The following is a 46,685-nucleotide window of genomic DNA, read 5'->3' on the forward strand; positions in this document are numbered from 1 at the left end:
CCCCTCCTCCCCCCTCCCCTTCCACACCCGTTCCTGCTCCTCCGCCCACCCCCGCGCCCGCTGAATCCTCCGCAGCAGTTCGTCCGAGTCCACGACATCGCTCATGCACCCCGGGTACCCCGGCGACGCCGGGGAATGTGGCACTCGACACACACCCCCCACCCCGCCCCCTGTTCCGCACCACGAAGGGAAGCTGTCCCGTATGACTGAACGCGTGACGGAGCTCGGTCTCCCGGACGACATCCAGGCCTGCCTCTTCGACCTCGACGGAGTCATCACCCGGACCGCCGTCGTCCACGCCGCCGCATGGAAACAGACGTTCGACGAATATCTGCGGCAACGCGACGGCACGGGCTTCCGGCCGTTCGACAAGGGCGCCGACTACGACGAATACGTCGACGGCCGCCCCCGCGCCGACGGCGTCCGCACCTTCCTCGCCTCCCGCGACATCCACCTCCCCCAGGGTGATCCCGACGACCCGCCGGACCGGGAGACCGTGCACGGCCTCGGCAACCGCAAGAACGAACTCCTCCTCGAACTGATCCGGACCCAGGGCGTCGAGGCCTACGACGGCACCCTCCGCTATCTCGACAAGGTCCGCGCCGCCGGTCTGCGCACCGCCGTCGTCTCCTCCAGCGCCAACTGCCGTGACGTACTGCGCTCCATCAACGCCGAACACCTCTTCGACGTCCGCATCGACGGCGTCGTCGCCGCCGAACGCGGCCTGCCCGGCAAGCCCCGCCCGGACACCTTCCTCGCCGCCGCCCAGGACCTGGACGTCCCGCCGAAGGCCGCCGCCGTCTACGAGGACGCCCTGGCCGGCATGGACGCGGGCCGCTCCGGACACTTCGGCTACGTCGTCGGCCTCGACCGGGTCGGCCAGGCCGACGCCCTGCGCGCCCACGGCGCCGACGTCGTCGTCGAGGACCTCACCGACCTGGGGAGGTGGGCGTGATCACGCACACCTCCTACGGCGTCGAGCCCTGGTGCCTGCGCGAACGCGGGCTGCACGCGGACGTGCTCCCGCAGAGCGAGTCGGTGTTCGCGCTGTCCAACGGGCACGTCGGCTGGCGCGGCAACCTCGACGAGGGCGAGCCGCACGGACTGCCCGGCTCCTATCTCAACGGCGTCTACGAGTCCCACCCGCTGCCGTACGCCGAGGCCGGCTACGGCTACCCGGAGTCGGGGCAGACCGTCATCAACGTCACCAACGGCAAAATACTGCGACTGCTGGTGGACGACGAGCCGTTCGACGTGCGCTACGGACGGCTGCGTTCCCACGAACGCGTCCTCGACCTGCGCACCGGCCTGCTCACCCGCACCTGCGAGTGGACCTCCCCGGCCGGCACCACCGTCCGCATCCGCTCCCGCCGTCTGGTGTCGTTCACCCAGCGGGCCATCGCCGCGGTCTCCTTCGAGGTGGCGGCCGTCGACAGCCGCGCCCGGATCGTCGTGCAGTCGGAACTGGTCACCAACGAGCAGCTGCCCGGCCACAACGGGGACCCGCGGGCCGCCGTCGCCCTGGAGTCGCCGCTGGAGGCGGAGACCCACTTCGCCAAGGGCACCCGGCTGCGGCTCGTGCACCGCACCCGGCGCAGCCGGCTCCGGGTCGCCGCCGCGGCCGACCACCGGGTCACCGGACCCGAGGAGACCGCCACCGAGTGCGAGTCCACCGAGGACCTGGCCCGGCTCACCATCGCCTCCGTGCTCGCGCCCGGCGAGAGCCTGCGCGTGGACAAGCTCGTCTCCTACGGCTGGTCCAGCACCCGTTCGCTGCCGGCCGTCAGCGACCAGGTCGACGCCGCGCTCGCCGCCGCCACGATCCGCGGCTGGCAGGGCCTGGTCGAGGAACAGCGGGAGTACCTCGACGACTTCTGGGCCCGCTCGGACGTCGAGGTCGACGGCGACGAACAGATCCAGCAGGCCGTGCGGTTCGCCCTCTTCCACGTGCTCCAGGCCGGGGCGCGGGCCGAGCAGCGGGCCATCCCCGCCAAGGGGCTGACCGGCTCCGGCTACGACGGCCACGCCTTCTGGGACACCGAGACCTTCGTCCTGCCGCTGCTCACCTACACCTCGCCCGAGGCGGTCGCCGAGGCGCTGCGCTGGCGGCAGAACACCCTGCCCGCCGCGCGCGAGCGCGCCGCCCAACTCGGGCTGCGCGGCGCCGCGTTCCCCTGGCGCACCATCGCGGGTGAGGAGGGTTCGGCGTACTGGCCGGCCGGCACCGCCGCCTTCCATGTCAACGCCGACATCGCCGACGCCGTCGTGCGCTACACCGCCGCCACCGGCGACAAGCGGTTCGAACGCGACACCGGCGTCGAACTCCTCGTGGAGACCGCCCGGTTGTGGCGTTCCCTCGGTCACCACGACCACCGGGGCGCCTTCCACATCGACGGCGTCACCGGCCCTGACGAGTACAGCGCCGTCGCCGACGACAACACGTACACCAACCTCATGGCGCGGATGAACCTGGTGGCCGCCGCCGACGCGGCCGAGCGGCATCCGCGGCAGGCCGCCGCGCTCGGCGTCGACGACGAGGAGAGCGCCGCCTGGCGCGACGCCGCCGAGGCCATGCACATCCCGTACAACCACGAACTCGGCGTCCATGAACAGCACGCCGGGTTCACCCGCTACCAGCGCTGGGACTTCGCGGCCACCCGCCCCGACCAGTTCCCGCTGATGCTGCACTTCCCCTACTTCGACCTGTACCGCAAACAGGTCGTCAAGCAGGCCGACCTGGTGCTCGCGATGTACACGTGCAGCGCGTTCTTCGACGCCGAGCACAAGGCGCGCAACTTCGCCTACTACGAGCCGCTCACCGTGCGCGACTCGTCCCTGTCGGCGTGCACGCAGGCGGTCATCGCGGCCGAGGCGGGCCACATGTCGCTCGCCTACGACTATCTCCACGAGGCCGCGCTGATGGACCTCCACGACCTGGAGCACAACACGCGCGACGGGCTGCACATCGCCTCGCTCGCCGGGACGTGGATGGTGCTCGTGGCGGGGTTCGGCGGGATGCGGCACCACGGGGGGACGTTGCAGTTCGCACCCCGGCTGCCGGAGACGTTTCGGCGGCTGGCGTTCACGTTGGAACTGCTGGGGCGGAGGGTGCGGGTGTCGATCGAGCGGGGGGTGGCGGCATACACGCTCCTCAGCGGCGAGCCGCTGGTCATCCACCATCACGGCGAGCCGCTGACGGTGGAGATGGACAAGGTCAGCCGGCGTGAGGTCCCCCCGCTGAAGCCGGTTCCGTCCCCGCCCCAGCCGACCCACCGCCGCCCCCACCGGGCGACGGCATCGGAGGGCCAGGGCGCCTCATAGCTCGGGGGTCTTCGTCGTTCGGCGAGTGCGGGTGCGCCGTGGCTTGTCGCGCAGTTCCCCGCGCCCCTAAAAGCCAGGGGGGCGCCCCCTGCTTTCAAGGGGCGCGGGGAACTGCGCGAACGACCACAAACCCACTCGCACCCGCCGTACGACAGAACCCCCCGAGCTATGAGGCGCCCCTCGGAACCGGCGGAGCCCCGGCACGGGGACGGGGGAAGGCCGTGCCGGCCAGGATGCGCGGCTCGACCCTGTCGTAGAGCCGCCGTTGGCGGTCCTTCCGGGACCGCCCCGACAGCACCGTCCCCAGCCACCCGCACACGAACCCCGCCGGAATCGACACCACCCCCGTCGTCGTGAACGGGAACCAGTGGAAGTCCAGCCCGGGGAACGCCGCCGTCGGCGACCCGGACACCAGACTCGTCCCCGGCATCAGCACCAGCACCGCCACCGTCCCCCCGATCAACGCACACAGCAGCCCGGCCCGCGTGCACCGGCGCCAGAACAACGCGTACACCAGCGCCGGCGCGAGCGCGGACGCGCCCACGCAGAAGGACGCCGTCGCCAGCGGCTGGAGGCTGCGGTCCTGCACCAGCGTGGCGAGCAGGATCGCCGGCACGCCCACCACCAGCGCGCACACCCGCGCGACCACCGTCTCCCGCTGCGGAGTCGGCCGCCGCGCGTGCGTGGCGAACACGTCATGGGCCATGGAGTTGGCGCAGGCGAGGATCATGCCGGCCACCGAGGCGAGCAGCGTCAGGAAGATCGCCGTCGTGACGGTGGTGAACAGCAGCGTCTCCGGACGCGACAGATGCGCCCCGAACGCGGCCCGCGAACCCAGCAGATACGCCGTGTTGCCGCGCGGATCGGCCGCGGCGAGCCCCTGCCTGCCGACCAACGCGGTGGCCCCCACGCCCACCACGGTGATCACGACGGCGAAGAGCGCGACCGAGGCCACCGCCCACGACATGGACCGCCGCACCTGCCGGGCACTGCTCGCGGTGTACATCCGCATGGTCACATGGGGCAGACACGCCCCGCCCAGCACGATGGTCAGCTGGGTGCTGAGCATGTCCAGCTTGGGATGGTCGCCCCCGGCGAACTGCAACCCGGGCCGCAGATACGCCTGCCCCGCCCCGCTGCGGCCCGCGGCGGCGGTGAACAGCGCCCCCGGGTCCCAGTGGAAGGCACGCAGCACGAGGACGGCGACGACGGCACCCGAGCCGAGCAGCATCACCATCTTCAGCAGCTGGATGAGGGCGGTGCCCTTCATGCCGCCGATGGCCGCGTAGCTGATCATCAGCGCGCCGACCCCGACGACGCAGCCGGTCTTCATCGCGCTCCCGGTGAACCCCAGGATGTACGCGAGGAGCTGACCGGTACTGGCGAGCTGCACCAGCATCATCGGCAGCAGCGCGATCAGGGTCACCGCGCAGGTGGTGATCCGCACCGACCGGCCCGGCATACGCCGGGACAGCGCGTCGCCCAGGGTGAACCGCCCGGTGTTGCGCAGCGGTTCGGCCAGCAGGAACATCAGCAGCATCAGCGACAGCGTCATGCTCAGCGCCAGGACGACACCGTCGTAGCCGCACAGCGCGATCACCCCGCCGATGGTGAGCACGGTGGCGGCGGAGATGTAGTCGCCGGCGATGGCGAGCCCATTGCGCAGCGGGGACAGCGAGCGGTAGCCGGTGTAGAACTCGGCGAGGTCGTCGCGGTCGGGTCCGGTCATCACGCACAGCAGCAGGGTGACGGTGACGACGGCGCAGAAGGCGACCAGGGACCAGGACTGGGCGGAGCCGTCGAACTCGGTCATCGTCCCGGCTCCCGGAAGACGGCGGGCCCCTCGGGGGTCCCGGCCAGGGGATCGGGCGGGGTGTGGCGCCGTACGCGGGCGGCGAGCGGGTCGACGTAACGGCGGGCGGTGCCCTCGTACAGCAGGATCGCGAGCCAGGTGACCGGGACCTGGACCAGGCCGAGCAGCAGTCCCGTCGACAGGCCCCCGGTGACGGGGCGGGTCATCACGGACGGCTCGTACGCGGAGAGGAGGAGGAAGACGACGAAGTAGCCGAGGGCGGCGAGGGTGGCGACCCGGCGCTGCCTGCGGTAGGCGCGGCGCAGCAGCCGGAGGTCGCCGTGGTGCCCGCGCGCCGGGGACGGTAACGCCCGGCGTAAGGGGCGGGTCGGTAAGTCCCGGTCGGTGTCGGCCGCGTGCCCGTGCGGTGCGCTCCGCGGGGTCTCCTCCTCCGGGTCCTCGTCCAGTGGCCAGGGGTGGGGGAGGGCGGCGGCCGACCAGCTCGGGATGTGCGGCGGCGGGACCGGATACGAGGGGTACGCCGAGGACGACGGCGCGGACGGGTCGTGGGACATCCCGGTTCTCCTTGCGGCTCGATGAGGCCCGGCGGGTGCGGGCCGTGGGGGGAGGGAAGCGGGGGAGCGGGTTTTCGCACGCTATCCGCCGCGATCCGCGCCGCGGGCCGTTTTCCGGGAACTCGGGGCGGACCGTCACACCCCGCTGACCTCGGGTGTTGCCCCTGTGAGACCAGTGAAAGGAGAGTCGTGGGGGAAGGCGGGGACCGCCCTCAGCACGCCAGCAGATTCTGCCGCAGATAGGCACAGGTCCGGCTCAGCAGCCGGGACACGTGCATCTGCGAGACCCCGATGCGGTCCGCGACCTGACGCTGCGTCAGGGAATTGAGGAAGTACAGCTTCAGCACGTCCCGCTCACGGTCCGGAAGCTGGGGGATGAGGGCGCGCAGGGCCACCAGATCGGTGACGAGGTCGAGCGCCGGGTCGTCCCCGCCGATCGTCTCGGCCAGCGAGGCGCCGCGGTCCGGGCCGCGCCGCTCGTCGATGGAGAGCGGGTTGCGCGACTGGTCGGCCCGCAGGGCCTGGCGTATGTCGTCCTCGTCCATCCCGGTGAGCCGCCGGATGTCCCCGACGGTGCCGCCCTGCGCGTACCCCGAGCGGCGCAGCTCCTCCTGTGCGCGCCGGACCCTGCGGTGCCGTTCCTGCACCCGGCGGGGGACGTGCAACTCCCAGGTGTGGTCCCGGAGATAGCGCTTGAGCTCGCCGTCGATGGTCGGCACGGCGTACGACAGGAAGGCGTGGCCGCGGCCGGGGTCGAAGCGGTCGACCGCCTTGACCAGGCCGAGGCACGCCACCTGGTAGAGGTCCTCGCGGCTCTCGGCCGGGCTGCCGTAGCGCCGGGCGATCCGGCGGGCCATGGGCAGGAAGGCGACGATCGCCGACTCGCGCAGCCGGTCGCGCTCGGGACCCTCGGGGCAGCCGGCCATCCGGTGCACGAGGTCCTCCTCCGCGGAGCGCTCCGGTGAGGGGGCCGGGTCGTCCGGGCGTTCTGCGGTGACTGGCGAGCGGTGGGGGGCTCGGGTGTCGGTCATGTGTGTATCCGTCCCTGTATCTGTCGGAGAAGGACGGGTTCCCGAGCTCTTTTGCCCTATGCAAAGGTTACGGAACGGTGATGCTGTGTGACTCCTGTGAATCCCGTGACCTCTTCGCCGAGGGAGACGAGGGAGACGAGGGAGACGAGGGAGACGAGGGGGAGGAGAGGGACGAGAGAGGCGTGCCGAGGCCGTGGTCCCCGAGCGGGCCCACGGTCAGGCCCGCGCGCCGGCAGTCGGTGACCAGGCCGGGGAGGGCGGCGAGGGTCGCCCGCCAGCAGTCCGGGGCCGCGGTCCGGTCCGTGTCGTGCAGCAGCACCGTGCCGCCGCCGCGCAGCCCGTCCTCGACGGTTCCGCGTACCGAGTCCGCGGTGGCGTCCGCCGTCCAGTCCCTGCCCCACGCCGACCACAGCACCGGGCGCAGCCCCGCCCGCCGGGCCGCCGCCCAGCGTCCGGAGGTGAGGATTCCGTACGGCGGCCGGTACCAGAAGGGCCGCCTGCCGGTGACGTCGGCCACCGCCTCGGCCGCCCGCGCCACCCCGCGCGCGTCCCGGACGGGGGCGGGCAGCCAGGGCCGGTCGTGCGTCCAGCCGTGCACGGCCAGTTCGTGCCCCCGGCGGGCCGTCTCGCGGACCAGTTCGGGATGGCGTACGACGCTCTCGCCCAGGACGAAGAACGTGGCACGCACCAGCAGTTCGTCCAGGGCGTCGAGGAAGAGCGGGGTGGAGGCCGGGTCGGGGCCGTCGTCGAAGGTGAGGGCGACGTGACGGGGGTCCCCGATCCCCGCGAGCCGGGGGAAGCAGCGGCGCCGCAGCCCCGGCAGCCAGGTGGCGGCCGGGACGATGTGGGCGGCGGCCGCGGCGGTGACCGCGGCGGTGACCGCGAGGGGGACGGCGGCCAGGGCGGCGGCAGGGCGGAAGGGCGCCGGCGGGAGCGCCGCGCGCCGGACGGAGACGGGGGCGGACCTGCGGCTCATGCTCTCAGCGCCTCTCTGTCGTGGTGTGCTGCGGTTGTCGCGCGTCCCAGGACTCGGTCTGCGAGGTGGCGTGCGCCAGCCCGAGGGTGCCCGCGCCGATGAGCGCGATGCCGATGATCTCGGGGAAGAGCCGCAGCCCGAGCCCGATGTGCTCGTCGAACAGTGCCCAGCCCAGCGCCACGCTGGTCAGCGCGTCGCCGAGGGTCAGCGCGGGCTGGGAGGCCGTCAGACTGCCGGCCCGGAAGGCGCCCTGGAGCAGGACGAACGCGGTGAGCCCGGCCACCGCCAGGGCGTACAGCGGCCAGGTCGCGAAGATCCCGGCACCCACGTCGCCGATCCGCCCGGTGACCTCCTTCATCAGCGCGGCGGTGGTCGCGAAGGAGACCGCCGAGGCCAGCGCGAGCAGCGCGGCCCGGGCGGAGCCCCTGGCCAGCCGGGCGACGACGACGAGGGCGACGACGGCCGCGAACGCGGCCACCCCGGCAAGGAGCCAGCGGCCCGGGGTGGCGCTGGAGCGCCCCTCGGTCGGCGCCGCCGAGCCGAGGAAGAGGGCCAGACCGAGGGCGAGGGCCACGAAGGCGAGCCAGGTGCGCCGGTTCGGCGTGTGATGGAAGACGATGCTGCCGACGGCCAGCGTGAACAGCAGTTCGGCGGCGAGCAGGGGCTGGACGAGGGACAGGCTGCCCACGGTGAGCGCGGCGGCCTGGAGCACGGTCGAGACCGCCAGCAGCGCCGAGCCGGCCAGCCAGAACGGGCGGCGCAGGACATGCGCCATCCAGTGCGCGGCATGCCTCACGCCGCCGCCGGAATCCTCTTCGTCGGTCGCCGCGCGCCGTTGCAGCACCGAGGCCGTGGCGTTGGCGAGGGCCGCGAGCAGGGCCAGGACGACGGTGAGCGCGTTCACCCCGTGACTCCTCGACGACTCCGACTACTCCGGCGACTCCGACAGCTGCGACGACTGCGGCGGCTCACCCGAAGCGGGCGGCGAGCCGCCGGTAGACGGCGGGGGCGGTCCCCCGGATACGGGCCGGCAGCCGCAGCCAGCCGGGAACGTAGATCTCGTCCCGGCCCCGCGTCACCGCGGCGCTGACCGCGTCGGCCACCTTCTCCGGCGGCACCGGCCGGGGACGCGACCGTACGTACGGCATGCCCCGCCGTTCGAAGAACGGCGTGTCCACCACGGCGGGTACGACATGGCTGACGCCGACGCCGGTGCCGTACAGCTCGTAGCGCAGCGCGTCCGCGAACGCGGCGAGCGCGGCCTTGGCGGCGGAGTAGACGGCCTCCTGACGCACGGCCAGCACCCCGGCCACCGAACCGACCAGCACCACGCGCCCGGAACCGGCCTCCACCATGCCCGGCAGCAACCGCCGTACCAGGTGCATCGCGGGCAGGACGTCCACGTCGAACAGCTTGTCGATGGAGCCCGGGGGCATGGTGACGAAGTCACCCGCCCAGCCGATGCCCGCCCCGGCGACCAGCAGGTCCACCCGGCCGCCGGCCGCGTCCAGCGCGAAGTCGGCGAGCCGGTGTCCGGCGCCGGGGCGGGAGAGGTCGGCGGGGAAGACGGCGGCCGAGGTGGCGTCGGCCACCCGGGCGAGCCGCTGGGGGTCGCGGCCGTTCAGCACGAGGTGCCAGCCGTCGGCCGCCAGGCGCTGCGCGACGGCGGCGCCGATGCCGGAGGAGGCGCCCGTCACCAGGGCCGTTCCCGGGCAGACCCGCTCCCCGTCGGCCGGCCGCCGCACCATCCGGGGCTCCGCGCCCGGCACACCCGTCGGCACCTCGGCAACGGGGGAGGAGGTGTCATGTGCGTACGAGGGGACGCGGGAGAAGGCGTGAGCCATGGGGCGACCTCTGCGGGGAGAGCGAACACCGGGGGGGGGTACCGGCCGGCGGCCGGGAGCGGTGCGCGGACGGGAGCGGGCGGTCATGGAGTATCCGCGCGGGCTGTCTCCGAAACGTGCGCGAGTCCGTACGAATGGGGCGCGTGGGGGTGCGCCTCGGAGCTCTGGGGGTGGGGGGTGTGTTGGCGGGTGCCGGTGCGTTGTGGTCGCCCGCGCGGTTCCCCGCGCGCCTGTAGGCCAGGGGCGCCCCCTGCTTTCGAGGGGCGCGGGGAACCGCGCCGCAAGCCGCCCACGGCCGGCAGCCGCCGATCCACCCGCGGCCCCGAGCTATGACGCGCCCTTGGCGTCCCGCTGCGCGGAACCGTCCCGCTGCGCGGAACCCGCTCGTTCCGCGAGCATGACGCCGACGAGGCCGAGGAGTGCCAGGACGCACCCCGTCGCGACCTGGTCCCAGCGGATGACCGCCGCGCCGAAGCCGCCGAAGAAGCCGGAGAAGATCAGGCCCACCCCGACCGCGAGGACCAGCAGATCGGTCGCCTTGCCGCGTGCGCGGGAGATCCGGACCAGGCCGGCGAGGAAGACGATGACCCCGGCGCCCATCTCCACGAGGTGGGGGTCGTTGGCCAGGGTGTCCGGATACCCCAGCGCCCACATGCAGATGAACAGCCAGATACCGGCCAGCATCATCAGCACGCTCAGCGGAACGTCGTGCAGCCCCTTCGCGCCGGGCCCCTCGACCCTGCCGATCCGGCTCGGGACAGGGGAGCGCTCGAGGTCGGAGGAAGTTCTGGTCGAAATCGTACTCATTCGTATGGACTATCCCGCTTCGCGGCCTTGAACCCTTCCCCCGGTCTTCTTCCCGGTGGCCTCCGCGTCCGCCGAGGCCAGCGCGGTGGCGACGTCGCGCGGATATGTCCGCAGTGCCACCAGGCTCAGCAGACCGGCCGCGAGCAGCGGGGCCAGGCACACCAGGAAGGCCATCCGAAGGCCCTCGGTGCGGCTGCCGCTGTCGTCGAACACGTCCGACGACAGGAAACCGAACAGCAGCGGGGCGGTCGTTTCGGCGGCCGACCGGGTCAGCGTGCGGGCCGCCTCCGATCTGCCCCACAGCCCCGGCGGCACGATGTCCAGCCGGGCCGCGTCCAGCGGCGGGTTCGCGGCGGCCAGCAGCCCCGCCCCGACGGCGAGCAGCGGCACGGCGATCAGTGCCGAACTCGTCAGGATCCCCGGCGCGAACACCGGCGCGGCGGCGAGCAGCGCCACCGCCGGCACCAGTACCCGGCCACTGGCGTGACCGTGCCGCAGCGCCACGTCCGGCAGCCGGGCGCCGGCCACGAGACCGGCCAGGATGCCCGCGCCGATCACGACGACCAGCCCGCTGGCGGTACTGCGGCCGACCCCGTAGTGATGCGTCACGAACAGCATGCCGAAGGACCGCACTCCGGCGAAGAAGAAGTACGCCAGCGCCGAGGCGGCGATCATCAGCAGCACCGTGCGGATGCGCAGGATGTGGGCGAACGCACGGTGCGCCGACATGGTCCGCGGGTCCTCCCGCAGCACCTGCTCGGGGCGTGGCTCGCTGCGGGCGGTGCGTACGACGGCGCGGGCGGAGGAACCGGTCGCGGGTGCGGCGCCCGGTGCGGCGGGCGACTGCTGTTCCTCGCGGGCCAGTTGGCCGCGGCCGCCGCGCCGTGGCTCCGGGAGCCGGGCGAGCAGCCAGGCCAGCAGCGCGCCCGGCAGGGCCAGCCAGGCGAACGAGATCCGCCAGGACAGCAGCGCCGCGATGTTGGTGGACACCACGTAGCCGAAGCCGGTGCCGAACAGTTCGCCGGCGAGGATGTAGCCGTACAGGTGGGCACGTTCGCCGGAGGGGAAGTAGTCGCCGACGAGGGAGGCGACGACGGGGCCCGCCGTGGCCGTGACCACGCCGAGGCCGACCCGGGCCGCCAGGAGCGTCCCGAAGGAGCCCGCGACGGCCGAGCCGACCATCGCCACCGACCACAGCACGATGCTGCCGGCGAGGAGGCGGGTGCGGGTGGTGCGGTCGGTCAGGACGCCGGCGGGGAGGGTGGCCAGGGCGCCGGCCAGGGAGGTGGCCGAGACGAGCAGGCCGATGTGGGTGTGGTTGAGGCCGAAGGTCTGTTCGAGGTTGTCGGCGTTGACGGAGACGGTCGCCTTGTCGGCGCCGTCGAGGGCGATGACCATCGCCAGCAGGGTGATCACGCGGAGGCGGGCGCGCCCGCCGACCGCGCGCTCCGCGCGCCGCCTGAACGGTTCCCGTTTCAGCGTCCTCACCTCCTCACCTCCTCCCTGCGAGCGGTTCGGTGCGTGCGGTGCGTGCGGTGCGTTCGGTTGCCCAGTAGCTCGGGGGGTTCTGTCGTTCGGCGGCCGCGGGTGTGTTGTGGCTCGTCGCGCAGTTCCCCGCGCCCCTGAAGGACGGGGGCGCCCCCTGTTCTAAGGGGCGCGGGGAACTGGGCGGCCGGCCCCCACCGGTCGGCAGCCGACAACGCACCGAACGGGGGTATGGGGGGGCCGCACCCCTCGTGTCGCGCACCAGGACGGGGGTACCCCGCTCACGAAGCCACGGAACGAAAGCAACGGCAGGGGACGACGATGCAAGGCAACCAGACACCCCGCGACGCCGCCGCCGGTTCCGGCGTGGGCGACGCGGCCACCCGCCTGGCCGAGGACACCGCCGACCTCGCCCGCCGTGAGGTACGGGCGATCCGGGACGAGGCCCTGGCCGGCCTGCGCCGTTTCGGGGCGGCGGGCGTCCTCTTCGCCGGCGCCGGTGTCTGCGGCGTGCTCACCCTGGCCGCCGCACATCAGACCCTGCTGCGCGCGACGGAGTCGGTCCTCCCGAGGACCGCCGCCGCGGCGGTGCTGGCCTGCGCCTACGCCACCGGAGGCGCGGGCCTCGTCCACCTCGCGCGCGACCGCGTACGGGCCACGGCGGAGGCGACCGCGCGGGCGCTGGAGAAGGAGCACGAGCGGCTGGCCCCGGAGACCCCCGCGCCCTGACCCGGGCCGGGCGGCCGCCCCCGGTCGCGGGGCGGACGTATGCCCTGGCCCGGCGCGTGCCCCGCGTCTAGCTCGCGATAGAAAGGACCCATGGCGCAGCGCGACACTGACACCGGGTTCGAGGACGTGGACGACGTCGACGGAGTGACCCGGGCGGTCCTCGCGGCCTCCCGGTTGCTGATGGCGGTCTCCGCGCGCTCGCTCGCCGCCGTCGAGGACGGGGTGACGCTGCCCCAGTTCCGCATGCTGGTCGTGCTCTCCACCCGGGGCGCCACCAAACTGGTCGCACTGGCGGAGTTGCTCCAGGTCGCGCCGTCGACCGCGATGCGCATGATCGACCGGCTGATCGCCGCGGGGCTCGCCGTGCGCGAGGTCAACCCGGAGAGCCGGCGCGAGACCCTGCTGACCCTCACGGAGGAGGGCCGGCGCACCGTCGAGAGCGTCGTCGCCCGGCGCCGCGCCGCCATCTCGTCGATCGTCGAGCGGCTGGACCCCGGGCACCGGTCCGCGCTCGTCGAGGCGCTCGCCGCGTTCAACGAGGCGGGCGGCGAGCCCTCCGTCCCCGTCCCCGACGACGCGCAGGCCCAGGCCATGGGCTGGGGCGAGCCCGGACTCGCCCGCGACGTCTGACCCGCCCCGGTACCCGGGCGGCCCCGCCTCCCCCGTCCACGTTTCGCGCCCGGCGCCCCGGGAACTCCGGGGGCCTCACGCGGGAGAGGGAGCCGGAATGCCCACACCAGACGACGTACGGTCCCCGGAGGGACGGCGCACGTGCCTACCTGCCGGAGGACCCCGGTGAACCGGCTGCGGAGCCTGCTCCAGGACGACCACGACGCCATCCAGTGCCTCCTCGACGACCTCACCGGCGGGCCCGGCGCCCCCGAGCCCGACACCGGGCGGCGGCAGCGGCTGGCCCGGCGGCTCGTCGCCCTCCAGTCCGCGCACGAACTGGCGGAGGAGCGGGTGGTCTGGCCCGCGGTGCGCAGGCTGTGCGAGGACGGCGGCGCGCTCGCCGGTACGGCGCTGGCGCAGGAGGGCGAGGCGAAGCGGGCGCTCGACGAACTGGCCCACCTCCCCTCCGGCAGCCCGGAGTTCACCGCGTGCGTACGGACGGTGGCCGCGCTGAACCGCACGCATCTGGCCTATGAGCAGGACCAGGTGTGGCCGCGGCTGGAGACCCGGCTCACCGAGCGGGACGACGCCCGGCTCGCCCGGCGGTGGCGGGCCGCCCGCCGGCACACCCCCACCAGGCCCCACCCCCGCCTGCCGGCGCACCCGGCGGTGCTCGGCACGGTGGGGACGGCGGTCGCGGTGCTCGACCGCGCCCGTGACGCGCTCGGCGGTCGAACCGCGGCCGGGCGGACCTGAAGGGGCGCGGATCTGTTACGCGGAGACGTCCGCCCACCCCGGCGGATGCGCCGGCGTGCCCTCCACGGCGGGCGCGGACGGTTCGCCGCCCGCCTCGTTGAACGCAGTGAGCGCCTCGATGAGGGCGGCCCGCTGCCCGGGCGTGAGCCGCCGTACGATCCCGGTGACCTCCTGGCGGCGCCGGGCCATGACATGGCCCACCACCTGCCTGCCCCCGTCGGTGAGCGTCAGCAGGGTCTCGCGGCGGTTGCCCGGGTTGACCCGCCGCTCCGCGAGGCCCGCCGCGATGAGCCGGTCCACCATGCGCATCGCGGTCGAGGGGGCGACCTGGAGCAGTTCCGCGAGGACCACCAGCTTGGTGGCGCCCCGGGTGGAGAGCACCACCAGCATCCGGAACTGCGGCAGCGTGATCCGGTCCTCGACCTCCGCCAGCGAGCGGGCCGACACCGCGACCAGCAGCCGCGAGGCGGTCAGCACCGCACGCGCCACGTCGTCGTCCCCCGCCGGCCGCGCGCCGCCCTCCGGCGACCCGTCGCCCTCCGGCAGCCCGTCGTCCACCGGCGACCTGTCGCCCGCCGGCAGCCCGTCGTCCACCGGCTTCTCACTCTCGGGCATGGGCCCCTTCCTCTCGTTCCCCTCGTGCCGCGCCGCCCGCCGTCCGCGCGCCGGCCGGGCCCGGTGCCGTCGTGTGCGCGCGGTAGCGCAGCAGCAGCATGGCCGCGTCGTCGTGGAGCGGTCCGTCCGCATGACGCACCAGATCGTCCCGCAGTGCCTCCAGGGCACCCTGGGCGTCATTCTCCTTCAACAGCACCGCCCGGTCGGCCAGCGGGTAGAACCGCCGCCGGGCGTCCCGGGTCTCGGTGACGCCGTCGGTGTACAGCAGCACCTGCTCGCCGGGGGCGAAGTCCACCCGGAACGGCTCGGCGGGGTCCCCGCCGTGACCGGACAGGCCGAGCGGCAGCGCGTACGCGGGCGGTTCGGGGAAGTCGACCGAGCCGTCCGCGCGGACCACCATCGGCGCCGGATGGCCGTAGTTGAGGAAGACGACGCTGCGGTCGGGGCGGACCTCGCCGAGGATCGCGGTCACGAACCGCTCGCTCTCGGTGTCCCGCTCCATGCTGCGCTCCAGGCGGGCGCCCACCGCGAGCAGGTCCGGCTCGTCGTGCGCGGCCTCGCGGAACGCGCCGAGCACCACGGCCGCCGTCTCCACCGCGGCCAGCCCCTTGCCCTGCACGTCGCCCACGATGACGCGGATGCCGTGCGGGGTGGCGACCACCTCGTACAGGTCCCCGCCGATGTGCGCCTCGGCGACCGCGGAGGTGTAGGACACCGCGATCCGCAGCGGCCCCGCGCTCAGCGGCACCGGCCGCAGCAGCACCCGCTGGGCGACCTCGGCCACCGAGCGGACGCTCGCCAGCTCCGCCTCGCGCCGCCGGCGCATCACCGCCGCGGCGATCGCGGCACCGGTGACCCCGGCCACCGACGCCATCGCCGCGTAGCCGCGGCGCTCCGCGAACAGCCCGTCGTACATCCCGAGGGCCACGCACACCAGCAGCGCCGCCACCCCGATCAGCGTGGTGCGCCGCCAGCCGCCGACCAGTCCGGCGAACGCGGGCCCGAGCGAGACGAGGGGGAGCAGTCCGACACCGGGCCCGGCGAGGACGTCGGCGGTCACGACGACCACGACGACGGCGACCGGCAACCACGACAGTGTGACCTGGCCGGGCTGTGGTCGCTTCGCTGCCATGACTGCTCCCGCGCTGGAACCCGTGCCGGAAAACCGCCCTTCCGACGGCATTCCCCTTGCTTTTTAGACTATGCAAAGGTCCTCGGGCGGTGCCGCGGGCGGCACTCTCCGTTACCCAAACGAGGCCCGGTGTCCGATACGCCCCGCGCCCCGCCTCCCTCACTCCAATGCCGCCGACAGCGGGCGCGACCGGCGCCCCGGTGCCAGCGTGGGGCACGGCGCGCCCGCGAAGCGACCCGCCAGCGGGACCACGCCCACGGGGGAGGCAGGCCCCCCACGACCCACCCGCCGACGGACGGAACCGACCATGGCCGAGCACACCACGGCACCGCACGACCCCGGCGTCGGCCGGCTGGACGACACGGCCGTCGAGGAGCGGCTGGCCCGCATCGACGACCATCTCGGCCGGGTCGAGGTGGCGCCCGGCCCCACGGCACGGGCCGCCATGGAGGCGGTGGGGGCGCTCACCGAGGTCTACGGCGAGGCGCTCGCCCGGGTCCTCGACCTCGCCGACGAAGCACTCGCCGCCCGCCTCACCGACGACGCGCTCCTCGGCCATCTGATGGTGCTGCACGAGATGCACCCCGACCCGGTCGAACGCCGGGCGGAACGCGCCGTCGACGGACTGCGCACCGTCGTGCACGAGCGGGGCGGCGAGATCGAGCTGACCGGCATCGACGACGGCGTCGCCCGCGTCCGGCTCGACGTCAAGGGCTGCGGTTCGACCACCGCCGGCCTCGAGGACGCCGTACGGGAGGCGCTGTTCGCCGCCGCGCCGGAACTGTCCGGCGTCGAACGGGTGCGTGATCCCGCCGGGGACTCCGCCCTCGTCCCGCCCGAACCGCGCACCCTGCGGCCCGCCGAACCGCAGGGGTCGCCGTGACGGCGGGTGCGCTGGCCCGGGTGATCCGCGGCGCCGCCGACCGGCGGGCGGCGGCCGCCGAACGCTGCGACCTGTGCGGCGCCCCGGTACCGGCCGAACACCGGCACCTGTACGACACCGAGCGGGAGGAACTGCACTGCGGGTGCGACTCGTGCGTCCTCCTCGTCGCCGAGGGCGGCGCGGCCGGCGGACGCTACCGGCCCGTGCCCGAGCGGCGGCTGCGGCTGCCGCCCGTCGACATCGCCGCCCTGGGCGCCCCCGCCGGTCTCGCCTTCTTCGTCCGCCACCGGGACGGCACCGTCACCGGGCGCTATCCGAGCCCCGCCGGTGCCACCCGCTGGGAGACCGACCCGGACGCCTGGCGGGCCGCGGTGGCCGGCCACCCCGCGCTCGCCACCCTGGAACCCGAGGTGGAGGCCCTGCTGGTCAACACCACCGGGGATCTCAGCCACCACTGGCTCACCCCGATCGACGACTGCTTCCGCGTGGTGTCCGTCGTACGGCGGGAGTGGCGCGGGCTGTCCGGCGGCGGCCGGGTGCGGCCCGCGGTCGAGGAGTTCTTCGAGCAACTCACCGAGCGGCCCTGAGCGGGGTGCGCCCGGTGGCCGCGGCACCGGGACTCTCCGCCTCCCGTCCCGTCAGGGGAGCGTCGGCGTCAGCTCCGCCACCAGCAGCGTGCGGTCGTCCGCGGTGCCCACCTCCGCCGCCCCCCGCAACAAGCCCTCGCACAGCTCGCGCAGGCCGTCCGCCCCGGTGACGTCCGCCGCGTCGACGGGGCGGGCCCCGACCGTCGGGCGGCCGTCCGCGTCCAGTGCGCGGGCCAGCCGCGCGATGCCCTGGTCGATGTCGGTGTGGCGGGACTCCACCAGACCGTCGCTGTACAGCACGAGCAGCGTCGGCTCGGACACCTCGACCACCGTCGGCTCGTACGTTCCCGTCCCCAGCCCCAGCGGCAGCCCCGGACTGGCCAGCGCGAGCGGCCCGGCGGCCCGGTCGGGGCCCCGGATCAGCGGCGGCGGGTGTCCGGCCGCGACGACCGTGCAGGTGTGCCGCCGCGCGTCCCACTCCGCGTACATGCACGTCGCGAACGACGCCCCCGGCGTGTCGCAGGCCAGCGCGTCGAGCCGCCGCATCAGCTCGGCCGGCGCGATGTCGAACCCGGCCAGCGTCCGGACGGCCGTACGGAGCTGGATCATCGCGACCGCCGACTCCGGCCCGTGCCCCATCGCGTCCCCGACGACGAGGCTGACCCGGTGCCCGGGCCGCGGCAGCACGTCGAACCAGTCGCCGCCGATGACCGTGTCCTGCCCCGCCGGCAGGTACCCGTGGGCGATCCGGCAGCCCTCGAACTCCGGTGCGGTCGTCGGCAGCAGGCTGGTCCGGATGGCGAGGGCGGTGCGCCGCTCGTGCTCGTACCGGCGGGCGTTGTCCAGCGCCACGCACGCCCGTCCGGCGAGCGCCTCCACATGCGCGGCGTCGTCGGCACGGAAGGGCGGCAGGTCCGGCCCCCGGGTGCAGACGATCACCCCGACGGCCGCCTCCCGCAGCCGCAGCGGGACGACGAGGAGGGAGACCGACCGCAGCACCTCCCGCACGCGCGGATCGCCGCCCCGGGCGGCGGTGAGCCGCTCGGAGGTGTGGTCGTCCATCATGTCGAGCACCTGCGGCCGCCCGGTGGCGAGCGCGCGGGCGTACGGGGTCTCGCGGGGGAAGACCACCACCTCGCCGAGCGGCAGTCGGCGCTCCCAGTCGGGATCCGAGCGGTGGCCCGTGCCCATCGCCAGCCGGCGCGCCTCGATCTGCGGCGGGTCGGCGGTGCGGAAGGCGTTCTCCTGTTGCAGCCACCGTTCCAGCAGGTACACCGAGGACGCGTCGCAGAACTCCGGCGTCAGGGCATGCACGACATGGCCGCCGGTGAGCCGCAGATCGAGCGCGGAACCGATGAGACCGTCCACCGACGGGCCGGCCGGAGACGGGCCGGTGGAGGACGAACCAACCACAGAGGAACCGGCCGTCCGGTGCGGGGCCGGCGGAGCGGCGGGGGCCGGCTCGGGCTGGGCGCGTGCTTCGTTCCGCAGGATCGTGCCTTTCCGGGTGGGGCCGGGGGCCGGTCGCACGGCAGGAACGGGCCTCCCCGCGCAACCTCGGCAACTATATGATGTTGCGTCAAGGATGCTCGCTGTCGGAGGAGTTGATGTGCCCATCGGCGAAGGTCTCCCGCAGGGAGTAGATCCCGAAAAGGCGAGCGTCGCGCGTATGTACGACGCGATGCTCGGCGGCCAGCACAACTTCGCCATCGACCGTGAGGCCCTCGCCGCGTTCACGGCCATCGACCCCCAGGTCCGCACTCTCGCCCGGGCGAACCGTTCCTTCTTGGGCCGTGCCGTCCGTTTCCTGGTCGACTCCGGCGTACGGCAGTTCATCGACCTCGGCTCCGGCATCCCCACCCAGGGCAACGTCCACGAGGTGGCGCAGGCGGCCGCCCCGGGCGCCCGGGTCGTCTACGTCGACAACGACCCGGTGGCGGTCGCGCACAGCACCTCGCTGCTGGCCGACAACCCGGACGCGGCCATCGTCGACGGCGACATCCGCCGCCCCGCCGACATCCTCGCCTCTCCCCGGCTGCGGGAACTGATCGACCTCGACCGGCCCGTGGCCGTACTGATGATCACGATCCTGCACTTCGTCACCGCGGAGGAGGACCCGGCGGGCATAGTGGCCGCGTTCCGTGACGCGCTGCCCGCGGGGAGCTGGCTGGCGCTGACGCACGCCACCAACCAGGACCGTCCCGACACGGCCGCCGCCGTGGGGAAGTTGTACCGCTCCCGGGCCAGTTCGCCCGTCACCGCCCGCTCGCGGGCGGAGATCCTCGGCCTCTTCGACGGGTTCGGCCTCGTCGACCCGGGCCTGGTCCACGTACCGCTGTGGCGCCCCGGCCCGGACGACCACGTGCCGGACAACCCCTCGGAGTACTGGGTGTTCGCGGGCGTCGGCCGCAAGGACGGCTGAACGCTCCCGAACCCCTGACCCGCGCCCGGGGCCGGCCCGGACAAGGGTCGGCCCCGCCGCGAAGGGGGGGTGCGGCGGGGCCGGGAGGCTCGGTCCGCCAGGGGGGGTAGGCGTGCCGCCGAGCCTGTCGTATCTGCTGGTGCCCCCTCAGCACGCATATATGCGCGCCGATTTCAGTTCTTTTTCGCGCCCGGCGGCCGGAAGCAGGCGATCACCGTCTTGCCGTCCGGACAGGGGCGGGTCTGGAGGGTGTCGGCCAGCGCGTCGACGAGGAACATGCCGCGTCCGCCGAGGCGTTCGCCGCTCGGCGGCTGGGCCACGGGCAGCTCCCGCGAGGAGTCGTGCACCGCGACGTGCAGGCACCGGGTGTCCCAGGTCAGCACCAGCTGGGCGCTGCTGCGGGCGTGCACATGGGCGTTGGTGACCAGCTCCGAGACGGTCAGCAGCACCGCGTCGGCCGTCTCCGGCGCCTCGGTGGTCCAGCCGAGGGTGCTCAGATGCCGGCGGGTCCAGTCACGGGCGGCTTTCGCGCCGGTACTCATCGGCAGGGAGCGCGCCCAGCCCACTGCTCGCAGCGATTCGTTCACCGTCGTCCTCCCCGGGTGCCGTCCAGGGTTACGGGTACCCGCGCCGGGCGCCCGCATGACTGTGCGGCGGGCCGCACCCGTCTGGGACAAGCTGGAGAATACAGAGCGAAGCAGGACGTACCGGGCCGCGCCCCGTGGTGGCGGCCCGGCGGAAGGAAGCGAGGCACCATGTCCGACCAGCAGCAGCCCCCGTCCGGCCGCGACCGGGACCCCTCCGCTCCCGGGCAGCCGCCCGGCGAGCAGACCGCCCCGGAGCGCGCGGGCGCCGGTGACCTCGGCCGCCGGCTGGCGCACCGGCGCCGGGAGCTGGGGCTGACCCGGGAGGACGCGGCGGCCCGGGCGGGCATGGCGCCGGACTACCTGCGGTATCTGGAGGAGAGCGCGGGGGCCGCGCCCGGGACGAACGTGCTGCTGCGCCTGGCCGACGTGCTGCGGACGACGGTCACCGAGTTCACCGGCGGTGCGGCCGAGCGGCCGCCGGGGCAGGGCCAGGCGGCCGCCCACCCCGCGTTCACCGAGCTGAGTGTGCGGGAGTGCCGGGCGCTGCTCGCCTCGCACGGGGTGGGGCGGCTGGCGGTGAGCACGGCGTCGGGGCCGGTGGTGGTGCCGGTCAACTACAGCGTCGTCGACGGTGCGGTCGTCTTCCGGACCGCGCCCGGGACGACGCCGGCGCTGGCGGTCGGCAACCCGGTCGCCTTCGAGGTCGACCGGGTGGACGAGGCGTTGAGCGAGGGGTGGAGCGTACTGGTCCGGGGGCACGCCCGTGCGGTGACCGACCCGGGCTCGGTGCGCCGGCTGTCCGAACGGGCCCGCAGCGGGCCGTGGGCGGGCGGGGTGCGGGAGGTATGGGTCCGGGTGGACCCCGTGGAGACGACGGGACGCCGCATCACGGTGTGACGCGGCGGGGGGCCTGGGGGCCGAGGGGCGGAGCCCCCGGGGACGGGAAGGGTAGAGGCGGAGGGGGCGAGGGAACCCGGGACGGGACGCGGCGGATCGAGTACCGGAGGTTCAGGTGAGCGGTGACGTGTACACACGCGTGCGGGACGAGGTGGCCCGCCGGGCCGACCGGCTGTGGGACGTGGCGCTCACCCTGCACGCCGACCCCGAGTACGCCTTCGGGGAACACCGCGCCGCCACCCTCCTCACCACCGAACTCGACCGCGAGGGCTTCGCGGTCGAACACGGCACCGCCGGCCTCCCGACCGCCTTCACCGCCCGCGCGGCCACCCAGGACGGCACCCCCGCCCCCACCGTCGCCCTCCTCCTCGAGTACGACGCCCTCCCCGGCCTCGGCCACGCCTGCGGCCACAACCTGATCGCCGCCGCCGGCCTCGGTGCGGCGCTCGCGACGAGGGCCGCCCTGGCGGACACCCCCGGCACCGTCCTGGCCGTCGGCACCCCCGCCGAGGAAGGCGGCGGCGGCAAGGTCACCGAAGTGGAGGCGGGCGTCTTCGACGGCGTCGACGCCGCCCTCATGTTCCACCCGGGGGTGTACGACTGGCAGTGGGCACCCCTCACCGCCCAGGCCCCGTACCGCGTCGGCTTCCACGGCCGCGCCGCCCACCCCACCGGCAACCCCACCGAAGGCATCGACGCCCTCGCCGCCCTCGTCCAGCTCTTCAACACCCTCGCCGTCACCGGCCGCCGGCTCCCGGAGGGCTCGCACGTGCAGGGGATCGTCACGCACGGCGGCACGGCCACCAACATCGTCCCCGAGTACGCCGAAGGGCTGTTCGGGCTGCGCGCGCTCACCACCACCGCGCTCGACGACCTCGCGCACGACCTCACCACCAGCGCGGAGGGCGTCGCCCGCGCGACCGGCACGCGGGTGGAGGTCGAGCGCGCCGCCCAGGGCTACGCGCACTTCCGCGACAGCACCGCGCTCTCCGGCCGGTTCGCCGCGCACCTGGCCCGCGCGGGCATCGAGCTCACCCCGCCCACCCCGGGCGTCCACCTCGGCTCCTCCGACATCGGTGACGTCAGCGGCCGGGTGCCCGCGATCCACCCGTTCGTCGCGATCATGGGATCCGACGGCTCGGACCACACCCCCGAGTTCGCCGCCGCCGCGGCCTCCGACCGGGGCCGGGAGGTGCTGCTCGCGGCGACCGAGGCGCTGGCGTGCACCGCGGCGGACGTCCTCCTGGACGAGGGCCTGCGGCAACGGGCGTGGGCCGGCCACACCGGCGACAGCACCCGACCGGGCCCGCCGCCACCCGCTACCCCGCCCGCACCCGCTCCGTGAGCGCCAGCAGACGGGCCAGCGGGTCCTCGTCCCGGAACAGCGTCCGGCCGTGCTCGATCCGGCTCCGCCGCGCCTCGCCGTCGGCGGTCAGCCGGTCCAGCGCCTCGCACAGTGCGCGCTCGTCGCCCGCCACCTCCGTCAGCCCCAGCGCGGCCATCCGCCGTACGCCCTCCTCGCCGTGGCCCGGGATCGGCCGGTAGCCGACCACCGGCAGCCCGGCGGCGAGCGACTGCACGGCGGTCTGCCCGGCCGCGTTGTCCACGAGCGCGCGTGCCGCGTGCAGCAGGCCGGGCATGTCGCTCACCCAGCCGGGCGCGAGGACCCCGGGAACGTCGGAAAGGGCCTGCCGCAGCCGGTCGTTGCGCCCGCAGACCACCACCGGCAGACAGCCGCGCCCGGTGAGCAGTCCGGCCGTCGCGGCGAGCCCGGTCGCGGCGCCCCAGGCACCGCAGGACAGCACGACGGGCGTCCGGCCGGGACCGTACCGCTCGAAGAGCTGCCGCCAGGCGTCCGCGCCGCGGGAGCCGCCGGGGGAGTCCGCGGCGAAGTCGGGGGACACGCAGGGGCCGGTGGTCACGGCGGGCCGGCGGATGTCCTCGCGGACCTCCCCGGTGGCCTCGTCGGTCAGGCAGAGATAGAGGTCGTTGCCCGGGTGCAGCCACTGCCGGTGCACGGCGAAGTCGACGACGTACACCGCGCTCGGCACCTTCAGCGCGCCCCGGCTGCGCAGATGGCCGGTCAGCTGCGCGGCGAGGTGGAACACCGGCACCACCACGTCCGGCCGGAACCGCGCCACCCGCTCGGCCAGCCGGTCCCCGGCGAGCCGGGCCAGCGGCACCCCGCTCGGCCTGCTGCCCGACCCGCGGCGCAGGAAGAGCCGGTACAGACCGGCGTACGCCCACGGGTAGTGCCGTACCGAGGACTGGTAGAAGCCGCGCAGCCCGGTGCCCAGGTGGTAGGGCAGGAGTTCGAGGACGTCGAGGACCTCGGCCTCGTGGCCCTGTTCCCGGGCCCGGCGGGCGAGTTCGGCGGCCACCGTGTCGTGTCCGGCGCCCATGCTCGCGCTCAGGATCAGCAGCCGCCGCCCGTCTCCCGCCCGGGGCGGTACGGCGGCGGTGCGTACAGCGTGTCGCCCGGGCGCGGAGGACCCGGGCACGGAAGAGGAAGGGACTCGCACCGGAGCCGACTGCCCCGCCCTTTCCCGTCCAAACGGGGACCACCGCGGATCTTCGCCCCGAACGGGCTCGCGCGGCCCGCAGACCCCGGCTCACCGCCCCGTTCCCTGAAAGACCCGCTTTCGGCCGATCCGGTGACGCGGCGGCCACGCCCGCACCCACGCACGAACTGGACGTCGCCACCCGGCGTCCGCCGGTGCCTGCGGGCGGGGTGGCTCAGGCCGGCGGGGCGGACAGGGCCGCGCCGAAGGACGCCTTGACCGCCTCGTAGCCGAACGAGTCGGGCCCGAAGAGGATCGAGCCCTCGCCGGTGAGGCCGCCGTCGCCGCCGTAGAGCAGGCTCACCGCGCCGGTGCCCTTCCACTTGCCGCGCGCCCCGACGGCCAGGTCGGTGGTGCCGTCGCCGTTGTAGTCGCCCGGGGCGAGCGCCGCGCCGAACAGGTCGCCCGTCTCGGCGACTCCGACGACGCCCTTGGTGTCCAGGGAGAGCGTCCGCGCGGCGGCGGAGTCCAGCCGGTCGGCGCCGCCGGGCACGATCGTGACGGCGCCCGCCTGGGAGAAGCCGTCGCTGTCCGGCGCGCTCGTGTCGCTGACCAGCAGATCGGCGTGGCCGTCGCCGTTGACGTCCGCGAGGGCGGCGGCGGTGCCCTGGTGGGGGCCGCCGTCCCACACCACGGCGTGCGCCGCGTCGAGGCCGCCCGTGCCGCCGGGGAACGTCCGCAGGAGATAGTCGTCGGGGCCGTCGGAGAAGCCGGTGTCGATGACGACGTCGTCCTTGCCGTCGCCGTCCACGTCCCCGACCACGGCGTCGTAGTCCGCGAACGGCAGGCCGATGTTCCGGCCCAGCGGTGTGCTCTTCAGCCCGCTCCTGGAGCCGGGCAGGACGCCGAGGGTGCCCTCGTCGGCCGGGTCGTCGGAGTAGGCGACGGTGACCAGGTCGTCGTAGCCGTCACCGTCGACGTCGCCGCTCTCGATGCCGTGCGTGCCGGCGCCGCCGCCGGGCGGGGTGATCCGGGTGAGCTTCGGCGCGGTCGTCGTGCGCAGGTTCCTGGCGCCGGGCAGCACGTCGACCTTCGTGCCGTCCACGACGGCGAGGTCCTTCAGCCCGTCGTGGTCGAAGTCGCCCAGGGCGAGCCGGCCGCCGAAGCCCTGGCGGGCGGTGACAGCCGGGGAGTGGAAGGCGATGGCCTCGTCGGACAGCCCGGTGGACGACCCGAAGACCACCGTCACCGAACCGGCGCCCTTGACGTCGCCGATGGCCTCGCCGCTCGCGCCGACGACCAGGTCGGCGTACCCGTCGCCGTCCAGGTCGCCCAGCGCGAGCGCGGACCCGAACCGGTCACCGGCCTCCGGGGTGCCCGGCACCCCGGCGTGGGACTGGGTGAGCCCCTGGTGCCGGTCGACCCGGATGCCGCCGGAGGCGCCGAAGGCCAGCGCCACGTAACCGGCCCTGGCGTGGCCCTTGACGGCGGCGTCGGGCGCGCCGACCGCGAGGTCGTCGAACCCGTCGCCGTCCAGGTCGGCGGCCTTGCCCGCGCCCGCCCCGGCCGCGGCGAGCGCCACGGCACCGCCGTCGGCGGCCGGTACGGCCGTGCCGGACCCGGCGGGCTGTACGACCACCGCCAGCGCCCCCACGACCACGGCCGCGGCGGCCCCCACCGACAGCTTGGCTCTGCCCATGTCTGTCCGTTCCCTCTTCCCGAAGGTGCTTCCCGCCCCGCCACCCGGTGTGCCGGCCGGAGCCGTCACGGGTGTGCGCAGGAGGAGACCGACGAGGAGGTGAAATGGTTGGGCCGGAACGGGAAACTCCGCGTGACGGGCCGGACCGGACCGCGTGCGGGCGGGGGCGCCGGCGGTGCGGCGGCTCAGCTGTGGAAGGTGATGTACCCGTTGCCGTCGCGGTCGTTGGCGGACTTGCTGTACGCGTGCACGTCCGAGCGGGGGCCCGACGGCTTGTACAGGTAGATCGTGTCCTTGTCGTTGTTCCAGAGGAAGTTGCAGTTGTCGCGGTAGACGACGTTGCCCGCGTCGGAGTCGTTGCCGTGGCCGCCGCGCAGCTTCACGTAGTCGCCGGGCTGGAGGTAGTGGTTGGCGGTGAACTTGAACCGGTTGCCGGTCGCGTCCTTCACGACGTAGTTCTTCAGGTTGACCGTGGCGGTCTTCGAGTAGTTCTTGATCGTCAGGTACTCCTGCTTGGTATTGCCCGACGTGCAGCTGTTGGAGTCCCGGCCCGGCGCGTCGTACTGGACGCCGCGGATCTTCAGCGCCGACGAGTACTCGGCGGCCTGGGCCGGGGCGGCTATGACGGCGGCGAGGCTGCCGGCGGTGGCGGCCACGACGATGGCATGACGCTTGCGCATGAGGAATCCCCCCTCAATGGTGCGGATGAAGCGGATGGAGCCTACACGCCGCATGACGGGAAAGTGGCGAGAGAGTGCGGAAAATGTGAAGCGGCAGGTGGCGGGGGAGTCTTGTCGGGGAGTGGGGTCTGGTCGGGCAGTGCGGGCGGGTGGGGCTTCCCGCGTGGTTCCCCGCGCCCCTGAGAAGCAGGGGGCACCCCGTGCTCGAGGGGCGCGGGACCGCATCTGATCCGCGGCTCCGCCGCGTGGCGTGATCGGCCGCGGCGTACCGCACCCGGTCTCCCCGCCCCCGGCGGTACCACCCGTACCCCGGGGTGAACGGGAGCTGAATACTTCCGTCGGTTTGCCGGGCGGGAAACCGGTGTTCGCACTGCCGTCACCGAAGCCGTTGACGATCACTCCGTCGACTGGGGACGACGGAGGGAGACCCGCGGTGATGAGCCGTCAGCAGCCGGAAGGGGAACGGGGCTTAGACCCCGAGGAACCGCTGGCGCAGCGCCTCGCGCGCGCCCGCGCGGAGGTCGCCGCGGCCGAGGCCGCCGTCGCCCGTGCCGAGGAACGCCTGCGCGACTTCTCCGCCGTGGCGCTCTCCGAGGACGGCGCCGTCGAGGCCACCGTCGGCGCACAGGGCGAACTCACCGGCCTGCGTTTCCTCGACGGCAAGTACCGCGACATGACCGGCGCCGAACTCGGCGCCGCCGTCGTCGAGGCCGTACGCCAGGGCCGCGACCGCGCGGCCCAGGAAGCCGTTCGGGTGTTCCGGCCGCTCACCGAGCCCACCGAACGCGTCCCCGAACTGTCCGGCCTCGACGTCGACTGGGAGCGCTTCCTCAGCCGTCACGACGACACCCCCGGACGCCCCGCACGCCCCCGCCCCTCGGCCGGCTCCCGTCTGCGGGACGAGATCCACGAGGACGGCGACACCGACAGCGACACGGAAGGACCCCAGCGATGACCGGACCCGCCTTCACCGCCGACTCCGACCGCATCATGGCCGGAAGCCGGGCCATCCACGAACTCGGCAGGGCCACGAAAGCCCTGGCCACCTCCGCGCACTACGCGCTCGCCGACACGAGCTGGACGGGCAACGACGACTACGGCCACCAGCTGCGGGCCAAGTACGTCCAGACCCGTGAGTCCGTCCTCGGGACTCTCGACGCGGTCGCGGAGGGCGTGACCGCCATCGGCGACGGCACGATCGACAATCTGGGCACCATCCTCGGCACCCAGCGCGGCGCCATGGAGAGCATCGTCCAGCAGGCCCGCGGGGGCCGTTCGTAACGTGGCCATCACCGTCTCGCCCAAGCTCAACTGGCTTTTCTTCATCCTCATCGGGGAGACCTTCCTCGAGGCGAACGAAGACACCGCCTACGCGACGAGCAAGTCCTACCGGGCGATCAAGCGGGACGTCGGCCAACTCAGGGAGCAGGCACAGGCGGCGGTGAGGGCGGTGAGCCAGGGCTTCCCGCCCGGCGTCGCCCAGCAGTTCGTCGCCGCCATCAACGAAGTGCTGCCCTACCTCGACAAGTTCGAGAAGGACCTGGACCAGGTCGAGTCCGGCCAGGTCAACGTCTCCATGCAGATCAGGGAGGCGAAGTGGAACATCATCGCCGAACTGGTCCGCCTGGCCATCGAACTCGCCGTCCTCGCCGTGCTGTCCTTCTTCACGGGCGGGGCGAGCGCCACCCAGGCGGCGGTCGCCCGGGCGCGCAGCCGGCTGTTCATCCTGGAGACACTGTACGAACTCTCCCACCGCACCCACCTGTTGCCCAGCCTGACGGAGGCGATAGAAGAGGCGTTCATGACGCTCGCCGTCCGGCTGGCCATGATGACGATGGCCCCCGCCGGACAGCGGCCGCGCTCGATCGACTGGTTCGACGTCGGGGTGAGCGGTGCCTTCGGCGGGCTCGCGGGCGGCCTCGCGCCGGTCTTCTCGAAGTTCATGAAGAACTTCACCGACAACCTGGTGAACCCCTTCAAGAAGAACATCGACGACATCGTCGGCAAGTTCGACGACAACCTCTTCCGGAACAACGCCAAGTCCAGGACCGACGACCTCCCGACCCCTGATCCGCACCCCAACCCGAACACGAGGAACGACCACCGCGACCTCGGCCCGGAGACCACCACCCCGAACCCGCCCCCGTCCGTCACCCCGTCGGTCACCCCGCCCCACCTCAACCCGCCGGACTACACCCCCACGCCCAGGCCCGACGGCCTCGGCGCCAAATCCGTCCACCAGGGCGGTCAGTTCGTCGCCGACGGAGCCTCCGAGACGCTGGCCGAGTCGATCATCATGGGCGCGTTCTTCGGCAACTGGATGCCGAGCTGGCAGACGTTCGTCGGGGCCGGTCTGAGCGAACGGTTCGAGGCGGGCGCGGAGGCGGGGATCACCAACAGCGCCAACTGGCTGAAGAACCTGCGGACCGTCTCGGGAGGGGGAGGGACAGGGGCCGGGGGAGGGCTCGACGGAGGCGGAACGGACCGTGACGCCGACAGCGCTCACGGCGGTGGCGGTGACGTCGACAGTGTCTACGGCGGTGGCGGTGACGTCGACAGCACCTACGGCAGTGACGGTGACGCCGACAGTACCTACGACGGTGGCGGTGACGGTGACGCCGGTGGCGTCCGTGGGTACGGCGGCAAGCGTCCCGCGTACACCGACGACGACGCGGACAGCGGCTACGGCAGTGACGAGGAGGCGGACCACGACGACACCGCCCACCCCGCGCCGGTGAGCGGGAAGGGCAAGGGGCGGGCGACGCCGACCGACATCGACGTCACCGACGCGCGGGACCGGCACGCCGACGCCGTACGGAAGTTCACCGACGCGGCGAACGACGCGGAGAGGATCCGCACCCGGGTGGAGAGCGGTGAGGGGAGCAGCCGGGACGTCACCGACCTCGACCGGGCGAACCAGCGGGTGGAGCAGGCCGGGCAGCAGCTGGCCGGGACCGAGGACCGGCTGCGGGACCTCGGCCTGGACCCGGACACCGTCCCGACCACGTCGTCCCCGCACACCACCCCGTCCGCCCTCCCGACCTCCACGCCCACCTCCACGCCCGCGCCCGCCCCCGTCGTGCAGCGGGACGCGACGCAGCGGCAGTGGATCGCCTCGCAGGTGACCGCCGACGATCTCCCGGACGACCTGTCGGGAGGGCTGCCGGACGGGCTGGACACCGGCACGACGGTGACCGTGAAGGACCTGGCCGACGCGGGGGTGACCCTGAGCCCCGATCTGCGGGCACAGATCGAGCTGGGCGGCGACGGCCGGGTGTCCCTGGCCGACAGCGGGCTGTCCCCCGTCGACCAGGTCAAGGCGCTGATGACACAGCCGGGTCCCTGGCCGGAGTCCCTGAACACCGTTGCCTCGCATGCCTCCCAGCGGCTGTGGCAGAACTCCTATGACGACTTCGCCCAGTCGCTGCCGGACCTGGATCCCGGCACCGTGCGGCAGGCCTGGGACTCGGCGGCCGGGCTGGTCCTGCCGCTGGAACTGCACCCCGTGCTCGCCGACTCCCGGCAGTCCCGACGTGACGGCCACGACTGGTGGCCCGCGGCCGGTCCCCACCTCGTCGAGTGTTCCGGATCCGACGGATGTGGCGGATCCGACCGATGTGACGGATCCAACGGATGTGACGGATCCGACCGATGTGACGGACCTGAGGGACGTGACGGATCCGACGCCGACCGGGAATGTCCTCGTCACACCCGACACGGACCCGCCCGGCACGGACGCCTCCGCCACGCCCGGGAGCGGCTTTCCCACGCCGGTCACGGACGACGCGGGTACCCCGTTCCTCGCGACGTCCAGTACGGATTTCCCCGTCCTGTCCTCCTCGTCCGCCTCAGCGCAGGACTTCGTTCCGGACCCCGCCGCCGTCTTCAACCCCCTCACGAGCGCGTCACCGGCCGGTCCACCGTCTCCGGCCGGTTCCCTCGGTTCGGCGGCCATGGACATCGACACGCCCAGCCCCGCGCCCCAGTCGCCGCCCCCGCCCCCACCCCAGTCGCAGGACCCGTACCGTGATCCCCTGGTCCACGCCTTCGGCGACGGCATCACCGGGAACCGGGTGTATCCGCAACTGCACGAGGCCCTCGGGCGGTTGGACGCCCTGCGGGGGACCGACAGCGACGCCGCGCTCCGTCAGGGGCCGCTCGATCTGGACGCCGTCGCCCGCCGGGTGCTGCTCCTGGACCCGACGGATCCGGTCGGCAACGACGAGTACGGCGACCTGTTCCGCATCGCCCTCGATCCGGCCATGGAGCACGCGCGCGGCCTGGCGACCCTGGCCGCGTTCGGTCTCTCCCTGCGCGGGGCCCTGGCCGGGCAGCGGGAGATGACCGCCCCCGACGGCACCGCGTACGGACGTGACTGGGCCGGTACTCCGGGGGAGAGTCACGGGCTGGTCATGGATCTGGACGACGTGTGGGAGCCCACCGGGCTGCCGGACGGGCAGCCCCAGACGACCAATCCCCGGCCGGCGCAGTGGCGACCGGGTCCGGGGCGGCCGCGGCCGTTCGTCGTCGTGGCCGGCGGCACCCCCCACAGGGTCGTCGTCAGCACGCGCGACGGCTCGGAGTTCGAGGCGCCGATCGACGTGTTCACCGAACTGCTCGCCATGGACCCCGTGCTGTCCGGACTGCCGAACAATGTGCCGGTCCTGCTGGTGGTCCCCAACGCCGGGGGCGGGCAACTGGAGCTGCCTCGTGCCCTGGCGGACCGGCTGGGCCGCCATGTGTGGTCCACCAGTGGCAATCCCATCATGCAGCTCCACGACGACGGGACACCGGTCAGGATCTTTCTGGAGCAGAAACCGGACGTGCCCCGCGGGGACTGGATCCGCAGTGAACCCGGCGAGGTGCTGAGCCACGCCGCTCTCCAGGCCACCCTGTCCACTCAGGTCACGCCCACCACGCAGAGTTCGGACGTTCCCGAGTGGGAGCGCAATCTGGTCAGTTTCACCCTCGTCGCGGACGGGGACGGCACCCGGCAGATCGGGCGGGCCGAGCCGACCGCATCGCCGATCACCGTGGGGGCCAGGCCCGGCGAACAGGCGCGCCACTACAACCTCCACGCCACTCCGCGCGGCGTCGGCATGCCCCAGAAGGACGGCAGCACGTACGTGGCGTCCGACCACGAGTTCACCGGCTGGCTCACCCGGCGGCCGAGCGTGCGTGGCCTGCGCGACCAGGACTGGATCTATCTGGACAGCTGCTGGACCGGCGGCGTCTACGGCGGGAACGCGGGCGCCTTCTCCAACTGGGCCGCCTCCGTCCCCCCGGTCCCCGACCCGCTCGCCGACATCCCCATCGCACAGGTCGTCGCCAACGGCACCCGCAAGCGGGTACGAGCGGGTGACCGCGCCATCGCCTACTCCCAGGCGACTCCCCACTCGCCCGTCTGGTTCGCCGTGTACACCGACGCGCGGGGGCGCCCCGGCCGCCTCCTGGAGTTCTGGCCGGAACCACGCGACGCGGAGCTGGCGGACCTGGCCCGTACCGCCGGTCTGCACAGCGGTCCCGGTCCTGTGCCCAGGGACGTCCTGGACCGGACCCTGCGGCTGGTGCGCGCCCTGCGGCACGCCTTCGGCCCCGGTGTCGGCCCCGCTTTCGCCCCCGGAATCGGCCAGGATCCTTCCTACGACGATCTGCTGCGCGGTATCGGCGCGCTGGAGTTGATGCGGCAGAACGATCCGCACCTGAATGACATGGGCCCGTTCACCCTTGAGCTGTTCCAGCGGGCGGCCCTGGCCAACCTGCGGGACCACGGCGGCGGCGTGCGCCCCCCGGACGTCGGTGCCTACCGTGACCTGCTGGCGCGGGCGGCAGGCGCGTCCCCGGGCACCCGGCTCACCGACTTCGTCCGGGTACCGTTCCTCGCCATGGTCACCCAGCGGACGCGGAACTTCAGGGATCTGCGGGCCGCTGCCATACAGGTGCTGCGGCTGGATCCCGGGGCCACGGTGGGCCCGGCGGAGATCTCCCGGTTCTACTGGGCTCAGGTGAAGTCGGCCGAATGGTTCTCCTCGCTGCCCGACGTGCATACCACCGCCCTGGTGGCACTGCATCTGCCGGCGCCGGATCCGTCGAAACGTGCCGAGCTGGGCTGGCTGGCCACCAGGGCGATCGCCGCCGGACGGGACCCGTACAACGTCGTCGAACTCGCCGCCTTCCACCTGGAGGAACTGGGAGCCCTCGACGCCCGGACACTGACCCACGACGCCCACGGCCGGCCCAACGGCCGTAACTGGGCACCTACCTCCGCACCGGCCAGGAGCGGGCGCCCTGGGCGGGGTACAGCACCGCGGCGTATGTCGTGGTGGCCGAGGACACGGGGACGGGCAGGACCTGGATCACGCTGCCCGGTGGGCGACGGATCGCCGTACCGCACGCGGAGGCCGCCGAACTCCTCGCCCGCGACCCCGAACTCCTCGCCCGCGCCGTGGAGAAGACGGACGTCGTACTCGCTGTCCCCCGGTCCGGCGACAGCGCGATGCTGTCGAACGCGTCGCTGCCGAACGCGTCGCAGTCGAACGCCCCTCAGCCCGCCGCGCCCCTGCCCCTGCGGTTCGCCGTCGTCCAGGCCACCGGCCGGATCACCTGGGCGCCCAGGGGCACGGCCGTGCTCGGCCGTTTTGGAGCCACCGGGCCGGTCTCACTGTCCGGCACCCCCGCTACGCAGGGCACTCCTGCCGCCGCCGACTGGTCCCGCACGCACCCGTACGACCTGCTCCCGACGCGGCTGCGGACCCTGGCCGGGGCCTCGACGAGCCCGGCGGGTCTGACGGGCGCGGAGGACCCGGCGCCGGCCGGGGACGTTCCCGTCACATCCGGCACGGACGCGGTTGACTCCACGCTGTCGTCGAGCCCGTCCCCGGCTGGTCCGTCGTCCCCGGCTGGTCCGTCGTCCCCGGCGGCCGTGGACACCGACACGCCCAGTCCGCAGCCGCAGCCCCCGGCCCAGGACCCGTACCTCGGGCCCCTGGTCCAGGCCTTCGGCGCCGACATCACGTCGCACCCGCAGTACGCGCGACTGCGGGAGGCCATGAGCCGGTTGGACACCCTGCGGCGGAACGACCCCTCCGGCTCGCTCCGTGACGGGCCGTTCGACCTGGACGCCGTCACGCGCCGGGTGATGGTGTTCCTGCCCCCGGAGACGCCGATCGACAGGGGCTGGTACGGAAATCTGATGCAATTCGCGCTCCATCCGGCGATGGAGCGCGCGACCGGTCTGGCGACCCTGGCCGCGTTCGGCCTCTCCCTGCGCGGGGCGCTGTCCGACCCGAATGCGATGACCGCCCCCGACGGCACCGCGTACGGACGCAACTGGGCCGATCGTCCGGGAAGGGGGCACCGGCTGGCCATGGATCTGGACAACGTGTGGGAGCCCACCGAGTCGGCGTACGGGGAGCCCGGGCTGGCCGATCCCCGCCCGGCGCCGTGGCGTCCGGCCCCGGGGCGGCCGCGGCCGTTCGTCGTCGTGGCCAACGGTGACCACGAGAGGGTCGTCGTCAGCCTGGGAGACGGCAAGGACATCGACGTGCCGATGGACGTGTTCGTCGAACTGCTCGCCATGGACCCGGTGTTGGCCCGGCTGCCGAAGGACGTGCCGGTTCTGCTGACGATTCCAGGGGCGGGGGCCCGGCAGCTGGAGCTGCCGCGTGCCGCGGCCGACCGGCTCGCCCGCCACGTGTGGTCCTCCAGCGGTGTTCCCCGCAGGCAGTTCTCCGACGACGGGGCATCGGTCAGGCTTTTCCTGGAGCAGCAGCGGGGCGTGCCCCGCGGGGACTGGATCCGCAGTGAGCCCGGCGAGGTGCTGAGCCGCGCCGATCTCCAGGCCACCTTGTCCACTCAGGTCACGGCCACCACGCAGAGTTCGGACGTTCCCGAGTGGGAGCGCAATCTGGTCAGTTTCACCCTCGTCGCGGACGGGGACGGCACCCGGCAGATCGGGCGGGCCGCCCGGTGAACGGGTGCACCGCCTCAACCTCCACGGCTCTCCGCGCGGCGTCGTCATGCCACAGGAGGACGGCAGCACGTACTTCGCCTCCGACCAGGAAGTGGCCAAGTGGCTCACCCGGCGGCCGAGCGTGCGCCGCCTGCGCCGCCAGGACTGGATCTACCTGGACAGCTGCTGGACCGGCGGCGTCCACGGCGGGAACGTGGACGTGTCCATGCACGCGGCCGCCTCCCTCCACCCGGTGCCCGATCCGCTCGCCGACATCCCCGTCGCGCAGGTCGTCGCGAACGGCACCCGCAAGCGGGTCCGGGCGGCCGACCGCTCCGTCGCCTACTCCTACCCGCTCGGCCCGCTGACTTCCCGCTCGCCCATCTGGTTCACCGTGTACTCGGACGCGCGGGGGCGTCCCGGCCGCCTCCTGGAGTTCTGGCCCGAACCGCTCGACGGGGAACTGGCGGACCTGGCCCGTACCGCCGGTCTGCACAGCAGTCCCGGTCCCGTGCCCGGGGACACTTTGGACCGGACCCTGCGGTTGGTGCGCGCCCTGCGGCAGACCTTCGGCCCCGGTATCGGCCCCGGCCTTGGCCAGGACCCCTCCTACGACGATCTGCTGCGCGGCGTCGGCGCGTTGGAGACGATGCGGCAGAACGACCCGCTCCTGAATGACATGGGCCCGTTCACCCTTGAGCTGTTCCAGCGGGCGGCCCTGGCCAACCTGCGGGACCACGGCGGCGGCGTGCGCCCCCTGGACGCCGGTGCCTACCGTGACCTGCTGGCGCGGGCGGCAGGCGCGCCCCCGGGCACCCGGCTCACCGACTTCGTCCGGGTACCGCGCCTCACCGAGGTTGCCCAGCAGATCCAGCGCGGCGAGGACCCGCAGGCGGCCGCCGTACGGGTGCTGCGGCTGGATCCCGGGGCCACGGTGGGCCCGGCGGAGATCTCCCGGTTCTACTGGGCCCAGGTGAAGTCGGCCGAATGGTTCGCCTCGCTGCCCGACGCGGACGGGGTCGCCGTCGCGGCGCTGCACCTGCCCGGGCCCGATCCGTCGCAACGCGACGAGCTGAAGCGGCTGGCCACCGGGGCGATCGCCGCCGGCCGGGACCCGTCCGACCTCGTCGAACTCGCCGCCTTCCACCTGGAGGAACTGGGAGCCCTCGACGCCCGGACACTGACCCACGACGCCCACGGCCGGCCCAACGGCCGTAACTGGGACGTCGTGGTGGCCGAGGACGCGGGGAAGGGCAGGACCTGGATCACGCTGCCCGGTGGACGACGGATCGCCGTACCGCACGCGGAGGCCGCCGAACTCATTGCCCGCGACGCCGAACTCATCGGCAGGGACGACCTCACGACGGACGTCGTACTGGCTCTGTCCCGGTCCGGCGCGCCGCAGTCCACCGCGCCGCAGCCCACCACTTCGCAGCCCACCGCGCCCCCCTCCCTGCGGCTCGCCGTCGTCCACGCCACCGGCCGGCCCACCTGGGAGTCCAGGGGCACGGCCGGGCTCGACCGCTCCGGAGACACCGGGCCGGTCTCACTGGTCGGCACCCCCGGCACGGACGGCACCTCGTTCGCCGCCGACTGGATCAGGACGCACCCGTTGGAAGTGCACCCGGAGGTCCAGCAGCCTTCGGCGGCGACCCCTGGGACCCAGCCCCTGCCCGATAATTCCCAGCCCACTTCCTCCCAGCCCGTCTCGTCCCGGTCCGGTGAGTCCGACACCACCGTCCTTGCTCCTCCGGCATCGGACACCACCGTCCTTGCTCCTCCGGCATCGGACACCACCGTCCTTGCTCCTCCGGCATCGGACTGCTCCTCCGGCATCGGACACCACCGTCCTTGCTCCTCCGGCATCGGACACCACCGTCCTTGCTCCTCCGGCATCGGACACCACCGCGCTTGCTCCTCCGGCATCGGACACCACCGCCCCTGCCCCTCCGGCATCCGACACCACCACCCCCGTGAAGACCGTCGACAAAACAGGGCGCCCCCGCGCGTCGGTCACCCGGCCGCCGCGCGTGCCCCGCCCGGCCGCGCTGCCCAGCATCCCCGAGGGCGCCCCCGCCCCTCCGGTGCCGCCCGCGCGGATCCCGGGCGTGCCCCGGCTCGCCTCGGTCGGCGACGACATCGACGAGCGGCGCCCCCCGCGCCTGGACCGCGACCTGCCGCCCGCCCCCGTCAGCGGCGGCGGCCCCGTGTCGTTCACCGACCGCTCCCGGCTGCCCGCGTACATGGGCGGGATCGGCGCCCTGCTGCCCGGGCTGCCCCGCGGCGTCCTGAGCCGCTCCTACCGGCTCGGCCAGAGCGACCGCGCGCTGCGCGGCGGCGACGGCGTGGCCCGGGAGATCGGCGCCCGGCTCGGCCATTACCACCACCTGGCCCCCGCTCCCGCCGCCAAGCGCCGCGGCACGCCCCCGCGCACCCTCGTCGACGACGTGCGGCAGCGGCTGGAGCGCAACCCGCACGGCTTCTTCGGCGACGGCCAGCAGTTCACCTACCGCACCAAGAGCGGCCGCACCCGGGTGGCCACCGTGACCGCGCGCCCGTACGGCCAGTGGGAACGGTTCGCGTTCGGCTACGCCAACCCGGTCAAGGTCGACACCATGCAGCGGACCACCACCACGACCGGCCGGACCGCCGTCAACAGCACCTCCACCTCTCTCCTGCCGTCCGTGCCGCTCGGCCCCACCAGGGACCCGTATTCCGTCTGGGGCCGGGTCTTCTTCCGCAAGGCCTGGGGCAAGCGGGTCCAGTACGGGCAGCAGAACCAGACCGTGAACCAGTTGGAGACCCGCACCACCGACGGCTCGCACGCCCACCTGGACGACGTCTGGTACGACATCACGGTCACCGACCGCCGGGGCCGCCCCGTCGACGGCATGGGCAAGCCGGTGACCCGGCCCGGCGCCTCGGGCATCGGCTTCGGTTTCGCCGTCCGGGACGGACTGCTGGTCCGGCTGGCCGACAGCCTCACCCACGACGATCCGCCCCCGGACCGGCTGCCCGCCCGCCTCGACCTGGGCGGCCGGCCGGCCTACCGCGCCGTCGCCACCGAGACCTACGGTCCGCTGTCGCACGTACGCGGCTGGGTGCTGAACCAGGCCGGGGTGAAGTCGGACACCATGGCCGGCACACAGCTGAACGACTTCTTCTCCTTCGACGCCTTCCACCGCGCCGGCGGCGTCCTCAACGCGGGGAGGACCACCACGCCCCCGCTGTTCCGCGACGACTCGGGCCGCTCGCCGCTCGGCGTCTTCTCGGTCCAGGTCGAGTCGGGCGACGCCGTCCTCATCAGCGAGACCAAGGCGGCGGAACTGCGCGACATCATGCAGTCCACGGTCCGCAACGAACGCAACGTGGGCCGCTCGAAGAACACCGAGATCGGCGGCGCGGCCGGCCCCTCGTTCCAGTGGTTCGGGCTGCGCGAGGGGAAGTTCAACCTGCGGCTGCTGCTCGGCGGCAATGTGCGCTACGGCAGTTCCCGCAGCCGCTACGCCACCACCGGCGGCACCGGCGCCGTCAAGTCGGCCGCGCAGGCCAAGGGCGACCCCACCGGGCTCTACCTCGTACAGAAGACGATCACCGTCACCGCGCCGCCCGGCACCAAGGCCCCGCTGCCCGACCAGCGCGGCGACGGGGCCGGCCGGCGCGGGAAGCTGCGCAAGAACCCGCCGCGGACCTGGAGTTCACCCCCGGTCAGTCAGACCTTCCAGACCTGGGCCGTGGAGCGGATGACGCGCACCGAGGCCCTGCGGCTGGCCGCCCCCGCGGACCGCACCCCGCCCACCGAGCCCGGTCCCGCCGTCCCGCCCTACCTCGCCGAGGACGACCCCACCACCCTGGGCATGGCCCGCGCGGAGCAGTTCACCTTCGCGGACGGCTCCACCACCCGTACCGTCGACGGCCAGGAGCGCACCTTCCCCGAGTACGTCGCCGAGCGGGTGCTGGCGGAGGTGGCCCGGGTCCACCCCGACCTCGTCGCCCCGCTCGCCGAACTGAACCCGCGCAACCCGCGCTGGCGCGACGCGGCGCACTACGAGATCGTCCTCAACAACACCCTGGAAGTCCTCAACACGCTGACCCACCACGGCATGGCGGGCAACCTCGAGACGATGATGACCGGCGGACTGCGCCTCTCGCTGGTCGACTCCGGCCGCGCCACCCGGGGCCTGCGGCACGTGTGGATCGACGCCCGGCTGACCGGGCGGCGGTACGAGGGGAAGCAGAAGGACCTGCGGCTGCGGTTCAGCGCGCCCGGCAGCGAGAACCTCGGCGGCCAGCAGAGCGCGGGGCGCGGTCTGCACGGGGGAGTGGAGGGACTGCTCTCCGTCCGCGACCCGGCCACCGACAACATCGGCCTCCCCAACCGGGCGGGCACGGCCTCGCTCGGCGGGCGCTACGGCCGCCGCAGCGACGTGGAGAGCGGCTACGGGCCGAGCGCGACGCACGAGGCGATGTCCATCAGCACCAAGGGCGCCCACCTCTACAGCTACGACCTCACCCTCACCGCCCGGCGCGGTGGGTTCTGGCGGTTCCGCAGCATGCTGCGCGGCATCCTGTTCCTGAACCTGCTCGGCACCCAGCCGTTCGTCTTCCGGGACCCGCAGACCGACCTGATCGCCCCGACCGCGGCGCCCGGCACCGGCACGGACACGGGTTCGGACACGGGCACGGGCACGAGTACGACCGGGACGACCCCGTCCGCCGACCCGGCCCGCACGGGAACCGGCCCCGTCGCCGGGCGGGTGCTGCTGAGCATCCCCACGGAGCACGTGCCCACCCGCCATCGCGACCGCCGCCCCTCCCCGCTGCACGGACGCCCCCTGAAGCTCACCACCCGCGGCGCCCGTGACCTCGCCCTGTCCACACGCCGGTTCTTCGACCGGGTTGGACGGCAGCGCCCCGAGGCGTACCAGCGCCACCCCTTCCTCACCCTCGCCGTCACCGCCCACCCCGGGCTCACCGACGCCGCCCAGGAGGTGCTGGAGGAGGCGTCCGGCAACTCCTGGCTGCTCTCCGAGGAGGGCGCCCCCGCGCACGACGCCGCGATGCGGGCCTTCCAGAGCCAGTACCTCACCTCCAACTTCGACCAGACGTCGGCCCCTTCGGGGTGGCGGGTCTCCGGGCTGTGGGCGAAGGCGCCGTACCTGAACCGCTCCGCGGTCGTCGCCCACCGCACCCGCCTGATGCCGGGCAGCCTCACCGCGCTCACCGGGGCCGTCCCCGTCGACACCGAGACCACGCTCGGCGGGGTCACCCAGGCCGCCGGGCGCAACAGCCGCACCAGCACCACGTTCTTCGGCGGCCAGCTCGTCTACCTGCACTCCCACGAGACCGGGCCGGGCGTCACCGGCAACTACGGCCTCGTCATCAGCCCCTACCGGCTCGACCGCGGCCAGACGCGCACCGTCTCGCGGGTCGCGCTCGCGGAGATCAACCGCAAGGACTTCAACCGCCAGGTCCTCGTCACCGGCGACGTCCAGCACGAGATCGCGGCCGCCTCCACCACCGTCGGCCGGGCGGCGACCGGTTGGCGGTACATGCCGCGCCGGCTGGCCGGGGCCGCCGGGCGGCGCGTCCGGGTCGACGACGGCTGGACCGGGCACCTCCCGGAGAAGAGCGCATACCGGCTCGGCCTGCTCACCGACCGGTGGGGCGACGTGCCGCTCTACACCGGGCGGTCCTGGTCGCCGCAGCCCTGGCTGCTCGACAACCCGTTCGGCGGCTTCCCCGTCAACTCCCTCAACGCGGCACCCGTCCTGCGCAACTTCGACCGGAGGCTGCGCCCGCTCGGCCTGTCCAAGGCGGACCGGGACGCCATCCACCGGCTGGTGTCGGCACGCGTGGTGCGCACCCTCGGCAAGGAGATGGTCGGCTCCGGGTCCTCGGTGCCCGCGAGCATCGGCCGCTGGGGCTCGCGGACGACGCAGATATGGATCGGTGAACGCCAGGTCAGGGCGCGGGCTGAGCTGATCCCCGTCAAGGTGCCCCGTACCCCGGCGGACACCGCCGCCGGCGAGGGGCCGGGCTTCGCCGGACTCGGGCACAGCGTGGAGTTCGAGGAGCACCGGCAGGCCGTCGAGACGGAACAGGAGGGCAGCAGCCGGGCCGCGGGTGCCAGCGTCGGCACGACGGTCAGCGAGGGCGTACACACCGGCAACGACCTCGTACGGGCGGCGGGCCCGAACTACTCCGAGGTCGGCGCCACCCAGCAGAACGCGAACCAGACCCACTCCGAGGGCGGTGTGCGCATCGCCACCGCGACGACCACGCAGGCCCACGGCGAGTACGTCACCCGCTACCGGCTCCGCCTCACCCTGGAGGTCACCGACACCGGCGAACCGGCCACCGCCGACGGCACCACGCAGGCCCCCGCGGGCCGCGCCGCCGCGCTGCGACGGGGGCTCGGGCGCTGGTGGCACAAGTGGACGGGACACCGCCGGCTCACCCTCGTCGAGGAGGGCGACGTCGGTGAGCTCATCGAACACCTCCCGCTCAGCCTCATGCGCCCCGACCCGCCCGGTACGGACGGCACCGGGGACGATGCCGGCGGTGACTCCGATCCGCTCGCCCCGCCGCGGCTCGGCCCGGCCGGCAGCCCCCACAAGGTGGACGTCCCGCCCGGCATGGGGGCGGGCGGCTGGCACGACGTCACGCACCCCGGCGACGGCACCGTGAAACCGTTCACCCTGCCCGAGGACGGCTTCAAGATCCGCCGGGTCGTCGGCCTCGACCATCTGCACACCGCCAACACCCTCGCGCTGGCGGCCGCGTACGACGCCTCGCTCGACGTACCGCGCATCGGCACCCCCAGCGAGGCGCTCGTCGCCAAGGCGCTGGACACCCCGCTGACCCGGGCCGGCAGCGGCTCGGCGCAGAACCTCGAGGACGGCACCGGCAACGGGGCGCTCACCTCGTTCTACGACCACACGCTGAACCCGGACGGGTACCAGATCCCCGGACTGACCGACAGCGGCTTCTTCGGCGGCGCCGACGGCGACCTCCGGATGTACTCCAAGCCGGACTTCCGCGGTGCCCAACTCCTCACCGTCACCGACGGGATGAAGCACGAGGCGCCCAAGCGCGACACCCACGGCGGCGGCATGTCCGCGGCCCGCGTCGGTACGACCGAGTCCTCGCTGGGCGGCGGCCCCCTCACCTCCTCCCAGAACACCGGCTCCAACCAGATGGGCGCCTCGGGGCCCGGCGACTCCTCCACCGAGTCCGACGCCCTCGCCCAGTCCGGCGACCGGCTCGCCTCGGTCAACGTCAAGCCCAACACCACCCGTTCGTTCCTCTTCGCCATCCCCACCACCTGGCTCAGCGTCGCCGCCGTCCACCACCACGCCAAGGACAGCAAGGCGGTACGGGTGCTGCGCAGCCCGTTCGGACAGACCAAGCGGGCGCCGCAGGCGGTGGAGACCGACACCACCGTGCTGGCCTGGGTGCGCGAGGACATCGCCCGGCAGCTCGGGCTGATCGACGACACCGGGTTCCCGCCGAAGGTGGGCAAGGCGTGGGACGCCGTCACCAAGGCGGACAAGGCGTGGACGGCCGCCGACAAGAAGTACTGGGACCTGCGCCGCGACGAGGGGCCCGCGCGGGACGCGGCGCTCGACCGGGCCCAGCGGGACCTGGACGCGCGGATCGCCGCGCTGGACACGCTGCCGGAGGTCGTCGCGGCGCGCGGCGCGCTGCACGCCCTCGACGACGAGGCGCGCGCCGCCGAGCCCGCGCACGACGGCTGGGCCGAACTGCGCGAGGAGCAGCGCCAGGACGCGGTGGACCGGCTGGCGCGGGTGAAGCGGGAAGCGCTGACGGCCGTCACCGAGGCCCGGGACGCGGCGCGCGCCCGGGTGGACGAGTTCGACGCGATGCTGCGGACGGCGCGCGAGAACGCGGAGGCGCTGGCCGCGGAGTACGCCCGGGTCCGCGAGGGCGCCGACCGGCTCACCCGCTGGCACCAGCTGTCCGCGACGGAGGCGGGCCGCGCCCGCCTCGGCACCACGCCCGAGCCGGACGAAGTGACGTTCACGCCACCGGCGGAGGAGAAGAAGAGCGACGGCAAGAAGAAGGAGGAGCCGAAGAAGGAGGAGCCGAAGAAGGAGGAGCCGAAGAAGGAGGAGCCGAAGAAGGAGGAGCCGAAGAAGGAGGAAGGGCGACGGGAGCGGTGAGGTGGCCGCTCCGGGGGCCCGCCCGGCGTACGCCCGCCCGCCCTGGCAGCCGGACCCCGCGGGGACGCGCGTCCGCTTCGACGCGGCGACCGACCACCGCACCCTGACGGCCACCGAACCCGACGGCAGCACCCGGATCTACGACCTGCACCGTTCCGACGCCGACGGCAACGGCTTCTTCGCGGCCGTGGGGCATGTGGTGCGCGGCCGGTACCAGGACCCCGCGCTGCTGGCGGCCGCGGTGGCCCGAAGCGAGGAGATGCCGAAGGACGCGCCGCTGGACCCGGACGCGGTCTTCCGCACGGAGGAGCTGGACGCGAGGATCGGCGGCACGGACTACGGCCGGAACCCGGCCAGGGAGATCCTCGACCTGGCCGCGGTCGAGGCGGACGGCGGGCGCCTGCCCGAGGACCTGCGCACGGCGCTGAACCCGGTGCAGCGGGCCGCACTGGTGCGGCTGCACGTGCAGCGGGCCCGCCGGTGGGACGCGGCGACGGCCGAGCTGGCGGCGGGGGTGACGGCGCGCACTCTCGGCGTCGACCTCGTCGTGGTCGACGAGGACGGCAGCGAGCGGCGGTACTCGGGCGCGGGCCCGCGCACCAGCGGCCCACGCCGCGAGGTGACGCTCTACCGCCAGGGCGACACATACCTGGCCGCGGTCCCCCGCCCCACGACAACCCCACGACGCCTCCCGGCCCCGCCGACCGAGCCGGACACAGAGCCCGCGCTCCCGCCCGCACCGGAGGGCACGAAGCCGGCGCCGTCGGTGCGGCCGGGCGGCGTGGAGTCCGAGTCGTCGGTCGTGCCGGGCGCCGCGGAGTCTGAGTCCACGGTGGTGTCGCCTTTGGCTCCGTCGGTGGACCCCAAGTCGACCGCGTTGGTTGCACCGTCGGGCGTGCGGGATGGGTCCTCGCCCACGCCGGAGGGCACGAAGCCGGCGCCACTCGGCGCCGAGTCCGAGTCGTCGGTCGTGCCGGGCGCCGGGGAGTCCGAGTCCACGGTGGTGTCGCCTCTGGCTCCGTCGGCGGACCCCGAGTCCACCGCGTCGGTTGCACCGTCGGGTGCGCGGGACGGGTCCTCGGCCGCGCCGGAGGGCACGAAGCCGGCGCCACTCGGCGCCGAGTCCGAGTCGTCGGTCGTGCCCGGCGCCGAGGAGTCCGAGTCCACGGTCGTGCCGCCTTTGGCTCCGTCGGTGGACCCCGAGTCCACGGCGTCGGTTGCACCGTCGGGTGCGCGGGACGGGTCCTCGGCCGCGCCGGAGGGCACGAAGCCGGCGCCGTCGGTGCGGCCGGGCGGCGTGGAGTCCGAGTCCACGGTCGTGCCGCCCCCGGCCGCGCCGGACGAGACGAAGTCCGCGTCGCCTGTCGCGCCGAGCGGGAGCAAGGTCGCGTCCCCGGCCGTGCCCGGCGGGGCCGGGTTCGGGCGCAAGGGTGCCGCATCCGTTGCGGTGCCCCCTGTACCGCCGGCCGGACCGGAGACCGCACCGTCGTCTCCGGTCCGGGCGGCATCCCCCGGGGCGGACGCCGGGGCGCGGATCACCGTGGGCGGGCGTGGGTTCCGGCGGCGTGCGGTGGCCGCCGACGGGGACTGTCTGCTGCACGCCGTACGGCACGGACTGCGGACGCAGGCGCCCACGCTGCGCGCCGGGCTCGCGAGCATCCCGCAGCTGCGCCAGTTCCTCGCGCACTGGTACGCCGGTTCCCCCGACGCCGCCGAACTGCGCGCCGGGCACGCCGAGCAGGACCCGTTGGAGATCCTCGTCCGGGACCAGTTCCCCGACCGCGCCTCCCTCCTCGCCCTGCTCGGCCGCACCCGCCCCCCGGAGCTCACCCCCGCCCAGCGCGAGCGCGTGGACGAACGGGTCGCCGACGCCCGGATCCGCGCCGCCCTCGTCGGCCTCGCCACCGTCCCCGAGGACCGGGAGCTGCTGCGCAGCCTCCCCACCGGCGTCGCCCGCACCCTGCTCCCGGACGACCCGTCCGACCTCCCGCCGGTCGACGAGCAGTTCGAGCAGCGCCAGATCGCCCTGGCGCACGCCGACACCTTGCGGGTCGAGGTGCTGAGCGTGCTCCGGGCCGGCCCCGGCGACCCGGACGCCGACGCCCTGTGGCACCGCGTACGCGCCGCACTGCCGCACCGCGTGCGCGAGGGCGGACTCCCGCACGATCGCACCGCGTTCCTGGCCCTGAGCCTGCCCGATGTCGTCACCCGCGCCCTCGCCTCCGCCGACCTCTGGCAGTCCCCCTTCTACGACGACGTCCCCCTGCTCGTCGCCCGCGCCCTCGGCATCGACCTGGTCGTCGTACAGCCCGAGGCCCGCGGCGGCCACTCCGCCCGGGCGCTGGACGCCGGCGCCACGGGGCCCGCCGTCCACGTCCACTACAACGGGATCAACCACTACGAGTCCCTGGAGCCGGACGGGACGACGGCCGAACCCGCGCCCCCCGCCCCCGAAGTCCCGCAGCCGCCGCCCGCCCCGCGATCCGACCGGGCGGACCGTGACTGGCTCGCGGACCTCGCCCGCGAGCACGGCACGAGCGAGGGATTCCTGACGGAGCTGACGGCCGGCCTGTCGCCCGGGACCCTCGCCGAGCTGCGGGCCCGGGGCCGGCGGCGCGACGGCGACCTCGCCCCGCCGGTACGGCCGAAGCGGGTCAAGAAGGAGGAGCTGGACGAGGACGAGGAGGTCCGCATCAACCCGCTGTGGACCCCGCTCGACGAGATCGACCCGGACCTGCTGCTCGCCGGCAACCGGAACGCCGTGTGGATCTACACGGTCACCCCGGAGGGCCGCGTGCTGCTGGGCAGCGAGAAGCCGTCGGACGTCCTGTCCGAGGACCAGTTCGACGCGCTGCTCGCCGGTGTACGGACCCGGCGACCCGGGATGACGGCCGACGACCTGCGCGGGACCGTCGACGGTCTCGGCCACACCGGCGTCGCCGCCCGGTTCGGGACCGGCGGCAGGCTGGCCCCCGGCGCGAGCCGGGTCTCGGGCGAGTTCCTGTGGAGCGAGGAGCTGCGCTCGTGGACGGTCAACGACAAGTCCGGCCGCTACATGAGCAAGGCCGTCCGCCCGGACCTGCCGCCCCAGGAGGCCGCCCGCTGGCTGGAGAACGTGGCCGGCATGTTCACCGAGCGGCTGGGCGTCACCGTCCGTCCGGTCCAGGTCAAGTCCGCCGCGGCACCGCAACAGGAGGCCACGCGGACGGAGCCGGGGACGGTCGGCGAGCTGACGCTCAGTCACCTACCCGACAGCGGTGACTGGTTGCCCGGGGCCCTCGCGGGCGCGCTGCGGGACCGGGCGCCCGCGCTGCTGAGCCGGCCGGGCCTGGGCGCCCTCCTCGCCGGGCCGGACCCGGCGGACGCGCTGCACCGCTGGGTGGAGTTCCGGCTCTCCGCCCCGGAGGCCGCACGGCGTGCCCCGCAGCTCGGCGCGGAGGACTGGGCGGGCAAGCACACCACCGCGACCATGGATGAACTAAAGTCCGCAGGTGTGACGTTGCTCGACGAACAGCACGCCTTCGCCGTCATGTCGGGTGGCCTGCCCCTGGCGGAGGTCACGCTCACCCCCGCCCAGCGGTACCGGCTGCTGCGGCTGTGGGGCGACCGCGGCGAGACCCTCACGGAGATCGCCGCCGCCATGGCCGCGGCCGACCTCGGCCTGCGTCTCACGCTCACCGCACCGGACGGCGGCGCACGGCACTTCGACCCGCCTGCCGCCGCAGAACCGAACCCGTCCGGCACGGAACCGAACTCGTCCGGTACGGAACCGAACTCGTCCGGTACGGAACCGAACCCGTCCGACCCGGTGCCGAATCCCATCGACCCGGAATCGCGTCCCATCCGCCCGGAGCCGGCCGAACCCGCCCCGCCCGGTGACCCGTTGGAGCCCCGACAGTGACCTCCTGGCCCGCCTCCCCCCGGCCGGACACCCCGCCCGCACCGACGGCCTCCTCCGGCCCGGCGGCTCCGCCCGGCCCACCGCGGCCGCCCGAGGAGCTCGTCGAGGCCGCACGGCTCGCCCCGGACCACTGGATCAGCGCGGTCGACCCGGGCTGGACCGGCGACGGCCCGCCGCCCGCCTTCGCCGTGGCCGGCCGGTGGCGTTCCGGGCTCGGCGGGGAGATCGAGGAGTGGGAGGAGAACGACGCCTACCGGCCCTCCCCCCGTGCCCTCGGCTGGCCCGAGCCCACGGACGCGCTCGACGCCGCGCTCCAGGGCGTCGTCACGGGTTACGGACCCCCCGAGGACGTGGCCCTGGCCCTGGCCGAGGCGGAACTCCTGGTGCTCACGCTGCCCGACGGCTCCCCGGTGACCGCCACGGCGGCGGACGGCACCCCGGTCGTCCCCGTCTTCAGCGCCGCCGCCCACCTCGACCTCGTCGGCGGCTTCGCCTCCGCCCGCCGCACCACGGCGGAGCTGGTGCCCCACCTCCCGCCCGGCCACCGCCTGTACGTCAACCCGGCCGGCCCCGCGGACGCCATCCTGGACCCCACACCGCCGACGGACGCGACGGACCCGATGGTCCCGGCACCGGCGACGGACCCGACGGTCTCGGCACCGGCGACGGACCCGACGGTCTCGGCACCGGCGACGGACCCGACGGTCTCGGCACCG

General features: G+C 74.1%; 32 protein-coding genes and 1 pseudogene. 18 read left to right on the forward strand and 15 right to left on the reverse strand.

The window, feature by feature from the left end; all coding sequences use genetic code 11:
* Positions 1-214: 214 nt before the first annotated feature.
* Together IO29_RS33030 and IO29_RS33035 are read left to right on the forward strand one after the other, a co-directional pair.
* Entirely contained in the window at positions 215-955 is a 741-nt protein-coding gene (locus IO29_RS33030; protein ID WP_030379034.1) for a beta-phosphoglucomutase family hydrolase, read from the forward strand.
* On the forward strand, positions 952-3,321 hold the full coding sequence (locus IO29_RS33035) for a glycoside hydrolase family 65 protein (protein ID WP_033225198.1): 2,370 nt from the start codon (positions 952-954) through the stop codon (positions 3,319-3,321). Before IO29_RS33030 ends, IO29_RS33035 begins: the two co-directional genes overlap by 4 nt.
* Before the next feature lie 166 nt (positions 3,322-3,487).
* On the opposite strand, the gene IO29_RS33040 is transcribed toward IO29_RS33035, so the two are convergent.
* From IO29_RS33040 to IO29_RS33075, 8 genes are all read right to left on the reverse strand, one after another.
* Positions 3,488-5,134, reverse strand: coding sequence for a sodium/solute symporter (locus tag IO29_RS33040; protein ID WP_030379036.1), 1,647 nt, complete (start codon positions 5,132-5,134; stop codon positions 3,488-3,490).
* Complete coding sequence (locus tag IO29_RS39905) at positions 5,131-5,688, reverse strand: DUF485 domain-containing protein (protein ID WP_078618197.1); 558 nt, start codon at positions 5,686-5,688, stop codon at positions 5,131-5,133. The genes IO29_RS33040 and IO29_RS39905 overlap by 4 nt, the downstream gene beginning before the upstream one ends.
* A 212-nt stretch (positions 5,689-5,900) precedes the next feature.
* Positions 5,901-6,719: a sigma-70 family RNA polymerase sigma factor gene (locus tag IO29_RS33050; RefSeq protein ID WP_051707494.1), complete on the reverse strand. Its 819-nt coding sequence runs from the start codon at positions 6,717-6,719 to the stop codon at positions 5,901-5,903.
* Between the two features lie 67 nt (positions 6,720-6,786).
* Positions 6,787-7,695 (reverse strand): polysaccharide deacetylase family protein, encoded by a 909-nt coding sequence (locus IO29_RS33055; RefSeq protein ID WP_078618198.1) that lies wholly within the window; start codon positions 7,693-7,695, stop codon positions 6,787-6,789.
* Positions 7,696-7,699: 4 nt separating this feature from the next.
* On the reverse strand, positions 7,700-8,599 hold the full coding sequence (locus tag IO29_RS33060) for a DMT family transporter (protein WP_030379040.1): 900 nt from the start codon (positions 8,597-8,599) through the stop codon (positions 7,700-7,702).
* Positions 8,600-8,663: 64 nt separating this feature from the next.
* A complete protein-coding gene (locus IO29_RS33065; protein WP_030379041.1) occupies positions 8,664-9,539 on the reverse strand; it encodes an SDR family NAD(P)-dependent oxidoreductase in 876 nt (291 codons plus the stop codon).
* A 327-nt stretch (positions 9,540-9,866) separates the two neighbouring features.
* A complete protein-coding gene (locus tag IO29_RS33070; RefSeq protein WP_030379042.1) occupies positions 9,867-10,346 on the reverse strand; it encodes an SPW repeat domain-containing protein in 480 nt (159 codons plus the stop codon).
* A 9-nt stretch (positions 10,347-10,355) separates the two neighbouring features.
* Positions 10,356-11,834 carry an MFS transporter gene (locus IO29_RS33075; protein ID WP_051707495.1) on the reverse strand — a complete coding sequence of 493 codons (1,479 nt, stop codon included), beginning with the start codon at positions 11,832-11,834 and terminating at the stop codon, positions 10,356-10,358.
* A 318-nt stretch (positions 11,835-12,152) separates the two neighbouring features.
* On the opposite strand from IO29_RS33075, the gene IO29_RS35840 reads away from it, so the two are divergent.
* The 3 genes from IO29_RS35840 (at position 12,153) to IO29_RS33090 (ending at position 13,928) form a co-directional block, all read left to right on the forward strand.
* On the forward strand, positions 12,153-12,560 hold the full coding sequence (locus IO29_RS35840; RefSeq protein WP_051707496.1) for a phage holin family protein: 408 nt from the start codon (positions 12,153-12,155) through the stop codon (positions 12,558-12,560).
* 90 nt (positions 12,561-12,650) lie between these two features.
* The gene (locus tag IO29_RS33085) at positions 12,651-13,190 is read left to right on the forward strand and encodes a MarR family winged helix-turn-helix transcriptional regulator (protein WP_030379044.1); all 540 of its coding nucleotides are present in this window, start codon (positions 12,651-12,653) and stop codon (positions 13,188-13,190) included.
* A gap of 165 nt (positions 13,191-13,355) precedes the next feature.
* Positions 13,356-13,928: a hemerythrin domain-containing protein gene (locus tag IO29_RS33090; RefSeq protein ID WP_051707497.1), complete on the forward strand. Its 573-nt coding sequence runs from the start codon at positions 13,356-13,358 to the stop codon at positions 13,926-13,928.
* Between the two features lie 15 nt (positions 13,929-13,943).
* Here IO29_RS33090 and IO29_RS33095 read toward each other — a convergent pair whose 3' ends face one another.
* On the reverse strand, positions 13,944-14,543 hold the full coding sequence (locus IO29_RS33095; protein ID WP_078618200.1) for a MarR family winged helix-turn-helix transcriptional regulator: 600 nt from the start codon (positions 14,541-14,543) through the stop codon (positions 13,944-13,946).
* Entirely contained in the window at positions 14,530-15,675 is a 1,146-nt protein-coding gene (locus IO29_RS33100) for a PP2C family protein-serine/threonine phosphatase (RefSeq protein ID WP_078618201.1), read from the reverse strand. Before IO29_RS33100 ends, IO29_RS33095 begins: the two co-directional genes overlap by 14 nt.
* A 307-nt stretch (positions 15,676-15,982) precedes the next feature.
* Here IO29_RS33100 and IO29_RS33105 point away from each other — a divergent pair, with 307 nt between their 5' ends.
* Together IO29_RS33105 and IO29_RS33110 are read left to right on the forward strand one after the other, a co-directional pair.
* On the forward strand, positions 15,983-16,558 hold the full coding sequence (locus IO29_RS33105) for a NifU family protein (RefSeq protein WP_030379048.1): 576 nt from the start codon (positions 15,983-15,985) through the stop codon (positions 16,556-16,558).
* Entirely contained in the window at positions 16,555-17,145 is a 591-nt protein-coding gene (locus IO29_RS33110; RefSeq protein ID WP_030379049.1) for a DUF5947 family protein, read from the forward strand. Before IO29_RS33105 ends, IO29_RS33110 begins: the two co-directional genes overlap by 4 nt.
* Positions 17,146-17,196: 51 nt before the next feature.
* On the opposite strand, the gene IO29_RS33115 is transcribed toward IO29_RS33110, so the two are convergent.
* Positions 17,197-18,762: a PP2C family protein-serine/threonine phosphatase gene (locus tag IO29_RS33115; protein WP_078618202.1), complete on the reverse strand. Its 1,566-nt coding sequence runs from the start codon at positions 18,760-18,762 to the stop codon at positions 17,197-17,199.
* Between IO29_RS33115 and IO29_RS33120 the strand changes: the two genes are divergently transcribed.
* Positions 18,731-19,567: an SAM-dependent methyltransferase gene (locus IO29_RS33120; RefSeq protein WP_078618212.1), complete on the forward strand. Its 837-nt coding sequence runs from the start codon at positions 18,731-18,733 to the stop codon at positions 19,565-19,567. The genes IO29_RS33115 and IO29_RS33120 overlap by 32 nt on opposite strands.
* Positions 19,568-19,740: 173 nt before the next feature.
* Here IO29_RS33120 and IO29_RS33125 read toward each other — a convergent pair whose 3' ends face one another.
* A complete protein-coding gene (locus IO29_RS33125) occupies positions 19,741-20,154 on the reverse strand; it encodes an ATP-binding protein (RefSeq protein WP_030379052.1) in 414 nt (137 codons plus the stop codon).
* A 168-nt stretch (positions 20,155-20,322) separates the two neighbouring features.
* Here IO29_RS33125 and IO29_RS33130 point away from each other — a divergent pair, with 168 nt between their 5' ends.
* Together IO29_RS33130 and IO29_RS33135 are read left to right on the forward strand one after the other, a co-directional pair.
* Positions 20,323-21,051: a helix-turn-helix domain-containing protein gene (locus IO29_RS33130; protein WP_030379053.1), complete on the forward strand. Its 729-nt coding sequence runs from the start codon at positions 20,323-20,325 to the stop codon at positions 21,049-21,051.
* 127 nt (positions 21,052-21,178) lie between these two features.
* A complete protein-coding gene (locus IO29_RS33135) occupies positions 21,179-22,396 on the forward strand; it encodes an amidohydrolase (RefSeq protein WP_324608156.1) in 1,218 nt (405 codons plus the stop codon).
* On the opposite strand, the gene IO29_RS33140 is transcribed toward IO29_RS33135, so the two are convergent.
* The 3 genes from IO29_RS33140 to IO29_RS33150 form a co-directional block, all read right to left on the reverse strand.
* Entirely contained in the window at positions 22,371-23,453 is a 1,083-nt protein-coding gene (locus IO29_RS33140) for an MGDG synthase family glycosyltransferase (protein ID WP_033225158.1), read from the reverse strand. The genes IO29_RS33135 and IO29_RS33140 overlap by 26 nt on opposite strands.
* A gap of 334 nt (positions 23,454-23,787) precedes the next feature.
* Positions 23,788-25,251 carry an FG-GAP-like repeat-containing protein gene (locus IO29_RS33145; protein WP_030379056.1) on the reverse strand — a complete coding sequence of 488 codons (1,464 nt, stop codon included), beginning with the start codon at positions 25,249-25,251 and terminating at the stop codon, positions 23,788-23,790.
* 185 nt (positions 25,252-25,436) lie between these two features.
* Positions 25,437-25,931 carry a lamin tail domain-containing protein gene (locus tag IO29_RS33150; protein ID WP_030379057.1) on the reverse strand — a complete coding sequence of 165 codons (495 nt, stop codon included), beginning with the start codon at positions 25,929-25,931 and terminating at the stop codon, positions 25,437-25,439.
* Positions 25,932-26,367: 436 nt separating this feature from the next.
* Between IO29_RS33150 and IO29_RS33155 the strand changes: the two genes are divergently transcribed.
* From IO29_RS33155 to IO29_RS33195, 8 genes and pseudogenes are all read left to right on the forward strand, one after another.
* On the forward strand, positions 26,368-26,886 hold the full coding sequence (locus tag IO29_RS33155) for a YbaB/EbfC family nucleoid-associated protein (protein ID WP_051707499.1): 519 nt from the start codon (positions 26,368-26,370) through the stop codon (positions 26,884-26,886).
* Complete coding sequence (locus IO29_RS33160; RefSeq protein WP_030379059.1) at positions 26,883-27,212, forward strand: hypothetical protein; 330 nt, start codon at positions 26,883-26,885, stop codon at positions 27,210-27,212. The genes IO29_RS33155 and IO29_RS33160 overlap by 4 nt, the downstream gene beginning before the upstream one ends.
* 1 nt (position 27,213) lies before the next feature.
* Positions 27,214-29,961: a WXG100-like domain-containing protein gene (locus tag IO29_RS33165; protein ID WP_037840753.1), complete on the forward strand. Its 2,748-nt coding sequence runs from the start codon at positions 27,214-27,216 to the stop codon at positions 29,959-29,961.
* The gene (locus tag IO29_RS38315) at positions 29,885-32,719 is read left to right on the forward strand and encodes a lonely Cys domain-containing protein (RefSeq protein ID WP_037840755.1); all 2,835 of its coding nucleotides are present in this window, start codon (positions 29,885-29,887) and stop codon (positions 32,717-32,719) included. The genes IO29_RS33165 and IO29_RS38315 overlap by 77 nt, the downstream gene beginning before the upstream one ends.
* A 260-nt stretch (positions 32,720-32,979) precedes the next feature.
* Positions 32,980-35,005 (forward strand): annotated as a pseudogene (locus IO29_RS40495) (lonely Cys domain-containing protein); the annotation flags it as partial.
* 850 nt (positions 35,006-35,855) lie between these two features.
* Positions 35,856-42,068, forward strand: coding sequence for a hypothetical protein (locus IO29_RS33185; RefSeq protein ID WP_159072903.1), 6,213 nt, complete (start codon positions 35,856-35,858; stop codon positions 42,066-42,068).
* A 1-nt stretch (position 42,069) separates the two neighbouring features.
* A complete protein-coding gene (locus tag IO29_RS33190) occupies positions 42,070-45,969 on the forward strand; it encodes an OTU domain-containing protein (RefSeq protein ID WP_037840762.1) in 3,900 nt (1,299 codons plus the stop codon).
* Positions 45,966-46,685, forward strand: a 720-nt coding sequence (locus IO29_RS33195; protein ID WP_051848718.1) for a type VII secretion system-associated protein, incomplete at its 3' end; no start/stop codon positions are given. The genes IO29_RS33190 and IO29_RS33195, both read left to right, overlap by 4 nt.

It is taken from the genome of Streptomyces sp. NRRL F-6676, assembly GCF_000725625.1.
Classification (GTDB): domain Bacteria; phylum Actinomycetota; class Actinomycetes; order Streptomycetales; family Streptomycetaceae; genus Streptomyces.

Bases quoted from the DNA above. Each gene is read 5' to 3' on its own strand.
- IO29_RS33040 (WP_030379036.1), bottom strand. From the start codon at position 5,134: ATGACCGAGTTCGACGGCTCCGCCCAGTCCTGGTCCCTGGTCGCCTTC.
- IO29_RS39905 (WP_078618197.1), bottom strand. From the start codon at position 5,688: ATGTCCCACGACCCGTCCGCGCCGTCGTCCTCGGCGTACCCCTCGTAT.
- IO29_RS33050 (WP_051707494.1), bottom strand. From the start codon at position 6,719: ATGACCGACACCCGAGCCCCCCACCGCTCGCCAGTCACCGCAGAACGC.
- IO29_RS33055 (WP_078618198.1), bottom strand. From the start codon at position 7,695: ATGAGCCGCAGGTCCGCCCCCGTCTCCGTCCGGCGCGCGGCGCTCCCG.
- IO29_RS33065 (WP_030379041.1), bottom strand. From the start codon at position 9,539: ATGGCTCACGCCTTCTCCCGCGTCCCCTCGTACGCACATGACACCTCC.
- IO29_RS33070 (WP_030379042.1), bottom strand. From the start codon at position 10,346: ATGAGTACGATTTCGACCAGAACTTCCTCCGACCTCGAGCGCTCCCCT.
- IO29_RS35840 (WP_051707496.1), top strand. From the start codon at position 12,153: ATGCAAGGCAACCAGACACCCCGCGACGCCGCCGCCGGTTCCGGCGTG.
- IO29_RS33085 (WP_030379044.1), top strand. From the start codon at position 12,651: ATGGCGCAGCGCGACACTGACACCGGGTTCGAGGACGTGGACGACGTC.
- IO29_RS33095 (WP_078618200.1), bottom strand. From the start codon at position 14,543: ATGCCCGAGAGTGAGAAGCCGGTGGACGACGGGCTGCCGGCGGGCGAC.
- IO29_RS33100 (WP_078618201.1), bottom strand. From the start codon at position 15,675: ATGGCAGCGAAGCGACCACAGCCCGGCCAGGTCACACTGTCGTGGTTG.
- IO29_RS33105 (WP_030379048.1), top strand. From the start codon at position 15,983: ATGGCCGAGCACACCACGGCACCGCACGACCCCGGCGTCGGCCGGCTG.
- IO29_RS33120 (WP_078618212.1), top strand. From the start codon at position 18,731: ATGCTCGCTGTCGGAGGAGTTGATGTGCCCATCGGCGAAGGTCTCCCG.
- IO29_RS33115 (WP_078618202.1), bottom strand. From the start codon at position 18,762: ATGGGCACATCAACTCCTCCGACAGCGAGCATCCTTGACGCAACATCA.
- IO29_RS33130 (WP_030379053.1), top strand. From the start codon at position 20,323: ATGTCCGACCAGCAGCAGCCCCCGTCCGGCCGCGACCGGGACCCCTCC.
- IO29_RS33140 (WP_033225158.1), bottom strand. From the start codon at position 23,453: ATGGGCGCCGGACACGACACGGTGGCCGCCGAACTCGCCCGCCGGGCC.
- IO29_RS33145 (WP_030379056.1), bottom strand. From the start codon at position 25,251: ATGGGCAGAGCCAAGCTGTCGGTGGGGGCCGCCGCGGCCGTGGTCGTG.
- IO29_RS33150 (WP_030379057.1), bottom strand. From the start codon at position 25,931: ATGCGCAAGCGTCATGCCATCGTCGTGGCCGCCACCGCCGGCAGCCTC.
- IO29_RS33155 (WP_051707499.1), top strand. From the start codon at position 26,368: ATGAGCCGTCAGCAGCCGGAAGGGGAACGGGGCTTAGACCCCGAGGAA.
- IO29_RS33160 (WP_030379059.1), top strand. From the start codon at position 26,883: ATGACCGGACCCGCCTTCACCGCCGACTCCGACCGCATCATGGCCGGA.
- IO29_RS38315 (WP_037840755.1), top strand. From the start codon at position 29,885: ATGGACATCGACACGCCCAGCCCCGCGCCCCAGTCGCCGCCCCCGCCC.